We start from the raw sequence: 55,282 nt of genomic DNA on the forward strand, positions 1-55,282 counted from the left end.
CGGCCATAGCGGAGGGGAAACGCCCGGTCCCATTCCGAACCCGGAAGCTAAGCCCTCCAGCGCCGATGGTACTGCACCCGACAGGGTGTGGGAGAGTAGGACACCGCCGAACATCCGTTACCGAAAGCCCCCCAACCACGTTGGGGGGCTTTCGGCATTCCCGGGCACGAACACCCATGCCGCGCCTGTCTTTTCACCCCGACGCACCGCCGGCAGACGGTCAATCGGTCGGTCGATTCCGGGAGCCACCGCCAATCGCGTGAAGTCATGCCGACGCGTCGCGGAATCGACTCGTGAAATGCGTTCAGAGACGACAGTCGAGGCGCCGGCTGGCGACAGCGAGGGATCTGTGAGGTTCGACTCGATGTAGAGGCGAAGTCGCGCCAGCAGGCTGCACTCGAGTGACTCCCGATGTCGTGCTTCGTCGTCGGCGGCGCTCGCGACGAGTACGCGAGCGAGCCGAACCGTCGCGCACTCGAGATGGTCGAGAAGCAGCGGAGCCGCTGCGGCCGTCCGGGCCAAGAGGTGGAGGTGCGTGCACAGCATGTCGTACAGAGGGTTCGCGGGAACCAGATACTCCATCGCTCTGGTGACAGTCGCCGCCGGCATATCCAATTGCGCGTGATCGAGATTCACCGCGATCCTTAGCCACCTGCGGATTGTCGAACCAGTACTCGGCCAGCAGCGGCGCGATCTCCGACTGGATCACCCGGAGGTACCAGCGCTCCGCGAAGTTCTCGCCCGACGCGTCGACGGATCCCGGAGTGAAGTACGAATGACCGATGCAGTAGTCCTTGCCGAGGTTCGGGTCGGTCGCGATCACCTCGTTCAGCCTGGTCATCCGTACCGCGATGCGGTCGACGACCGGTTCGTCGCACGTTCCTCTACTCTGCCGGAGTTGGGGTTGTGCTTCCTGACGGTCGGCTGCTTGTTCCTCGGCATACCGCGGCGCCATGGCCTCAATCTGTTGCATCACCTGGACGATGGCGGCCGGCTGTTGGTCTGGTGGGTATCCGTACTTGCGGAGCAGGCGCTTGATGCTGGCCCTCAGCTTGGCCTTGACGTCCTAGCGCACCGTCCAGTCCGGGTATCGCGACGCATGGTCGCCACGAGGTCGCGGGCAATGTGGGCGAGCACATCGTCGCCCATGACGTCGACGGCGGCCTCGTTCTGTGCAACTACGACGTGCGGCCGCACGGGACCGGGTGTACTACCCGGTCCCGGTCTCGCGCTGAACGTCGCGATGCCTTGAAACGGGCATATCAGCTGAAACGGGCATATCTGGAGTGGCAGCTGCGCCTAGACTCCGAAGATGGTACGCAGCGCGAAGGCTGCACGTCAGCAGCCAACCGATCAGCGTTCGGCGTTCGACAGGTTCGTCGAGCAGATCGAACTCCGGGTAAGCCAGGCGCCGTTCTTCGGGATCTGCGCGGGAGCCGTCGCGCTGTGGGTCGTCAGCATCCCACTCTGGAAGGACCTTCACGAGTGGCAGATCGCCATCCACACCGCCGGTGCCGTCTTCACGTTGCTTCTCGTGGTCCTGCTCGAGAATGCCAGCCGCCGCGCCACCGAGGCTCTGCAGGAGAAACTGAACGTCATCGCCGAGGCGCTCGCCGCCCTGCTCGATTCCTCCGCCCGGGACAACCCCGAGCTGAGGAAGGCGGAGGAGAAGTTGCGGGAGGCTGTCGGGCTCGAAGACCGGCACTAGCCATCCGCCCCTGTGACTTGGCGCACCAAGCAGGTAAGTTATGTGTAACCGCAAAAACTACTAACCAGTAGGGGTACGAAATGCCTGTTCCGTCCGCCGCCACGTTCGCGCGGCTAGCCGACCTCATCGCCATTCCGGATGCGGCGGATCGCCCGACGCGGTCCGTCGTCGAGGCGTTCACGGGTAAGGAACTGGCCACTGTCCCGGTCGGTACCGCTCAGGATGCCCAGGACGCGATCGCACGTGCCCGGGTGGCGCAGAAGGAATGGGCCAAGCGTCCCGTCACTGAACGCGCCGCGATCTTCCACCGCAACCGCGACCTGGTGCTCGAGAACCGCGACGCCCTGATGGACATGGCTCAGGCCGAGACGGGCAAGTCCCGCGCCGCCGCGCAGGAGGAGGTCCTCGACATCTCGATGACCGCCCGCCACTACGCGCGCGTCGCCCCCAAGCTGCTGCGTCCCCGCCGCATCTCCGGCATGCTGCCCGGCCTCACCAAGACGGTCGTGCGGTACCAGCCGAAGGGCGTCGTCGGCGTCATCTCGCCGTGGAACTACCCCATGACGCTCGCGGTGTCCGACGCCGTCGCCGCGCTCCTCGCCGGCAACGCCGTCGTCCTCAAGCCCGACAGCCAGACCCCGTACTGCGCCCTGGCCTGCGTCGACCTGCTGTATCAGGCGGGGCTGCCGCGCGACCTGTTCGCCGTCGTCCCCGGACCGGGCTCGGTGGTCGGCACCGCCCTCGTCGAGAACACCGAGTACCTGATGTTCACCGGATCCTCGGCCACGGGTCAGCTTCTCGCCGAGCAGGCCGGTCGCCGTCTCATTGGCTTCTCCGCCGAACTCGGCGGCAAGAACCCGATGATCGTCACCGCCGGCGCGAACCTCCGTGAGGTCACCGACGCCGCCGTCCGCGCCTGCTACTCCAACTCCGGGCAGCTGTGCATCTCGATCGAGCGGATCTACGTCGAGGAATCCATCGCACCCGAGTTCACCCGGATGTTCGGGGAACGCGTCCGCAACATGAAGCTCGGCGCCGGCTACGACTTCGGCATCGAGATGGGCAGCCTCGTGTCCGAGGCTCAGGTCAAGGCCGTGTCCAGCCACGTCGACGATGCCGTCGTCAAGGGCGCCACCGTGGTCGCCGGCGGTAAGGCGCGCCCCGACCTCGGCCCCCTGTTCTACGAGCCGACCGTCCTGACCGGCGTCCCCGAGGACGCCGAGTGCTACCGCGACGAGACGTTCGGGCCGCTGGTCTCGATCTACCCCGTCGCCGACGTGGACGAGGCGATCGAACGCGCCAACGACACCGAGTACGGCCTGAACGCCAGCGTGTGGGCGGGTACCAAGGCGGAGGGCGAGGCCATCGCCGCCCGGATCCACGCCGGAACCGTCAACGTCGACGAGGGTTACGCCCCCGCGTGGGGCAGCACCGGTGCGCCGATGGGTGGCATGGGAGTGTCCGGTGTCGGCCGCCGCCACGGCGACGACGGGCTCCTCAAGTACACCGAACCGCAGACCATCGCCACCACCCGCATCCTCAACCTCGGCGGCCCGCGTGGACTGTCGCCGAAGGTGTGGGCCAAGATCATGCCACCTTTCGTGAAGGCGCTGCAGTGGATTCCGGGCCGCTAGACGTGGACAGCGCGCGCATCCTGATCGACGTCCCGCCCGGCGAGGTGTGGGACGTGGTGACCGACGTGGAGGGCATGGGCCGGTTCAGCCCCGAGAACACCGGGGCGCGCTGGACGTCCGGCACTCCGGTGACCGTGGGGGCGCGGTTCGTCGGCGCCAACCGGCACGGGGCGGTGCGGTGGAAGACGCACTGCACCGTCGTGGATATCGTTCCGGGTCAGAGGTTCTCGTTCGAGGCAGACGAGCCGAAGGCGCGCTGGACGTATCACCTCGAACCCTCCGGCGCGGGCACACTCGTCACCGAGACCCGGGAGATCTACGCGACGCCCGTATGGTGGGTGCGGCTGGTGCAGAAGTCGAAGGTGCTGGGCAGCAACCGCGACCAACTGATGCAGGACGGGATGCGGCAGACCCTCGAGCGCATGAAAGTCGCCCTCGAGAGCTGATTTTCCACCCTGGGGTGCTGATTCTTCACCCTAGGGTGGCTGGCGCCGCTGTGCGCAGGGTCCGAGACTGGACGCTGTCCACACCTCTCGGAGGCGCCTCCCATGAATCCTCGGCCGACACCCGTCGAAGCTGGTCGGTCGTGCCCTGACGTCCGCCGTGAGGACGTGTGGTTCCCCTCGCGGGGACAGCGCTGCGCCGCCTGGCTGTACCGGCGCCATTCCGAAACCCCTACGGCAGCACCCTGTGTGGTGCTCGCGCACGGCTGGAGCGGGGTGCGCGAGCAGAGACTCGACGCGTTCGCGGAACGGTTCGCGGCCGCGGGAGTCACGGCGCTGGTGTTCGACTACCGCTACTTCGGTGCCAGCAAGGGCGAACCCCGCCAACTGCTCGACATCGACAGTCAACTCGACGACTGGGACAGTGCCGTCGCGTTCGTGCGCAGCCGCCCGGACATCGACCCCAGCCGCGTCGCGCTCTGGGGAACGTCACTGTCCGGCGGACTCGTCCTGACGGCGGCCGCGCGGGACCGGCGCGTGGCCGCGGTCGTGTCGCAGGTGCCGTACGTCGACGGTCTGACGAACCTTCCGCGACTAGGCATGGCCGGGCTCGGCCGCATGGCGGTCGCCTACCTGCGGGACCGGTACGCCCAGGTGCGGCACCGGCCGCCGTACATGTTTCCCGTCGTCGGGCCGCCGGGCTCGTTCGCGGCCATGACCACACCCGACGCGGAGGCGGGATATCACCGGATGGATCCGCCCGGTTCGACGTGGCGCAACGAAACCCCGGGGCGGGTGGCGTTGCAGGCAGCGCTGTACCGGCCGACGACGACGGTCGCGAAGATCACCTGCCCCGTCTACTTCGCCATCGCCGACCACGACGTCGTCACCTTCACCCGCAGCGCGCAGAAGGCCGCGGCCAAGACCCCGGGCGCCGAGGTGCACGTGTACCCGGGCGGTCACTTCGACCCCTACTTCGGCGACCTCTTCGAGCGGGTGGTCGCGGACGAGACCGACTTCCTCGTCCGCCACCTCCGCCGCCCGGCTAGCCGCTGACCGTGCCGAACTGTTCGCGCAGAACGCCTTTGACGACCTTCCCGCTGGCGTTGCGGGGCAGCTGGGGGAGGACCTCGACGAATTTGGGCCGCTTGTAGCGGGCGACCCGGCCGTCGAGCCAGTCCGCGAGGGCGTCGACCTCGAGCGCCGCCCCGGGCCGCGGGACGACGACCGCGACGGGAACCTCTCCCCAGCGCTCGTCGGCCCGCCCGATCACGGCGACATCCACGATGTCCGGGTGGGCGGCCAGGGCATTCTCGACCTCGGCGCAGTAGATGTTCTCCCCACCCGAGATGATCATGTCCTTCTTGCGGTCCACCACGTACACGAACCCGTCCGAGTCCACCCGCACGAGGTCGCCGGAGTGGAACCAGCCGCCGTCGAACGCGTCCGCGGTGGCCTCGGGGTTCCTCCAGTATCCCTCCATGAGTCCCGGGCCGCGGTAGACGATCTCACCGATCTCGCCCTGCGCCACGTCGTTCATCGCCTCGTCGACCACGCGCATCGCCACGGTGTCGATCGGCCTCCCGACCGACCCGATCTTCCGCACGGCGTCCTTGCCGTCGAGCATGCACGTCACCGGGGACATCTCGGTCTGCCCGAAGAACGCGACGATCGCGGCGTCCGGGAAGGCGGCGTACAAGCGGTCGAGGAGGGTCGGTGTGGCCGGCGCGGCTCCCCAGCCCAGTACCCGCAGGGCGAGGTCCCGACCGTCGGGGCCGGCGTCGTCGAGGATGGCCTGCCACTGGGTGGGCACCATGAACACGCTGGTCACCCGCTCACGCTCGAGAGCGTCGAGTAGTTCGGTCGCATCGAACGCACCGGTCGGGTGGATCACGATGGTGGCGCCGATCAGCAGGAACGGCCCGACGCTGCCGAGGGCTGCGATGTGGAACAGCGGAGACGAGACCAGGTTGACCTCGGACTCGGTGTCGAACAGTCGCCATCCCCGGATGAGAGTCAGTGCCTGCGCCTGCAGATTGAGGTGCGACAGCACCGCACCCTTCGGGCGTCCGGTGGTTCCGGACGTGTACATGATGGCGGCGGGGGAGTCTTCCGGCACGTCCGCGATCGGGACGTCGGGATCGGCTGCGCGCAACTGCGTCTCGAGCGAGCTGTCGTCGGGGGCGTCGCCGACCACGAGAACCGGCACGCTGTCGTCGACCTCCGCGGCGAGAGCGGTGAGTGAATCCTCGACGACCACGACGGTGGCGTCGCTGTCGGCGACGATGAACCGCACTTCGCCGGGGCTGAGCCGGAAGTTCACCGGCACCGCGATCGCACCCAGGCGAGTCGCGGCCAGCATCACCTCGAGGAACTCGGGGCGGTTGGTCAGCAGCAGCACGACCCGGTCGCCGCGGCCGACACCGCGGGCGGCGAGGACGGCGGCCGTCCTCGCGCTGCGGTCCTCGAGCTCACGCCAGGTGGTCGACGTGCCCCGGAACCGGAGTGCCACGGCATCGGGTTTCGCGAAGGCGTGCCGGGCAACATGATTGGCCCAGTGGGTGCGCCGGGAGGCGAAGGGCTGAGCGTTCGACGTCGTACTCATCGTGAGGTCCTCAGCCGCGGCCGAACACGGCGGGACGCTTGTCCAGGAACGCCGCGACACCTTCCCGGAAATCGGGGGCGGCGAGGAGGTCGAGTTGGCCCGTGCGCTCGCGGGCGAACGCGTTGTCGAGTTCGAAGAGGGTGGCGTCGTTGACAGCGTCCTTGGTGAAGTGGAACGCCTCCGTCGGTCCGTCGGCGAGACGTCGCGCGAGGGCGTCGACTGTCGCGGCGAACTCGTCGTCGGGGACCACGTCGGCAATCAGCCCGGCCGCGAGAGCCTCACGTGCGGGCAGTCGTTCTGCCAGAAGCGCCATCTTCAGTGCGCGAGCGCGACCGACCGACGCGGCGACCAGTGCGGTGGCACCACCGTCCGGCATCAGGCCGACCTTCGTGAACGCGAGCAGGAAATAGCTCGACTCGGTGGCGATCGTGAGGTCGCAGGCCAGGGCGAGGGAGACCCCGACGCCGGCGGCGGGACCGTTGACCGCGCCGATCACGGGCCGGGGGAACGCGCGAATCGCGGCCGCCGTGCGGTTCGCGGCATCGATCGTCGCGGCCGACGGCGGACCGGACGTAGTCTCGCCACCCAGGTCCGCGCCCGTGCAGAACGCGCGACCGGCGCCGGTGAGGACGGCGGCCCGGACCCCCCCGTCGCCGGTGTGCTTGTCGAATGCGGCGGTGACGGCGTCGAGGGTTTCGGTCGTGACGGCGTTCATGCGGGCGGGGCGGTCGAGGGTCACGCGGAGGACGCCGTCGTCGACGGTCGTGTCCACGCCGGGAATGTCGGAGCTCATGGGGATCCTTGTCAGGAAGGGCGGACGGAGAGGGCGATCTTGCCGGTGGCGGACCGGGTTTCGAGCGTCCGCAGTGCGTCGCCGGCGTGTTCGAACGAGTAGGTGGTGGGCTCGGCGATCTGCAGCGCCCCGGATTCGAGGAGCGGGCCCAGGGTCGCCCACTGCCTGCTCGTGTAGCCGGGGTTGGTGCGCACGTACTCGCCCCAGCCGGCCCCGAGAACGGAGATGTTACGCAGGAGAAGGCGATTGACCTTGACGGTGGGGATCTCGCCGCCGGTGAAGCCGAGGACCACCAGCCGCCCGTTGGGCGCGAGGCTGCGCAGGCTGTCGGTGAAACGGTCGCCGCCGACCGGGTCGAGGATGATGTCGACTCCGCGGCCTGCGGTGAGGTCGCGGACCCGGTCCTTCCAGCCGTCCACGAGGACGACGTGATCGGCGCGGTTGGCCTTTGCGATGCCGGCCTTCTCCTCGGTGCTGACCACGGCGATCGTCTCGAGTCCCAGCGCGGCCGCGACCTGCAGTGCGGCGACCCCGACACCGCCTGCGGCGCCGTGCACCAGCACGGTCTCACCGGCGCGGTAGCGGGCGCGCTCGTCGAGGGCGAAGTGCACGGTGAGGTAGTTCATCAGGAAGCCCGCCCCGGCAGTCAACGACACCGAATCGGGCAGCGGGAACACCGAGTCCGGCTCCACCGCGACGGTCTGCTGCCACGCTCCGTCCGACGCGAGGACGGCCACCCGCTGCCCGGCCCGGATGCCGCTGTCCTCGGGTGCGCTACGGACCACGCCCGCGCCCTCGACGCCGAGCACGAACGGCAGTTCGCGGACGATCTGGTAGCTGCCGGTGGTCTGCAGCAGGTCAGGGAACGACACTCCGGCGGCGTGCAGATCCACGACCACGAGGGCGGTTCCGTCGGGTTCGTCGATCTCGGTGAGCTGGACTCCGGCGGGGCCGGAAGCGGTGGTCAATTGCTGGGCATACACGTGGTGATCTCCTCCGTCGGTCCCTGAATATCCATACCAGACGCAACTGAACGGGCGCTAGATAAATTCGATCATTGACCGTGCCGGTGACGCCGTGGTACTAACTTTAACGAGCGATCAGTAATCATGCCGAGGCGGAGGATGAGACGTGCCAGAACAGACGGAGACGACGGAGGCAGCCGCACTGTGGGAGCGGCGCGGAGGCATCGGCATCATCACGCTGAACCGCCCCAAGGCGCTCAATGCGGTGAACGGTGCGTTGTCGACCGCAGTGGGCAGTCTGCTCGAGCAGGCCGAGAACGACCCCGAGGTGCGAGTGGTCGTCGTGACCGGGTCCGGCCGCGCGTTCTGCGCGGGCGCCGACCTCAAGGCACTGGCGTCCGGCGAGAACACGGCCGCGGACGGGCATCCCGAGTGGGGATTCGCCGGATACGCACAGCACTGGATCAGCAAGCCGACCATCGCCGCGGTCAACGGCTTCGCCCTGGGCGGCGGCACCGAACTGGTCCTCGCCAGTGACCTCGCGGTGGTGGACGAGGAGGCGAAGCTCGGGCTTCCCGAGGTCAAGCGCGGACTGTTCGCCGCCGCCGGGGGCGTGATCCGCCTGCAGCAGCAGATCCCGAAGAAGGTCGCGCTGGAGATCGCGCTCACCGGCGAACCGATCAGCGCGGCGCAGGGCAAGGAGCTGGGCCTGGTCAACCGCGTCGCCCCGGCAGGCACCACCCTCGACGTCGCGCTCGAACTCGCCGAGCAGATCGCCGCGAACGCTCCGCTGTCGGTACGTGAATCGAAGGCCATGATCCACCGCACCGCAACCGAACCCGACTGGGGCGACCGGGCATGGGAGGCGAACAACGCCGCCATCGCGACCATCTTCACCAGCGCCGACGCGAAGGAAGGGCCGACCGCGTTCGCCGAGAAGCGTCAGCCCGTCTGGCAGGGCCGCTGACCCGTGAGTACTTGTTAACGCCCCGCGGTTAATAAGTACTCACGGGCGGCGCAGCCGCACACTATCGAAAGGGAACATCATGACCAACGCTGTCATCGTGGACGTCGTCCGCCTCGCCTCCGGTAAGGGCAAGCCGGGCGGTGCGCTGTCCGGCACGCACCCGGTCGAACTGCTGGCGCACGTGCTCCGGAGCATCGTCGAACGCAACGGCATCGACCCCGCACAGGTCGACGACGTCATCGGCGGCTGCGTCGGACAGGCCGGCGAGCAGGCCCTCAACATCTCCCGAACGGCGGTGCTGTCGGCCGGCTTCCCGGATTCGGTTCCGGCCACCACCGTCGACCGCCAGTGCGGCTCGAGCCAGCAGGCGGCGCACTTCGCCGCGCAGGGCGTGATCGCCGGCGCCTACGACATCGTGATCGCGTGCGGTGTGGAGTCGATGTCCCGCGTTCCGATGGGCACGACGACCATCGGTCAGGACGCGTCCGGTCCGGGCATCGCCGCCCGCTACCCCGAGGGCCTGGTCAACCAGGGCATCTCCGCCGAACTGATCGCCGCCAAGTGGAAGTTCGACCGGGACACCCTCGACGCGTTCTCCGCGCAGTCGCATCAGCGTGCCGCCGACGCCTTGTCGAAGGGCTTGTTCGACAAGGAGATCGTCCCGATCTCGGTCACCAACGCCGCCGGTGAGACGGTGACGCACACCGCCGACGAGACCGTGCGCGCCTCCACCACCGCCGAGGGACTGTCCGGGCTGAAGTCGTCGTTCTACTCCGAGAAGTACGCGGCCCGGTTCCCCGAGGCGCAGTGGCACATCACCCCGGGCAACTCGTCGCCGCTGACCGACGGCGCGTCCGCGGCGCTGATCATGAGCGAGGAGATGGCGTCGAAGCTGGGGCTGACCCCCCGGGCCCGGTTCCATTCGTTCGCAGTTGCCGGTGACGACCCGGTCTTCATGCTCACCGCACCGATCCCGGCGACCAAGAAGATCCTCGCGAAGTCGGGGCTGAGCCTCGACGACATCGACGCGTACGAGGTCAACGAGGCGTTCGCGCCGGTGCCGCTGGCGTGGGCGCACGAATTCGGGGCCGACCCGGCCAAGCTCAACCCGTGGGGCGGCGCGATCGCGCTCGGGCACGCACTCGGCTCGTCGGGCACCCGCCTGCTGAGCACCCTGGTCAACAACCTCGAGGCCACCGGCGGACGCTACGGCCTGCAGACCATGTGCGAGGGCGCGGGCATGGCCAACGCCACCATCATCGAACGCATCTGAACAACCCGCTCGAAAAACCCTGCTTCCGAAAGGTATAGACATGATCGTCAACGACAGCGTCGCACTCGTCACCGGCGGTGCCTCGGGCCTCGGCCTGGCCACCACCAAGGCCCTCCTCGCCGACGGCGCCAGCGTCGTCATCATCGACCTGCCCTCGTCCAACGGTGAGACCGTCGCCAAGGAACTCGGCGACCGCGTGCGCTTCGCCGCCGGCGACGTCACCAGCGAGGCCGACGTGTCCGCCGCACTCGATGTCGCGGAGTCGCTCGGGCCGCTGCGTGTCGCCGTGAACTGCGCCGGCATCGGCAACGCCATCAAGACCGTGAGCAAGAACGGCGCGTTCCCGCTGGCCGACTTCACCAAGATCGTCACCGTCAACCTCATCGGCACGTTCAACGTGATCCGCCTTGCCGCCGAGCGCATCTCGAAGAACGAGCCGATCGACGGCGAGCGCGGCGTCATCATCAACACCGCCTCCGTCGCCGCATACGAGGGCCAGATCGGTCAGGCCGCGTACTCCGCGTCCAAGGGCGGCGTCGTCGGCATGACCCTGCCGATCGCCCGCGACCTCGCGTCGCTGCTGATCCGCGTCAACACGATCGCTCCCGGCCTGTTCAAGACGCCGCTGCTCGGATCGCTGCCCGAGGCCGCGCAGCAGTCGCTCGGCGGTCAGGTTCCGCACCCCTCGCGTCTCGGCGACCCGTCCGAGTACGGCGCGCTCGCCGCGCACATCGTCAGCAACCCGATGCTCAACGGTGAGACCATCCGTCTCGACGGCGCCATCCGCATGGCACCGCGCTGATCGGCGACCTGTGACTCTGCACGAGGACGGGCCGACCGCGACGGAGCCGGTGTACGCCGACTGGCGGACGTTCGAGGCGCTGCCGCTGACGCCCATCCTCGAGCAGGCACTGGATCTGTTCAACGAGAACGGTTACCACGGCACGACGGTGCGGCAGATCGCCCGTCGTGTCGGGGTGACCGTTCCGGCCCTGTACTACCACCACGAGAGCAAGGAAGCCGTTCTCGTGGCCCTGTTCGAAATGCAGATGCGCGAACTGAACGACCGCGCCGAGGCAGCCGCCCGCGAGGCCGGCGACGACGTGGTGGTGCAATTCTCCAACGTCGTCGAGGCGATCGTCCTGTACATGACGTACCGAGTGCGGCACGTGTCCCTCGACACCGAGTTGCGGCACGTCTCGGCCGACAGCCGCAGCCGCTACGCCGCGACCCGCAAGCGGCTCGAGCTGATGATGATCGACCTCGTCGCCGACGGCGTCGCCCGCGAGGTGTTCCACAGCGGGGACGTCCCCGAGACCGTGCGCGCCCTCCTCGGGATGTGCCAGTCCATTCCACGCTGGTTCCAGCTCGGTGGAGCACTGACCCCCGAGCAGGTCGCCGGCCGCTACGTCGACATCGCCCTACACACCGTCGGGTATCTACCCGACCACTGACATCGCGCCGGGTCCACCGAGCCGGACGAGCTCGTCCCGGCGACAAGGAGAGACCATGCAGCGCACCCTTTTCGACAGGGATCACGAAGCGTACCGGGAGACCATGCGCGAGTTTCTCGTCCGCGAGATCGAGCCGAATTACGAACGGTGGGAGTCGGACCGGCTCATCGACCGCTCGGCGTGGCTGGCGGCCGGCAAGTCCGGGATCGTCGGGCTCGGCGTGCCCGAGGAGTTCGGCGGTTCCGGCGTCACCGATTACCGCTTCCGGTACGTCGTCGCCGAGGAGATCGCCCGCACCGCGACGACGTCGTTCGGTTCGGGACTGTCCCTCCAGGACGACATCGCCATCCCGTACATCGTGAACCTCGGCACGGACGAGCAGAAGCAGCGGTGGCTGCCGGGCATGGCCGCGGGCGAGCTGATCGGCGCCATCGCGATGACCGAGCCCGGCGCCGGCAGCGATCTGCAGGGCGTGAAGACCACCGCGGTGCGCGACGGCGACGAGTGGGTGATCAACGGTCAGAAGACGTTCATCACCAACGGCATTCACTCGGACCTGGTCATCGTCGTCGCCCGTACCGACCCGAGCGCCGGTTCCAAGGGCTTCTCACTCCTCGTCGTGGAGCGGGGCATGCCCGGCTTCAGCCGGGGTCGCAAGCTGCACAAGGTCGGCCTGGCCGGTCAGGACACGGCCGAGCTCGTGTTCGAGGACGTGCGGGTGCCCACCACCAACCTGCTCGGCACCGAGGGCCGCGGCTTCGTTCACCTCATGGAAAACCTGCCCCTCGAACGCATTTCGATCGCGGTCAGCGCCATCACCGCCGCGAAGGCCGCCTACCAGTGGACGAGGGACTACGTGTTCGAGCGCAAGGCGTTCGGGAAGCCGATCGGCGATCTGCAGAACACCCGGTTCGCGCTGGCGGAGATGCTCACCGAGATCGAGGTGACCGAATCGCACATCGACCGGTGCGTACTCGCCTTGAACGCAGGCGAACTCACCGCCGTCGACGCGTCGAAGGGCAAGTGGTGGGCCAGTGAGCTGCAGAAGCGTGTCGTCGACCGCTGCGTCCAGTTGCACGGCGGCTACGGCTACATGATGGAGTACCCCATCGGCCGCGCATACGTCGACAGCCGGATCCAGACGATCTACGGCGGAACCACCGAAATCATGAAGGAAATCATCGGGCGCGACATCGCGGCAGGATAGGCGGCTCCGCCGCCCGTGCGTGGTTGACGAGTCTCTGGACTCCTTAACCACGCACGGGCGCGAAGCGCCTAGAGCAGGCGAGCCCGCGCGTCCGCGTACTCGCGGGTGAGGCGTTCGACGATCTCCGCCGCCGGGACGACGGCGTCGACGGCGCCGATGCCCTGTCCGGCGCCCCAGATGTCGCGCCAGGGCTTGGCTTCCGACTTCGTGCTCTTGTCCGCGTCCTCGCCGACACCGAAGTTCATGGCGGACGGGTCCGACACGGCGAGGTTGTTCGGGTCGAGTCCGGCGGCCTCGATGCTGCCCCGCAGGTAATTGCCGTGCACGCCGGTGAACAGGTTGGAGTAGACGATGTCGGACGCGGTGGAGTCGACGATCATCTGCTTGTAGCCCTGGTCCGCGTTGGCCTCTTCGGTGGCGATGAACGCGGATCCGATGTAGGCGAGGTCGGCGCCGGCGGCCTGCGCGGCGAGGACCGAGCGGCCGTGAGCGATGGAGCCCGACAGCAGGACCGGCCCGTCGAACCACTCGCGGATCTCCTGGATCAACGCGAACGGCGACAGGGTGCCCGCGTGTCCGCCGGCGCCGGCCGCGACGGCGATGAGGCCGTCGGCGCCCTTCTCCACCGCCTTCTTCGCGAACTTGTTGTTGATGACGTCGTGGAGGACGATGCCGCCGTAGCTGTGGATGGCCTCGTTGACGTCGGCGCGGGCGCCGAGGGACGTGATGACGATCGGGACCTCGAACTCGACGATGGTGGCGAGATCCTCGTCGAGACGGTCGTTGCTCTTGTGGACGATCAGGTTGACCGCGTACGGCGCGGACGGTGTCTCGGGGTTGTTGGCGTCGTGCTTGGCGAGGGCTTCGGTGATGCGGGTGAGCCATTCGCGCAACACCGGCTGCGGGCGGGCGTTCAGGGAGGGGAACGATCCGACGATGCCCGACGTCGACTGGGCGATCACCAGGTCGGGACCCGAGACGATGAACATCGGCGACGCGACCACGGGCAGGCGAAGCCGGTCTTGCAGGATGGGGGGCAGGCTCATGAATTTCTCCTTGATGCAGTGGTGTACGACGATGCAGTGGTTTACGACTGGGAGAGCTGGGCGGCCATCAGCGGGATGAGCGCCTGCAGGCCTTTCACGGGACGGACCATCACCTTGAACGACGTGATCTGGTCGCGGTCGTTCCAGTGGAAGAGGTCGATGCCGTTGACGTGGATGCCGTCGAGTTCGGTGGCGAATTCCAGGACCGCCGAACGGTCGCCGTACCACTCCTCGACGTAATGGAAACCGTTGCCGTCGAACACGGTCAGGGCGGCGCCGAGATACGCCAGGACCTTCGCCTTCCCTTCCTGCGGAGTGAACACCGCGGGGGAGGAGAACACGGCGTCGTCGGCGATCAGGGCGTCGAGGGCGGCGAGGGCGGCGAGGTCGCGATGTTCGACGACGTGGTGCCAGCGGTCGACGACGCCGGGGCGGGCAGGCAGTGCGGCGGTCATCCGCGGAACGCCGGGGTCGGAAGGTCTTCGCCGAACACGTCCGGCAGGTCGTCGCGGACGCTGTCGGGGAACACGGCGGGCCGCTTCTCGAGGAACGCGGAGATGCCTTCGCGCGCGTCCGGCCCGATGCCGCGGATGTTGATCCCGCGTGTCTCGACGCGGTGCGCGATCATCGGGTGCTCGGCGCCGAGTGCCCGCCACATCATCTGGCGCGACAGCGCCACCGACACCGGGGCGGAGTGCTCGGTCAGGCTCCGGGCCAGAGCGTACGCCGCGTCGAGCAGGGATTCACGCGGATACAGCTTGTACACGAGGCCGGCGTCGAAGGCCTCCGTGGCGGGGAACACCCGGCCGGAGTACACCCAGTCGAGGGCCGTCTGCAGGGGGACGAGGCGCGGCAGGAACCAGGTCGAGCAGGATTCGGGGACGATGCCGCGGCGGTTGAAGACGAATCCGATGCGGGCGTCGTCGGCGGCGAGGCGGAAGTCGGCGGCGAGGGTCATCGTGATGCCCACTCCCACGGCCGGTCCGTTGATCGCGGCGATGATCGGCTTGCGGGATTCGAACATCCGGAGCACCACGCGGCCGCCACCGTCGCGGCGGGCGTCGGCGTCCTCGTCCTCGTCCTGCCAGTGATCGAACGTGGCGGCACCGGCCGACAGGTCTGCGCCCGCGCAGAACGCTCGTCCGGCTCCGGTGAGCACGATCGCCCGGACGGAGTCGTCCGCGTCGAGCTGGTCGTAGGCGGCGATCAGTTCGTTCTCCATGGTGGTGGTGAACGCGTTGAGCTGGTCGGGCCGGTTCAGGGTGATCGTCGCGATACCGTCCGCGACGGCGAGTCCGATGTGATCCACCGCACCAGCATGACATTGTTACCGAACGATCGCTAGAGCGGGTTCTGTGACGGGACCCACTACCCTGGAGTGGTCGTGTGACGATCGGAGCGGGGACGGAGACCGAGGAATGTGCGCTGCAAGGGTGGCAGCCGTGAGCACGGGTACCGGGCGGCAGGTGATCCTCGACTCCGCGGTGGCCAACATGAACGAACGCGGCTATCACGGCACGTCGATGCGGGACATCGCCCGCGGCGCCGACATCACCGTCGCCTCGATCTACCACCACTTCGCGTCGAAGCAGGAGATCCTGCAGGACATCATGGTGCGCGCGCTACACGACGCCATCGCCATGACGCGCGGTGCGCTGCTGCGCTCGGGTGGCGCCCCCGCCGACCAGTTGCAGGCGCTGATGCGGGCGTGGGTCATGTTCCACACCACCCGCCAGCTGGACGCGATGGTCGGCGCCACCGAGATACGCAGCCTCGACGACGCCGGCCGCCGGCTCGTCGTGGCCCTCCGCGACGAACAGGAACACCTCTTCCGCGACGTCGTCGAGCGCGGTGTCGAGGAGGGCGACTTCGCGACCGAATTCCCGCGGGACGCCGTCCGCGGCATCATCAACATGGGCCAGTCGGTGTGCACGTGGTGGCGCGCCGACGGTCCGCTGAAGCCCGAGGAACTCGCCGAGCGCTACGCCGACCTCGCCCTCGCGATGGTGAAACCGACCGTCTGATCGCCGTGGCCGCGACCCGGGCAGAATCGGGGTGACGGGTTGGCGCGGAAACGGAGCGTGAGATGAAGTTCGCCAGACGGCTCGACGCTCTCCAGCAGAGGTACCCGGCGATGGGCTTCCCGATCGCCGTCACGTACAAATTTCTCGACGACCAGGGCGTGTACCTCGCGGCGTTGATCGCCTACTACGGGTTCATCTCGCTGTTTCCCCTCCTGCTTCTGCTGTCGACGGTGCTCGGGTTCGTGCTGTCGGGACACCCCGAACTGCAGCAGGACATCATCGACTCGGCACTGAGCCAGTTCCCGGTCATCGGCGCCGACCTGGCCGACCCGCACCGGATCGGCGGCGGGGTGACGGGTCTGGTGATCGGACTCGTCGGTGCCCTCTACGGCGGACTCGGGGTCGCGCTGGCCAGCCAGAACGCGATGAACACGGCGTGGTCGGTGCCCCGCCACATGCGGCCCGACCCGATCCGAGGCCGGTTGCGGGGTCTGCTGTTGCTCGGCACGATCGGTCTCGCCGTCCTCGGCACCGCCGCGGTGGCGGCGGTCGGCGCCGCGACGCACCTGTCCGGATCGTTCACCGTGCTTCTCATGCTCGCCGCGATCACGATCAACTCCGCGATCTTCATCCTCGCCTTCCGGCTCGCCACTGCCCGGCCGCTGTCCGTCGCCGACGTCGCGCCCGGCGCAGTCGCGGCAGCCGTGGTGTGGCAGGTGCTCCAATCGTTCGGTGCCTATTACGTGAGCAAGGTGGTGAGCACGGCGTCCGTGACGAACGGGGTGTTCGCCGTCGTGCTGGGGTTGCTGGCGTTCCTGTTCCTGGCCGCCGCGGCGATCGTGGTGTGTGTGGAGATCAACGTCGTCCGCGTCGACAGGCTGCACCCGCGGGCGTTGCTCGGGCCGTTCACGGACAAGGCCGACCTCGTGGAGGGTGACAGACGGACGTTCACCGACCAGGCGAAGGCGCAGCGCGCGGTACCGCACGAGGGCATCCACGTCACGTTCGACGAAGTTTCTGCGAAGATGGACAGGCCTGGACCGCCGTCGAAGGAGGAACCATGACCGACCCGATCTTCGACAAGTCGGAACAGTTGAAGCAGGTCCAGCAGGGCATCCTCCCCGGAGAGTCGATCATCGCCGTGTACGACTGCATCGGCGCGGGCACCGGCTTCCTCGGGATCACGAACCTCCGCGTCGTGATCCAGGACAAGAGCTTCGTCGGCAAGCGCACCGCGATCACGTCCATCCCGTACAAGAACATCCGCTCGGTCTCGTTCCTCAGCAACAAGTCGTGGGCCGGCCAGTTCTTCTCCTCCAGCAGCATCGCCCTCGACGTCGCCGACACCACGTACGAGGCCGACTTCCGCGGCATGGACAAGGCCCACCACGTGCACACGGTGATCCTCGAACACATCACGTGACGTAGGTCGCTCTGCTCCGGTGCGTCGCGCCAGGTCACGGCGACGCACCCACACGCTGCGCCGGTGAGTGGAATCACGCCTGCGCGGATTATCAATTCGCTTGCGGCCTCGCCCATACTGGTACGAGCCGGTGTGCCACCATCTCGGCCCGGTTCATCCTCAGGCGAGTCCATTGGACGTGCTCGCCGATCCTACGATCAGCCCGACGGGAGTCTCGCTGCCATGACGCCGCCTGCAGTTCACCTCACCGAACCTGCGGTCACCGCTCGTCCGTCTCTGCGTCCGCGGATTCCGTCGCCGAGTCGGCGGGGCGCGATGCTGGCGCTTGCCCTCGGCGGGTTCGGTATCGGCACAACGGAATTCGCGTCCATGGGTCTGTTGCCCGCGATGGCTGCGGGGACCGGGGTGTCGGAGCCGGTTGCCGGGCACTTTGTCTCCGCGTACGCGCTCGGCGTCGTCGTCGGGGCGCCCACGATCGCGGCGCTGGCCGCCCGCGTCGAGCGGCGCACGCTGCTCATCGCGTTGATGGCCACGTTCGTCGTCGGCAATCTCGCGACCGCGCTCGCCCCCGGGTACGAGTCGCTGCTGGCGGCCCGGTTCCTCGCCGGACTGCCCCACGGTGCCTACTTCGGGGTCGCAGCGCTGGTTGCCGCGCACCTGGCGGAACCGGGCAAGCGTGCCAAGGCGGTTGCGACCGTGATGATGGGTCTGTCGGTGGCGAACGTGGTCGGGGTGCCTGCGACGGCGTTCTTCGGTCAGATGCTGGGCTGGCGGTCCGCGTTCGTGCTCGTGGTGATCATCGGAATCGTGACGCTGGTGGCGTTGGCGCGCCTCGTCCCGCCGCTGGCGGGGGTGCACGTGAGCAACCCGGTGGCCGAACTCGGGGCGCTGAGCCGGGTGCAGGTGTGGATGACGCTGATCTTCGCGACGGTCGGGTTCGGCGGCTCGTTCGCGGTGTACACGTACATCAGTTCGACGCTCACCGACGTGTCCGGGTTGCCGCACGCGATGGTTCCGGTGGCGTTGATGCTGTTCGGTTCGGGAATGATCCTCGGCAACGTCGTGGGTGGCCGCATCGCCGACAACGCGGTGGTGCCCGGGCTGTTCGGGTGCATGATCGCCCTGATCTGCGTTCTCGCGCTGTTCATCGTCGCCGCCCACAACCCGGTGACGGCGCTGATCGTGCTGTTCTTCATCGGGATGGCGGTGACGGCGATCTTCCCGGCCGTCCAGTCGCGGCTGATGGACGCGGCGGGTGACGCGAAGACGCTCGCGTCGACGCTGATCCACGGCGCGTTCAACCTCGCCAACGCGGGTGGTGCGTGGATCGGTGGTGTCGTGATCGCGGCCGGATACGGCTACACCGCCCCGGCAGCCGTCGGCGCCCTCCTCGGCGTCGCCGGACTGATCGTCCTCACGATCGCGGTCCTCCTCGACCGCCGGCGCCGGGACGAACCGGCCGCCGGCGGCTGACGGTTCAGGCGGGAAGGGCTCGGGCGGGAACCTGGACTGAGTAGCGCTCTCGTAGCGTGCCCTTGACGAGTTTCCCGGTGGGGGTGCGGGGGAGGTCGTCGCTGAAGACGACGTTCCGCGGGACCTTGAACCGGGCGAGCCGGCCCCGCACGTGGTCGAGGAGTTCGCCGGCCAGCGCGTCGTCCCCGGTCACACCCGGAACGGTCTGGACCACGGCCAGCACCGATTCACCCATCGCCTCGTCGGGGATCCCGATCACCGCGACGTCGAGGACGGCGGGGTGTTCGGTGAGGGTGTTCTCGATCTCCTGCGGATAGATGTTGACGCCGCCGGAGATGATCATGAACGACTTCCGGTCGGTGAGGAACAGATACCCGTCCTCGTCGAGGTAGCCGACGTCGCCGGTGGTGGTCCACGTCGGGTGTTGCGGGTGCTGGGCGTCGCGGGTCTTCGCGGGGGAGCTCGCGCTGTTGTCCCACAACTGCTGGCAGTACCCGGTGCTGAACTTCGCGACCGCCCGGCTCGGTGTGGTCCTCGTGCCGGTCAACTTCATGCTGACCGGCGGGGAGATCGGATACATCCTCGACGACTGCGCAGCCGACGCGTTCGTCGTCGAGGACGCCCTGGTGCCGGTTGACGAGAAGGCCCTCGCGGAATCGAAGGGAAGCGTCCGGGTGCGGGCGACGATCCCGCTCGGCGATGCGGCCACACCGGACGGCTGGCGTCGCGCCTCCCTCGCCGTCGCCGGAGCGATCGGGCTCCTCTGCCTCGTCGCGATCGTCCGGAAATACTCGACGCCCGACGTCCAGCAGGCGACCGCCCGCCGGTCCACCGTGGCGGTGTGAGGTGACGTGAGTGGCAAAGTGTGCTGACGCACGCTTTGCCACTCACCTGGGGTCAGCGGGACAGTCGGCGCTGCCTCGCGTTGGCGGCGCCGACGAGCGCGCGCAGTGCCTGCGGTGCCCGCTTCGCGGTGCGCAGGATGGCCTGGTCGATCATGCCCAGCTTCGGCGCGAGTCGCGGAACGGTCCGGGGCGCGTGGTCCGCGTCGGTGAGGGAGTAGAGGGGCCAGCGGTCGGGAACGCCCTTGAGGTCGTGTTCCCCGGCGTCGGCGAACCGCAGTCCCGAACCCACCACGAGATCGCGCACGGTACGGGACACCAGCACTTCGCCGGCGCGGGCCGTCGCTCCGATGCGCGCGCCGATGTGGACGGTCATCCCGCTGACGTCGGGACCGTTGCGCTCGACCTGCCCCGCGTGGACGCCGGCCCGCACCTCGAGCCCGAGTTCGGTGGCGCCGTCGACGACCGCCCGCGCGCACCGGACCGCGGACGCGGGACCGTCGAAGATGCTGAAGGTGCCGTCGCCGGCGACATTGAGGAGCCGCCCGCCCGCCTTCTCGACGTCGTCGCGGACCTGCCACTCGTGCGCGGCCCGGAGGTCGCGGTAGGCGGCGTCGCCGATCCGCGCAAGCACCTCGGTGGACCCGACGACGTCCGTGAACAGTACGGAGGCCAGGTACCGGCCGGTGTCGGATGCCGGGTGCCCACCGGTGGCCAACTGCTCGACATGGTCGATGATCGGCTTCCACGCCTCCCCGAGCGACGCGCCGGGCGGCGACGGCGGCAACAGGTGGAAACTGCCGGCCGGGATGCGGTCCGCGACGTACTTCGAGGCGGCCACCGGCACCGGACTGCCGGGGACCAGCAGTGCCCGCGCCGGGCATTGGATGGACGGCAACGTGTCGGAGTAGTCGAGCCGGAAGATCCACTCGAGATGGGCCTGTGCGACCGCAGGTGTCGCGGAACTGCGCTCGAGCATCGCCATCAGCCGACGGTTGAACGCCGAGTCCTCCTGGGGATCCCACAGGGGAACCGTGCTGCCCGACCCCCAGTTCCGGGCGGCCCCTCGCCACTCGTCGACGAATTTGTCGCGTTCGGCGCCGGTCCAGTCGGAGGGGTCGTGGTCACCGCCCAGGAGGCGTTCCGCGAACGGCTGGATCAGGACGACGCCGGTGACCCGTTCCGGTGAGCGGGCGGCGACGAGTGCGACGGCACCGCTCCCGCTGGCAACCCCGACCAGCACGGCCTGCCGCATCCCGACCTCGTCCATGATCGCGACGATGTCGTCGGCCTGCTGCTCGAGTGTGGGCAGGTGCTCGACCGGGTCGGACAGCCCCAGTCCCCGCTGCTGGAAGTACACCGTGCGGGCGAACGTGCTGCCCCGTTCCATCAGGTAGTGGATCTGCGGGTCCGTCCACATGAGGTCGAGGTGCATGTTGATCTCGAACAGCCACACCACGTCGCGTTCACCCGCGCCCACTACCTGGTACGCCAGCGCATGCCCGTCCCGCTGCACGTAACGGACGGCAGGTGGGTCCATTTCCCCAGCGTAAACGCATGTGAGTGGCAAAGTGTGCGTCCGCGCACATTGCCACTCACCTGGGGAGGGTGCCCAGCTCGCGGGCCCGGGCGATTGCGGAGGTCCGGGACTTGACGCCGAGTTTGCCGAAGATGTGGACGAGATGGGACTTCACGGTGGTCTCGGAGAGAAAGAGTTCCTTGCCGATCTCCCGATTGGACCGCCCGGCAGCCACCAACGTCAGCACCTGGATCTCCCGTGGGCTGAGGCTGGTGGCAGGTCGGCGTACGCGGGTCATCAGTTTCGACGCCACGGCCGGGGAGAGGACGCTGTCGCCGGCCGACGCCGCGCGGACGGCGGCGAGGAGTTCGGGCGGGGGAGTGTCCTTCAGGAGATATCCGGCGGCGCCGGCCGCGACCGCGTCGAGGATGTCGGCGTCCGTGTCGTAGTTGGTGACGACCAGCACGTGCGGTGGGTTCGGCAGGGACCGCAGGTTCCGGGTGGCGTCCACACCCGAGGTGCCGGCGCCGAACCGGAGGTCCATGAGCACCAGGTCGACCGGAGTCGTCGCGCACAACGCCACGGCGGCGTCGGCGGTGGCAGCCTCACCGACCACCTCGATGTCGTCCTCGTGCTCGAGGAGGGCGCGCAGGCCCGCGCGAACGATCGCATGGTCGTCGGCGAGCAGCAGTCGGATCATATGCCGACCTCGAGCGGGAACGACACCGCGACCGCGGTCAGTCCGGGTTCCGACTCCACCGACATCGACCCGTCGAGCAGCTCGACGCGTCGCCGAATCGAATTCAGCCCGAACGCTTTCGACGGTGCACGGTCGAGGAGTTCGACATCGAAGCCGACGCCGTCGTCGACCACGTCCAACCGGACCGCGTCCTCGTAGTAGGTGAGCGTGATCGCCATCCGGGATGCGTGTGCGTGCCGGACCACGTTCGACACCGCACCCTGCGCGATCCGCACCAACGCCGCCTCGACGGGCATCGGCAACCGCACCGGCTCCCCCTCGACCACGGCAATGGTGTCGAAGGTGTCGCTCCTCGCCTGCGTGCAGATCCGCGCGAGCGCCTCCGCGAGTGACTGCCCGTCGAGGACGGCGGGTGTGAGATCGCCGATGAGCTGACGGGTTTCGGCGAGGCTGTCGGCGGCCGTCTCCCGCGCCAACCGGATGCGGTCCCGGGCGGGGTGGTCGGGGGCGGCACGTTCGACGGCGTGGAGCAGCATCTGAATGCTCGACAGATCCTGCGCGACGGTGTCGTGGATCTCGCGTGCGAGCCGCTCACGTTCGGCCAGGGAGCCGGCGGCACGTTCCTGCTCGGCGAGTTCGGCTCGGGTTCGGGTCAATTCGTCGATGAGGCGATCGCGTTCGACGGCCTCCCGGTACAACGCCCGGTAGCCGAGGCCGATCGCCACCGCGACGCACGCGCCGATCACCGGGCCGACGACACCCGCGACACTCCAGCCGCGGTGCATTCCGGTACCCACGACGGCCACGACGGTCGCGGCTGCGACCGCCAGGACTCCCCAGCGTCGCGGCAGCAGATGCAGGTACAGAAAGAACAGCCCGAACGCGAGATAGGCGGCGTCGGGGGCGAGGACCATCAGCGCCACCCACAGAGCCGTCAGCGCGGCGAGCCACCACGCCCCGCGCAGACGACGCGTCGCTCCCGCCGCGTACACCGCGAGAAACGCCACCGACAGCACCACGATCGCCGGTGCCTGTGGTGCGTCCGGAAGGACGGCGCGCAGGATCACGACTGCAGTGAGCGCCGCGATCAGCGCATGCAGTCCCAGTTGGAGACCCGCGAACACGGGCGTGAGAGGGGAACGGTGCACCCCGCCCAGCTTATCGACGCGAGCGCACCCGGCATCCATCGAAAGTCGGAACGCGCACCCGACCTTCGACCACCGAGAATTCCACCCCACGTGCGATGGAACCGTCTCGTGCCCGGGGCACGGTGAGTTCGGAGGCCGTGAGCGCCGCCCCGGCCCGCATCGACTGCGGCGTCGGTCGTGATCTGGAGAGGACCACCTGTGTTCGTCGCATCGAGAGACCTGCGTGCCGCGCGTGGTCGATTCGCGCTGATATCCGTCGTCGTGGTGCTGATCGCGCTGCTCGTCACGTTTCTCAGCGGTCTCACGGCCGGACTGCGTCACCAGAACGTGTCCGTCGTGGAACGCATCGACGCCGAGTCGGTGGTCTTCGCCGCCTCCGACGACGGTCCGTCGTTCGACGAGTCCGTGCTGACGTCCGAGCAGGTGGCCGTGTGGCGGCGGAGCGCCGAGTCGGTGCAGCCGATCGGCGTCGGACGAGGCTCGGCGTCGGCAGTAGGAGGTGCGGCGAAGGGGGTGGCACTGGTCGGCGCGGACGGCGGTGTGGGCGACCGTGCACCGTCCGCGCCGGGAACCGTGATCCTCGGGGCCGGCGCGGCGCGATCCCTCGGCGTCGGCGCCGGCGACCGTCTCACCGTCGGCGACGTCACGTTCGCCGTGACCGCGGTCCGCGGCGACGACTGGTACGGCCACAGCCCGGCCGTGTGGATGACGCTCGCCGACTGGCAGCACGCGAACCCACGCGGGGGTGCGGCGACGGTGCTCGCGGTGTCCGGCGGGGACGACGCCACGAACGCCGTCGCGGGGACGACCTCACGAAGTGTGGCCGACTCCTTCTCCGCCATCGGCTCCTATACCTCCGAGAACGGGTCGCTGACGTTGATGACGGTGATGCTGTTCGCGATCTCCGCACTGGTGATCGGCGCGTTCTTCACGGTCTGGACCCTGCAGCGCACCCCCGATGTCGCGACGTTGAAGGCCCTCGGCGCGTCCACCGGGTCGCTCGTGCGGGACGCGCTCGGGCAGGCGCTCGTCGTCCTGCTCGCCGGTGTGGGTGTCGGTGCCGGGACGGCGGCGGTGGCCGGGTCGATGATCGGCGACGCCGTGCCGTTCGTGCTCGACATCGCCACCACTGTCCTGCCCGCCACCGCCCTCGTCGGGCTGGGCCTCCTCGGCGCCGCGTTCGCGCTCCGCTTCCTGTTCACCACCGACCCCCTCACCGCCCTCGGGAGCACACGATGACCACCCCCGCCCTCACCCTCGCCGCCGTCACCCTCACCTACCCCGACGGCGCGGGACGCGTCACCGCCCTCGACTCGGTGTCGCTGACCCTCGGCCGGGGTGAGATCGCCGCGATCACCGGTCCGTCCGGTTCCGGAAAGTCGACGCTCCTCGCGGTGGCGTCGACGCTGATCCGGCCCGACTCGGGCTCCGTCCGGCTGGGCACCACCGAACTCACCGCGCTGAGCCGGCGGGAGGCGTCCACGCTGCGGCGCGACCGGATCGGCATCGTGTTCCAGCAGCCCAATCTGGTGTCGTCGTTGACGGCCCTCGAACAATTGGAGGTGATGGCGCATCTCGGGCAGCGGATGTTCGTGCCGCGGCGGGCCGGGCGCGCGAAGGCTCGCGACCTGCTCGACGCCGTCGGCCTCGCAGATCACGCCGGGAAGAGGCCCGCGCAGTTGTCGGGTGGGCAGCGGCAGCGGGTCAACCTGGCCCGGGCGCTGATGAACGATCCGTCGCTGCTGGTCGTCGACGAGCCGACCAGCGCGCTCGATCAGGAACGGGGCGCCGCGATCATGGATCTGATCCTCGGTGTCGTGCGAGAACGCGAGGTCGCGACGCTGCTCGTGACACACGACCGCACGCATCTGTGCAGAATGGATGCAGTCCACCGCGTAGTCGACGGCTCTCTCACCCGTGAGCACTTGTTAACCGCGGAAGGTTAATAAGTACGCACAGGTGTGAATAACATGTTTCTTCCAAAGTCAAGGGTTGACGTTTCTCATGTGCGTGAGATTACATCTTAGTGGTAAGCCTTTGAGGGCTTAAGTAAATGCCTCGACCCAACCCTGAGGATGCTCATGACGACGGTATCGCCCGCCATGGCTGCCACAGCTGAGATGATCAGCGCCCGACTCGAACGCCTGCCGATGAGCAGGTGGCACATCAAGGCCCGCGTCATCGTCGGCGCCGTCACGTTCTTCGACGGCTTCGACCAGCTGATGATCGCGTACTCTCTCCCCGTTCTCATCCCCAAGTGGGGCCTGACCCCCGGTGACATCGCCTGGGTGATCGCCATCGGCGGCATCGGCATGCTCGTCGGCGCCCTCGCCGGCGGCTGGTTCGCCGACCGCGTCGGCCGGCTCAACGTCATCATTTTCTCGCTCGCGCTCTACGCCGTGATGAGCCTCGGCATGGCGTTCACCGACAGCCTGATGCTCTTCCTCGTCTTCCGATTCGTGCAGGGTATCGGCCTCGGCGCCGAGGTCCCGGTCGCGGCGAGCTACATCGGCGAGATCACCAAAGCCCACAAGCGCGGACGATTCGTGCTGCTCTACGAGGTGATCTTCCCGATCGGCCTCGTGATGTCCGCGATCGTGTCGGCGTGGGTGGTCCCGAACTTCGGCTACAAGATCCTGTTCGCGCTCGGCGCGCTGCCCGTCGTGCTCCTTCCGTTGCTGTGGAAGCTGCCCGAGTCGCCGCGCTGGCTCGCGTCCCGGGGCCGCTTCGAAGACGCGCACAATGCCATGACCCGCATCGAGAACGAGATCACCGAGAAGTACGGCAAGACGCTGCCGGCTCCGCAGCCGCTGCCCGCCGTCGCCGTCGACAACCGCCGCGGAACGTTCGCGGAGGCCTTCCGGGGCATCTACCTGCGTAGAACCCTCATGCTCGCGGCGATCTGGGGGTGCGCCTACTTCGTCAACTACGGCATCGCGTCGTGGCTGCCGACGCTGTACCGATCCGCATTCGACGTCAGCGTCGACACCGCCCTGCACTACAGCATCGTCACCAGCGTCGCCGGCCTGATCGGCTGCATCCTCGTCGCGTTCCTCATCGACAACCTCGGACGCCGCATCTGCATCACCGCGTCGATGGTCCTGTGCTCGTCGCTGCTGTTCCTGCTCGCCGCCTCCGGCGCCGACACCGCGACGAAGGTCCTGTTCTGGTCGGCCGGATCCGCGCTGTTCGTCTTCGCCGTCAACATGGCGCTCTACGTCTACACCGCGGAGCTGTACCCGACCCGGATGCGAGCCATCGGCTGCGCGATCGGCGGAGCGAGCGGACGCCTGGGCATCATCGTCGGCCCCCTCGCCGTCGGCGCCATCCTCGACGGGGGCGGCACACTCACCGTCGTCTTCGGAATGTTCGCCGCGGTCGCCATGATCGGTGCCCTCGTGGTCGGCTTCTTCGCCGTCGAAACCCGCGAAAAGACCCTCGAGGAGATCTCCCAGTGACCATCCTCGACACCGCGCCACAGACACTGCCGTTCGTCCCGGTCGCCGACCGGATCCTCGTCGCCGGGCAGTGGCGGCAGGCGAACGGCCCCGCGTTCGCGGTCACGGACCCGTCGAACGGCGAAACCCTGCAGGTGATCCACCAGGCCACCGCCGGCGACGCGGACGAGGCGGTCCGGAAGGGCCGCGCCGCCGCCGACGACCCGGCGTGGCGCGCGCTGCTTCCGCACCAGCGGGCGAAGTACCTGCATCGCATCGCCGACGCCATCGAGGCGAACACGTCGCGGCTCGCGCTGCTGCAGAGCTACAACACCGGCAAGACGGTGGCCGAGACCACGGCACTCGTCGGCAGCGCGGCGGGCACGTTCCGCTACTTCGCTGCCGTCCTCGAAACCGCGGACGACGACCTCACCACCCCGCGCGGCAACTTCCTCACGATGAGCGTTCTCGAGCCCATCGGCGTGGTCGGCGCCATCGCACCGTGGAACTCGCCGGTGGCCAGCGACGCGCAGAAGATCGCCCCCGCCCTGGCGGCAGGCAACGCCGTCGTCCTCAAGCCCGCCGAGTGGACGCCGCTGGTGTCGCTGGAACTGGCACGACTCATCGACCAGACCGGATTGCCGAAGGGGCTGCTGTCGGTGCTGCCGGGCAAGGGCTCGGTGGTCGGCGACGCCATCGTCACCCACCCCGGCGTCGGGAAGGTGACGTTCACCGGCGGCACCAACACCGGACGGTCCATCGCCCACGCGGCGGCCGACAAGCTGATGCCCGTGTCGCTCGAACTCGGCGGCAAGTCGCCGACGATCGTGCTGGACGACGCCGACCTCGACGCCGCCGTGAACGGCGTGATGTACGGGATCTTCTCGTCCACCGGGCAGAGCTGCATCGCCGGATCCCGGTTGTTCGTCGACCGCCGCATCTACGACGAATTCCGCGAGAAGCTGGTGGCCAAGACGCAGCGACTGCGACTCGGGCCCGGCCGCGACCCCGACACCCAGGTCGGGCCGATGGTCCACCGCAAGCACCGCGACAGCGTCGCCGCATACGTCGACCTCGCTCGCGAAGAGGGCGGACGAGTGCTGTGCGGCGGGGCGATCCCCGACGACGAACGGCTCCGCGACGGCGCGTACTACCTGCCGACGATCATCGACGGGCTCCCCAACAATTCGCGCACCTGCCAGGAGGAGATCTTCGGACCCGTCCTCGTGGTCCTGCCGTTCGACGGCGACGCGGATCTGGTTGCACAGGCCAATGATTCGGTGTTCGGTCTGGCGTCGGGAATCTGGACGGGCGACTACCGCCGCGCCTGGAAACTCGCCCGCCGACTCCAGGCCGGCACCGTGTGGATCAACACCTACAAGCAGTTCAGCATCTCGACGCCGTTCGGTGGCGTCAAGGAGAGCGGACTCGGGGTGGAGAAGGGGCGCAGCGGTATCGCCGCCTACTCGCGGCAGAAGAGCATCTACTGGGGCCTCGACGAGGAACCCAATCCGTGGGCTGACTGAGCGACCCGCTCGTGGGCTGACTGAAGCTTGCTCGCCGAATGTCACACGGGTTCCGTCTGACTGAACCGCTGTCACATCGGCCCACGGGGAAGTTGAAGTAGTAGGTCGTCCGGAAAGAAATTCCCGTCAGCTCTGTACGACCTATTACTTTAGCGCTAAGATATTGAGACCTAAGCAACTGGAGGCATGCGATGAACCAACCCATAGCCCGGCTGCGGTGCCTGCGCTCCGTCGAACTGCGCACACAGGCCAGCATCGAATCCACCGACTTCTACTCGGAGGTGTGGGGACTGCGCGTGGTCGAGCAGGGTACGGACGGTGCCTGGCTGCGGGGAACCGGTGAGCACCACCACGCGCTGCAACTCACCCAGGCCGAGCGGAACGGCCTCGGCCGCATCACGTTCGCCGTCGCCACGCCGGCCGAGGTCGACGAAGCCGCCCGCCGACTCGAACTCCGCGGCGTCCCGATCGTCAGCGGCCCAGGACCGGTCGACGATCTCGGCGGCGGCTACGGCGTCAGCCTGGTCGACCCCGAGGGCCGCGTCGTCGAACTGCTCGCCGACGCGCTGGCGGTCCCGAAGCTCGGCCGCGAGGACGCCGTCCCGGTGGGCGTCACGCACGTCGTCCTCAACACCGTCGACATCGACGCCGCGGTGACGTTCTACTGCGACGTCCTGGGCATGCGGGTCTCCGACTGGTCCGAGCACCAGATGGCGTTCCTGCGCTGCAACACCGACCATCACAGCATCGCGTTCAACCAGGCCGAGTGGACGTCGGTGAATCACGTCGCCTACGAGATGCCCACCGTCGACCACTTCATGCGCGGCATCGGCCGGCTGCGTCACCACGGCACCGTGCCGCTGTGGGGTCCGGGCAAGCACGGCCCCGGCGACAACACGTTCTCCTACTTCGCCGACCCGGCAGGGCTGGTGTGCGAGTACACGTCCGGCATCGCACAGGTCGACGAGGACCGGTGGCTGTGCAAGGTCTGGCGCCGGGTTCCCGAACTCTCCGACCTGTGGGGCACCGCGGGCCCGCCGTCCAAGCAGGTCCGCGACCACATGGCCGGCATCCCCGACCCCGGAGCGTTCGAGCGGTTCGACCTCGGGCGGGCGTCGTGACGCACGTCGTCGAATCCGGTTCCGGCCCCGCGCTGCTTATGCTGCACGGGATCGGTGGCAGCGCAGACAGTTTCGTTCCACAGTTCGACGAACTGTCTTCGTCGCTGCGACTGCTGGCCTGGGACGCTCCCGGCTACGGCCGCAGCGAAGACCCGGGTCGTCCGTTCGACCTCGACGACTACGCCGACGCCGCTGCCGACGTGATCCGCGACCGTTGCGGTGACGCGGGAGCGCACGTCCTGGGAATGTCGTGGGGCGGCGTGATCGCCACCCGGCTGGCGCTGCGCCACCCCGGGCTCGTGCGGAGTCTGCTGCTCGGCAGTTCCACCGTCGGCTCGGGCGCGGACGGCGACGCCGCCGGCCGGATGCGCGCCCGGGCCGCGACGCTCGAGCAGGAAGGCGCGGAAGCCTTTGCTGCCGAACGGGCCCCGCGGCTGCTGTCCGGGACCGCCGGTGACGAACTGACCGCGAAGGCCACGGCGATCATGGCGTCGTCGATCCGGCTGCCCGGCTACGGGTACGCCGCCGAGTCGATGGCGGCCACCGATCACACGGCCGATCTGCCGAAGATCGACATCCCCACACTCGTCCTCGGCGGAGACGAGGACAGAGTGACCGGGGTTCCGGCGAGTCAGGTTCTCGCAGGCGTAATTCCGGGTGCCGTGTTCGTCACCATCCGGGGTGCCGGACACCTCGCGAACCAGGAGCGGCCGGAGGCCTTCAACGCCTGGGTCGAATCCTTCATCCACATCACCGAACGCCTACGCAACCACCTCTAGAGAAGGAGCACGACATGACACTCGAATACGGCACCGCCGATCTGAAGGAATTCACCGACTCGCTGATCCTCACCCGTGGCTCCCGCCACGAGGACTGGGACACCCTGGGCTTCCAGGCCAAGGCCGGCGACCAGTTCAAGCGCGCGCAGATCCGCTACGTCGGCTCCGGCGCGACGGGTAACCACGAGAACGACAACCGCACCATCGTCTCGCGCGGATTCACGTTCTCCAACATGCTGCTTCCCCCCGGCGCCGAGGGCCCGGAGCACACCCACCACGACGCCGAGGAAGCCTTCTTCGTCCTCGAGGGCGAGGTGGAGGTCGGTGTTCACCGCGACGGCCAGGTCGAGAAGCGCACCCTCGGTTACCGCGACATGATCGTCGTCCCGGCCGGAGTTCCGCGCAGCCTGAAGAACAACGGCGACAAGGACGCTCTGTTCTGCGTCATCATCGGCGCGCAGAAGCCGCAGATCCCGACGTACCCCGAGACGTCGGCCATGCACGGCGTGACGCGGGACTGACCATGAGTCTCGACGGCCGCAGCATTCTCGTCACCGGGGCGGGGCGGGGTCTCGGCCTCGCCCTGGCCCGCCGGCTCGGCGAGGACGGCGCCACCCTGTGGCTTGCCGACATCCGCGAGGACTGGGGCGAGGACGCGGCGGCAAGCCTGCGCGCCGACGGCGTCAAGGCGCAGTTCGTCCGGGTCGATCTCCGCGACGCGGAGTCCGTCGACGCGATGGCGGCCACCGTCACCGCCGGCGGCCCGTTGTACGGCCTCGTCAACAACGCGGCCCTCGCGGACGGCGTGGGCGGCAAACCGATTCACGAACTCGACATCGACGAGTGGGACCGGGTGCTGGGCGTCAACCTGCGCGGCACGTTCCTCGTGAGCAGGGCGATCATTCCCTCCATCATCGGGAACGGAGGCGGACGAGTCGTCACCATCGGCTCCGACGCCGCCCTGTACGGTTCGCCGCGTCTCGCGCACTACATCGCCTCCAAGGGTGGGGTGGCCGCGCTGACCCGCGCCATGTCCCGCGACCTCGGCCCGCACGGCATCACCGTCAACACCGTCTCGCCCGGTCTGACCGAAAGCGAATCGGCGCAGAAGGTTCCGGAGCATCGGCACGAGCTGTACCGCCTCAACCGCGCGCTCGAGCGGCCACAGCAGCCGTCGGATCTCGTCGGCGCCGTCGCGTTCCTGATGGGGCCCGAGGCGTCGTACATCACCGGCCAGCAACTCGTCGTCAACGGCGGATTCGTCCTGCACTAGAGAAGGGGACCACGTCGTGGACCTGCAACTGAAAGACCGCACCCACCTGGTGACCGGCGGAAGCTCGGGAGTCGGGCTCGCCACCGTCGCGATGCTGCTCGAGGAGGGCGCCAACGTCGTCACCTGCGCGCGCGACCGCGACCGGCTCGACTCCGTCATCGCACCGCTGCCCGGCAGCGACCGCGTCCTCACCGCGTCCTGCGACGTCCGGGACCCGGCCGCGGTCGCCGCGTTGGTCGACGCCGGTGTCGCCCGATTCGGCGGCCTCGACGGTCTGGTCAACAACGCAGGCAAGTCCCGCATGGTCCCGCGCGGCGAGGCGACCCTCGACGACTGGCGCGACGAACTCGACCTCAAGTTCTCCAGCGTCCTCAACACCGTCGAGGCAGCCCTGCCACTGTTGCGCAAGTCCGGCGCCGCGTCCATCGTCAACATCTCGGCGGTGCTCGCACGTCAGCCCGAGCCGCGGTTGGTCACCACCAGCGCCGCCCGGGCCGGGCTGCTGAACCTCAGCAAGTCGCTGTCGCTCGAACTCGCCGCCGACGGCATCCGCGTCAACTCGGTGTCGCTCGGACTGGTCGACACCGGCCAGTGGCGGCGCCGTTACGAGGAATCCGGCACCGACGCCACATTCGCCGAATGGGAGGCGGAGATCGCCCAGGACCGCGGCATCGGCCTCGGCCGGTTCGGCCGCGCCGACGAGGTGGCCACCATGATCGTGACCCTGCTGTCCCCCCGCTCGTCCTACGTGACGGGCACCAGCCTCGACGTCTGCGGAGGCGTCGCGCGCTATGTCTGAGAGGAACACCATGTCTGTGGGTAATGGGGGCGACCTGCTCGTCCAGGTGCTGCGCGAGGCCGGTGTCGACACCGTCTTCGGCATCGTGAGCGTCCACAACCAGCCCCTGGTGCAGGCGGTCAGCACGCACCTGCGGTTCGTGCCGGTCCGGCACGAGGCCACCGCGGTCAGCGCGGCGGACGGGTACGCCCGGGCCACCGGCGGTCTCGGTTGCGCTCTCACGAGCACCGGCACCGGTGCCGGCAACGCGGCCGGCTCGCTGATCGAATCGCTCAGTGCCGGAACGTCGGTGCTGCACGTGACGGGCAACGTCGAGAGCCGGTACCTCGGCTCGGGTCGCGGATTCATCCACGAGACCAAGGATCAGCTGGGGATGCTGACGGCGACGTCGAAGCATGCCGCCACCATCCTCGACACCGACAGCGCCGGAAAGGTGTTGCGGGAAGGCGTCGCCGCCGCGCTCGCCGCGCCCGGCGGACCGTCGAGCATCGAATGGCCGATCGACCTCCAGTACGCGGAGCACGTCATCGACGTCGTCGAGCCGGTGGCGGAGTCGCCGCGCACGCCGGACGTCGACGAGCTGGCCGTCGCCTTCGCCCTGCTGCAGTCGGCGAAACGCCCGGTGATCTGGGCGGGCGGCGGTGTCGCCACGGCCGGTGCCGAGCTGACCGAACTGGTGCAGCAATGGGGAGTCCCGTTGCTCACCAGCAACTCCGGGCGCGGCGCCGTGCCCGAGGACCACCCGCTGTGCATCGGCAACTACGGCAACACCCCCGCGGGGCGCGAGCTCCTCCGGGACGCCGACCTGCTGCTGTCGCTGGGCACCCATTTCCGGTCCAACGAGACCGGCGACTACTCCATGCCCGTCCCCGCCGTGCACGTGCAGGTGGACATCGATGCGGCCGCGGTCGGACGCGTCTACCCGGCGCAGGCCGGGGTCACCGCCGACATCGCGACGTTCCTCCGGCAGCTGTCGGGCCTGGCGCCCGTCGACGCCGCCTGGACCGAACGTGCCCGCGCCACCCGCGAACTCGTCCGCAGCAAGCAGCGCGCCGGACTCGGCGATCACGCCGTGCTGTGCGACGCCGTGCGTGCCGCGTTCCCGCAGGATTCCGTGATCGCCCGCGACGTCACCATCGCGTCGAGTTCCTGGGGCAACCGGCTGCTGCCGATGTTCGACCCCAAGTCCAACGTCTTCCCCCGCGGCGGCGGCATCGGGCAGGGCCTGGGCATGGCCATCGGTTCCGCACTGGCCGACGAGACGCGTCCCACCCTGGCCCTCGTCGGCGACGGCGGCCTGGCCGTCCACTTCGGCGAGATCCTGACCATGGCGCAGGAGAAGCCGTGGCTGGTGCTGCTCGTGTTCAACGACGGCGGCTACGGTGTGCTGCGCAACATGCAGAAGGGCGGCGGCGAAGACACCTACGCCGTCGACCTCGTCACCCCCGACTTCCCGTTGCTGGCGCAGTCCATCGGTGTGCCGTACCTGCGGATCGGTGGCGCCGCCGAGGCCCACGAGGTGCTCGCCGACGCCGTGTCGCGGCAGGCGCCGGTGATCGTCGAGGTCGATCTCGCCGCCTACGGCGACATGCCGGCACCGTTCACGCCGCCCGTCACGGTCCCCGGAAAGGCTGCACAGTGACCACGGTCGCCGTCTGCGGTGGCGGCATCGGCGGACTCGCCACGGCGATCGCCCTCCGCAAGTTCGGTCTCGACGTCACGGTCTACGAGCAGACGAGGCAGTTCGCCCGCGTCGGCGCCGACATCAACCTCACCCCCAACGCGGTCCGGGCTCTCGACGGACTCGGCATCGGTCCGGCGATCCGCGAATCAGCCGCCCGGCCGCAGTTCCGGATCAGCCGCACGTGGGACACGGGAGCCGAAACGTCCCGGCTGCCGATGGGGGACAGCGCGGAACAGCAGTACGGCGCACCGCAGTTGACCATGCACCGGGGCGACCTCATGACCGCGCTCGAGAACCGGCTGCCGTCGGGTGTCGTCGAAATGGGTCGCCGGGTCGGCGGCGTCGCCGACGGCCGCATCGAGTTCACCGACGGCAGTTCGGTTTCCGCCGACGTGATCGTCGGCGCCGACGGCATTCACTCCGCGGTCCGGACCGCTCTCCTCGGGCGGGAACAGCCGACGTTCACCGGGGTCGTGGCGTTCCGCGCCGTCGTCCCCACCGAACGCGTCGGTGACCTGCCGAACCTCGACTGCTTCACCAAGTGGTGGGGGCCGAATCCGTCGACGCAGATCGTGACGTTCCCCCTCAACCAGGGCAAGGACATCTTCGTCTTCGCCACCTGCGGCCAGGAGGAGTGGACCGAGGAATCGTGGACCACACCCGGTTCCGTCACCGAACTGCGTGAGCTGTACCGTGACTTCCACCCCGAGGCGCGAGCCCTTCTCGACGCCTGCGACGACGTCCTGAAATCGGCTCTCTACGTTCGTGACCCGCTGGCATCGTGGACCGACGGGCGCGCCGTGCTCCTCGGCGACGCGGCACATCCGATGATGCCGTTCATGGCGCAGGGAGCCGGCATGGCCATCGAAGACGCCGTCGTCCTGTCCCGCTGCCTGAGCCTGTTCGACGACCCCGCGGTCGCGCTGCAGGCTTACCAGGAGACGCGACTGCAGCGGACCTCGCGCATCCAGCGCGGCTCCCGGTCCAACGAGTGGCTGAAGGTCGCAGGAAACGGCGACTGGGTCTACGAATACGACGCCTGGCACGTGCCGCTGGAGTTGGCCGCGGCCCGAACGGACGCGTGAATGGAACCTGTCGGCCGACGTCCGCTGTCGAGGCGGCGGGCGCTGGCCCTGCTGGGTTCCGCCGCCACTGCCGTCGCCGCGACGAGCTGCGCGTCCCACACCTCGGACGCGCAGCCGAGTGGTGTGACGCCACCGGACGCCTACGAGTTGTCCGGTGACGTCGACGGCTACGCAACCACGCTGATCCTGCTCGGCACGGCGGCCGGACCCATCGCCGTGCCGGGGCGGAGCGGCACGTCCAGTGTGCTCGTCGTCGGCGACAGACCGTATCTGATCGACGCGGGTCCGTGGTCGAGCCGAAAGCTGATCCAGGCCGGTATCGCCGCGGATTCGCTCGGTGGCGTCTTCGTCACGCACATGCACAGCGATCACATCGCCGATCTGTTCAACGTCTTCTGGCTGCCGGGCGGGACACCGTCGTACACATTCCGCAACGTGGTGCCGGTGTACGGCCCGGGGTCGGCGGGCAGACTGTCGGCACCGCGTGGCGGCCAGAGTATTCCGATCCAGAGTCCGGCGTCGCCGGCACCCGGACTCACCGATCTGTTCGCGGGCGTACTCGACGCATTCGCCTACGACATCAACATTCGCAACGTCGAAAAGGGCGCCCACTCCGATTACGGGCAGCGGCTGTCGCTGCACGATGTACTGCCACCGGAGTCGGCGGGTGCGTCCGCCGACAACACGGCGCCGGAGATGGAGCCGTTCCCGGTGTTCGAAGACGACCGGGTCCGGGTCACCGCGACACTGGTTCCGCACGGCCCGGTCTACCCCTCGCTGGCCTACCGGTTCGACACGGAGGACGGTGCGGTCACGTTCTCCGGCGACACCGCGAAGTCGCCGAACGTGGTTCGACTCGCCCGGGGATCCGACATCCTCGTCCACGAGGTGATCGACGTCGACTTCTACGCTCAGACTTCGGGTTCCGCACTGGTCGAGCACATGATCCAGGCGCACACCACCGCGCAGGACGTCGGGCGCGTCGCCACCGATGCGGATGTCCGTCAGGTGGTGCTCTCCCACATCGGGCCGGGCGACCCCCGGCAGATCACCGACGACCAGTGGGAACGAGGCGTGAAGTCCACGTTCGCCGGCACCGTGACCGTCGGGCACGACCTCGTCCGGATCGGCGTCGGGCAACGCCGGTAGCGCCATCGCGTACCCGCAGGATCTTGCGCGCCGCCGCTGTCCCGAGAAGGCTTGTCCTCACGACACCGTGACGTGATCGGAGCCAGGGATGGACACCACGATTACCGAGATCGCTCCCGACATCTACCGGCTGTCCACGTATCTGGACGAGCCCAACCTGATCATGAACCAGTTCCTCGTCGACGGTGAGGAACCGCTGCTGTTCCACACCGGTCAGCGTGCGCTGTTCCCGTCCGTGTCCGCGGCGGTCGGCCGGCTGATTCCTCTCGACAGGCTGCGGTGGATCACGTTCGGGCACGTGGAGGCCGACGAGTGCGGTGCGATGAACTCGTGGCTGGCGGCCGCGCCGAACGCCGAGGTCGCGCACGGGGCGATGGGTTGCTTCGTGCAGGTCAACGACCTCGCCGATCGCATGCCGCGTCCCCTGCAGTACGGCGACGTGATGGAGACGGGCACCAGGCGGGTCCGTCACCTCGACACTCCGCATGTTCCGCACGGGTGGGATGCCGGGCTGGTTTTCGAGGAGACGACGCAGACGCTGTTCTGCGGTGACCTGTTCACCGCATTCGGGCATCATCCGCCTGCCACGGAGGAGGAGATCGTCGGCCCGGCCATCGCGGCCGAGGACATGGGGAACGCGACGTGCCTGTCACCGGCGCTCGGGCCCACGATCCGGGGACTCGCCGATCTGGAACCCCTGCTGCTGGCGCCGATGCATGCGCCGGTGTTCACCGGTGACTGCGTGCAGAGTCTGCACGACCTCGCACAGGCGTACGAGGAGCGGCTCGCGGCCGAGACCGTGCGGTACCGCGAAGCGGAGTAGCTCGACCTGTGTTCGACAGATTTCCCCTGAACTGTGGCGCACGATACATCTTAGTGCTAAATTATTGAGCACTAAGGAACTACGCCTTCGGTTGAGCCTGGGAGTGAGCGATGACAACAGACGCAGACACCGTCCCCATGATGGTGCGTCAGATGCGGGTCGAGTCCGCGGGCGTGGTCTCGCTTCGCCTCGAACGACAGGACGGCGGCGCGGTCGACCAGTGGACGCCCGGCGCCCACCTGGATCTGCACCTGAACCGCGGGACCGTCCGCCAGTACTCCCTCTGCGGAGACCCGGACGACAAGACCGGGTACCGCGTCGCGATCCTCCACGAGGTGACCGGCCGAGGCGGCTCCCGGCACGTCCACGAGACGCTGCGGCCCGGCGACAGCCTGTCGGTGAGCGCGCCTCGCAACAACTTCGAACTCCTGCCGTCGCCGCGCTACGTGTTCATCGCCGGCGGCATCGGCATCACGCCGATCCTCGCGATGATCGGTGAAGCCCAACGCATGGGCGCCGAATGGGAACTGCACTACGGCGGCCGCGCCCGCGCGTCGATGGCGTTCCTCGACGAACTGTCCGGATGCGGCGACCGCGTGCACGTCGTCACCGAGGAAACCGAGGGCATCCTCGATTTGGCCGACATCCTCGGTACCGCCCGCGAGGAGACGCTCGTCTACGCCTGCGGCCCCGAGGGACTGCTCGGCGCGGTCGAGGGGTTCGCCGGCTCCTGGCCGGACGGCACGATCCGGCTCGAGCGGTTCAAGGCGAAGGAGATCCCCGCCGACACCCTCGCCGGTGATCGCCCCGTCCGCGTGATCTGCGAACGATCCGGCATCTCGGCCACCGTCGCCCGGGACCGGACCATCCTCGACACCCTCGAGGAATCCGGCGTCGACGTCCCCAACTCCTGCCGCGAAGGCATCTGCGGGACGTGCGAAACCCGCGTCCTCGCCGGCACCCCCGACCACCGCGACTCCCTGCTCTCCAGCTCCGAGCAGGAGTCCGGCACCACCATCATGATCTGCGTTTCCCGCGCCCGCTCCGACGAGCTCGTGCTGGATCTCTAGAAGGGAAGAACCATGAGCCTGTATCTGCAACCACGCCAGTCCGGCACGGCACCCACCCCGTACGAACGGAAGCTGGCCGGTGCGATCGAAGAGGTCTTCGGCACCGGTGTGCACCACCTCGAAGGCCTGGTGAAGGGTTTGAACGCCCTCGGCATCCACAGTCCCGGCGGCGACGCCTGGACCACCGACACTTTCACGGACGAGATCCGACGGATGGGGGCCTGACATGGTGAACCGACTGCACAAGGCGGCACTGACCGGCGACGAGATCTTCGCGACCGGGATGCGCGACCAGTGGCACGCGGTGTGCCCGTCCGACTTCGTCGCGCGCGGCGACATGAAGAAGGTGCGCCGCCTCGGCGAGGACTGGCTGCTGTTCCGTCAGTCCGACGGCACCCTCCGCATGCTCGCCGACCGCTGCCCGCACCGCGGCGCCCCGCTGTCGCAGGGCCAGCACCTCGGCGATCGCGTCGCCTGCCAGTACCACGGCGTGCAGGTGGACGGCGGCGGCACCGTCGTCTCCGTCCCCGGAATGCCCGGCTGCAACCTCGAGGGCAAGCGGCTCGTCACCAGCCTCCCCGTGCAGGAAGTGGCCGGCGCCGTGCTCGCCTGGTTCGGCACCGACCCCGACGCCGAACCCGCGCCACTCGAACTGCCCGAGCGTCTCACCGACGACGGCATCTCGCACTTCCTCTGCTACGCGGAGTGGAAGGCGCCGTGGCGGTTCACTCTGGAGAACCTGCTCGACCCGATGCACGGAGCGTTCCTGCACCGCGAATCGCATTCGATGTTCGGCGGCGAGACGTCCGCGAAGTTCCGGATCCGCGAAACCGATCGCGGGTTCTTCTTCGAGAAGACCGACCAGCGGGGTGTGAACTTCGATTGGGTCGAATTCTGCCGGACCGGCATCGACTGGGTGGACCTCGAGATCCCGTACCCGCCGACCGCGGGCCCGGGTGGCTCGTTCGGCATCGTCGGCATGGGAACGCCGATCGACGCCGAGACGACCGCGGTGTTCTTCTGGCGGTACCGCCAGGTCGAGGGCTGGGAACGCGACGTCTGGCGGTTCCTGTACCGCACCAAGCTCGAGGAGCGGCACTGGGTGGTGCTCGAGCAGGACCGCACCATGCTCGAGGCGATGGCATTCGACGCGGACCAGGCGGAGAACCTGTACCAGCACGACCTCGGCGTCATCCGGCTCCGCCGGCTCTACCGGGCGCAGGCCGAGGCCCAGGCGAAGGCACTTCAGCAGGCGTAAGGTCGCGCGGGTTGACGTGAATGAAATGTCAACCAAGAATGTGTGACGGCCGACACGTCGGGCGCCGGCCGGGGTACGAGGAGGCGCGAGCGGTGCTTACGAACGGTGACGATCGAGGTCGGCTCGCGTTGGTCGAAGCGGCGGGGCGGTGCTTCGCCGAACTGGGATACGAGCGCACCTCCGAGGCGGTCATCGCCGCTGCCGCCGGGGTGTCGCAGGCCGAATTCTCCGCCCGGTTCGCGTCCCGCGACGACGCGTTCCGTGCCGTCGCCGCCGCGGTCTTCGACACGTTCGTCGAGGCTCAGCGCATCCCGGTCCCGCCGGACGCGGACCCGCGCACCGTCCTGCGCGCGGCCACCGCGGCGTTCATCGAGACCGTCTACAGCAGCGGACGCCTGTTCACGATGATCGAGGACCGCGCCGCCGTCGACCCCGTGATCGGGGAACAGCTCGAGGCGGCACACAACCGGATCCTCGGCCGGTACATCCGATTCATCGAACGGCTCAACCAGGCCGGGATCGCGACGCCGTGCGCCGAACCCGCCCAACTCGCCCGCAAACTGTCCGAGGCGCAGTGGACGGGTGCGGCGCGCCTGATCGGTGCATCGCAGGACGAGCAGCGACGCTTCATCGTGGAGATGACGGCGGCATCCGAACGGTTCATCGGATTCGGTGAGGTCGCCGATCTGACCTCCCGCGCGGCCAGCTGATCTATCCGCTCAGGCGGTGGGGGCCTGGTTCTCGACGATCGAGTGCTCGAGCTTGCGGAGCAATTCGGCCAACGCCGCCTGATCGTCCTTCGACATCCCGCTGAGGATCTGCGACTCGTTGGCGAAGTGGGCCTCCGCGACCTTCTCGATCACCCGCAGGCCCTCGTCGGTGAGTTGCGCGTGCACGATGCGGCGGTCCTCGGCGTCGCGCTCGCGCTGCACGAGTCCCGCCTTCTCGAGTCGGTCGACGCGCAGCGTGACACCGCCCGTGGTGACGAGCGCGGATTCCGCCAGCTGTCCGGACGTCATCCGGTACGGCGGACCCGAACGTCGGAGGGCGGCCAGGACGTCGAACGACGCCATGTTGATGCCGTGTTCCTCGAACACGGCGGCGAGGGACGATTGGTAGCGCAGATACGAACGGTGCAGGCGGCCCAGCACTTTCAGTGGACTCACATCCAGGTCGGGCCACTGGTGGGCCCACTGGTCGACGATGTCGTCGACGGCATCGCGATCTGGAACGGGGCGTTGCGTCACCGGGCGCACCTCCTGAATCCTCGAGGGTCTCATCTGTTTAGTACCAAGATATCGAACGAGCATAAGTGACGGCGACGCGCCGCGGGTCCCCGTCCATTTCTCGGAACGGGGACCCGCGGCGCTGCCGGACAGGTGCGCTGTCAGCGTCCCCCGACCGCCGCGACGGCGTCGATCTCGGCGATGGCGCCGTAGGGGAGGCTGCTGACCTCGAGGAACGTGCGCGCGGGGCGCGGTTCGTCGAAGATGCGCTCGAACTGGCGGTTCGCCTCCTCGCGCAACGACAGGTCGGTGACGTAGTAGGTGAGCTTGACGACGTCCTTCAGCTGTCCGCCGACGGTGGCGAGGCGATCGACCATGCGGTCCACGGCGGCGTCGAGCGCCTCGGTGCGGCCGGGGACGGCGGTGCCCTCGGCATCGACGGACAGTGCGCCGGAGACGAACGCGAGTCCGCCCGCGACCACGGCCGGGCTGTAGGGGTGGTGGGTGGTGACTTCGGTGAGGGACATGGAGGCTCGCTTTCTCGGTGGGCTTCTCCGGTGATTATATCTTAGCGCTAAACTAATTGACAGTGTTGTGCGAATGAAGCTCCGCCCGACGGGTACTCGACGCACATGTCACGCGCCACGAAGCCCTCGGCCGCACCGTTCGTGCCGAACACCGTCGACCTCGACGCGTTGTCCCACGCGGCGGACGGATGCCACGGCTGCGATCTGTACCGCGACGCCGAGCACACCGTCTTCGGCGCGGGCAGGCGATCCGCGCGGATGATGCTCGTCGGCGAACAGCCGGGCGATCAGGAAGACCGCGCCGGTGAACCGTTCGTCGGCCCGGCGGGAAAGCTTCTGAACAAGGCGCTCGACGCGGCGGGCATCGACCGGAACCTCACGTACGTCACCAACGCGGTCAAACACTTCAAGTTCGTCCCCGCCGAACGCGGCAAGCGCCGAATCCACAAGAAGCCGAACCGCACCGAGATCGTCGCGTGCCGGCCGTGGCTGATCGCCGAACTGGCGGCGGTGCAACCCGACGTCCTCGTGTGCCTCGGGGCCACCGCCGCGCAGGCATTGCTCGGCCCGTCGTTCCGGCTCACCGAACACCGCGGAGAGTTACTGCACCTCGACGGCGAGGTGGACGTCGACGTGGATCCGGACGTCTTCGCGACGATCCACCCGTCCGCCGTGCTCCGCGGACCGTCGGAGGATCGGGACGACGCGTTCGACGCCCTCGTCGCCGATCTGACGAAGGCCGCCGCCGCCCTGTGATCAACCAGCCGAATGTCTGGCGCGACGGACCGCCGAGGACGAGATTGTCTTCATGACGAATTCCCACGCGAAACAGACCATGAAGGCAGTCTCCTACTCGTCCTACGGTGGTCCCGAAGTGCTCGAGACCCACGACGTGCCGGTGCCCGAGCCCACCGGCAACCAGGTGCGCCTCGTCATCCGGGCGGCCGGCGTGAACCCGATCGACTGGAAGCTGCGGTCGGGGTCGATGGCCGAGGTGATGTCGGTGCAGTTCCCGAAGATCCCGGGCAGCGAAGTGGCCGGCGTGGTCGACGCGGTCGGTCCGGAGGCGACCGGTGTGGTGGTCGGCGACGAGGTGTTCGGCTGGTCCGACACCGGCGGCTACGCCGAATACGCGCTCGCCTCGATCGTCGTGCCTAAGCCGAAAGGGTTGAGCTGGACGGACGCCGCCACCATTCCGGTAGCCGGCGAAGCCGCCACGCGTGGACTGCGGCTCCTGAAGCCGAAGTCCGGGGAGACGTTACTGGTGAACGGCGCGTCGGGTGCGGTGGGAACCATTGCGGCGCAACTGGCGCTGGATTCGGGTGTCACCGTGATCGGTACCGCGAGCGAGAAACACCACGACGCGTTGCGGGAGCTGGGCGTGACCCCCACGACATACGGTGAGGGGCTGGCGGACCGGGTCCGCGAACTCGCGCCGAACGGTGTCGACGCCGTCCTCGACGTCGGCTTCGGCGGACTCGAGGCGGCGATGGACCTGCGCGGGGGCACCGACCGGATCGTGACGCTGTCGGACGGTGCCGCGTTCGGGCTGGGAATCACCTTCTCGTCCGGCAACGCCGGCGACCGGAGCGCGGAGACCCTGCGCCGGCTGGGCGCCCTCGCCGCGGACGGGACGCTGGCCCTCCCGCCGGCCCGCACCTTCCCCCTGACCGACGCGGCCGACGCTCAGCGCGCCGGCGAGAAGGGCGGCAGCCGCGGGAAGATCCTCTTGCGCTGACGCGCCCGTGAGTACTTATTAACCGCCGGACGTTAATATGTACTCACGGGTCAGGCGGTGGTAGCGAGGGCGGCGGCGAGACCGAACGGAACGGCCATCACCACCACCTCCACGATCGCGCGCCGCAGGGACCCTTCGGCGCTGATCCGGTGCGCGGCGGCCTGCCCGACCCACGTTCGCCGCCACCACCAGCCGAGCCCGAGGAGCGCCGCCAACGCCACCGCCTTCGCGAGCACGATGCGGCCGTAACCGGTGTCGAACAGTGGCGTCACCCCACCCAGCCGGACCGCGGCGTCGACGATCCCGGTCGCGGTCAGCAGCCACACGCACCGCCACGCGACGACGGAATACCGCGGCAGCCACGACGACCAGTCCCCGCGCGACCGGAGCATCAGGCCGAGGGCGGCGAGGAGCCCGAACCACACCGCGGCGGCCAGTGCGTGGACGACGTCGAGGACCGAGCCGAGAACCTGCTGCGACATGTGGCCGGTGATCGGCCGGGCCACCAGGGCGAGGGCCGCGAGCACCAGAACGGGCACGGGGAGCCGGGCGTCGGTGCGGCGGAACGCGACGGCCGACCACGCGGTGGCCGCGGCCGTGCACACGAGAACGGCGAGGTCGACGCGTCCCGCGCTGATCTCGGTCACGTACGCGCCGAACCGTCCGACCGACAGCTCGGACAACCCCAGGGCGTCGGCCTCCGCCGCCGTCATCGACAGCAGCACCGCCTCGGCGAGCATCCACGCACCGGCGACCGCGGTCGACAACCGCCACAGCCGTTGGTCCCGCAGGAGGGGACGGCTGTCCGCGCGACTCCACCAGCCCAGCGCGGCGAGTCCGAGCACCGCCGAACCGAGCACCAGGCACAGCGCCCGGACGGCGCTCGACGGGGACGGGTCTTCCGGTTGCGCCAACGCCCAACCGCACGCGACCCCGAGGAGCGATGTGGGTACGGCGAACAGCAGCCAGGACTGTCGCGCCGTACCCACCGTGCTCAGTTCTCGCCGCGAGGCTTGCGGAGCGCGAACCACAGCCCGCCGCCGAACACGAGCACACCGGCAACGATGAACGGCCACAGCGGAACTCCGCCGCTGCCGGATTCGCCCGAGCTGTCGGCCGCGGCGCCGGGCGTGCCCGACCCCTCCTGGGTGAGGGTGAACGTGCGGGTTCCGCTCACCGGATGCCCGTCGGCGGACGTGACGCGAAACGCGACGGTGTACACACCGGCCGGTCCCAGCTCGCCGAGTTCGGCACTGACCGTGGGTCCCTCGACGGCCGGGTCACCCTTGGTCCACAGGTTGCCGTCGGGTCCCACCACGGTGAGGGACGCGAACGATTCCTGCAGCGCCTCGTTGAACGTGACGCTCACCCGTTCCGGGCCGGCCGCGACCTCCGAACCGTTCTCGGGGGTGGAGCTGATCACGACGGAATGGGCGAGCGCGGTGCCTGCCCCGAGCATGCTCGCGAGCATGGTCAGCAGTCCGACCGCGATCACCGTCACCGACGTGAAGGTGATGCGTCTTCTCATGAGCGACGGCTCCGGACCATGGCGCCGAGACCGAGGGCCGCGCCGAGTGCGCCCAGGATCAGGCCGACGCCGCCCAGCCAGCGGGCGGTGTCGTCGGTGCCGGACGCCGTCGTCTCGGTCTCTTCGGACGTCGTGGCGCCGCCCGCGTCGTGGCTGTGGTCTTCACCGCTCGCCGCGGCCAGCGTGAGCGTGGGTGCCGGCTTGTCGGGCTCCGCACCGTCGGCGCCGACCGCCTGATCCCAGTTGACGACCTCGCCGTCGCTGTACGTCTGGGCGGCCGCGAACGACACCTCGTCCTGCTCCGGCAGCGGTCCGGCGGACAGCTCGAACTGCTGGAACTGGCCGGGCGCGACACCGACACCAGGGTCGGCGGTCCACGTCACGGACTTCGCGAGCTTGGACGTCGGGTCCTTCTCGACGACGGACGTCCACCCCGGCAGTGGGGTGGTGCGAGCCGATTTCAGGTCGGGGAGCGTGACGGTCAGCTTGGTGGTGGACGCCGTCTCGGATTCGGTGGGAACTCGGAAGGTCAGGACGGAGTAGCCGCCCTGTTCGGCGCCGGGGGCGACGACGGTGACGTGGGCGGCGGCGACACCGGCCGCGAGCAGCATGGCGCCGCCGGCCGCACCGGCCGTGAAAAGGGCACGGGAAAAGAGGGAATTCATCGAAGGTCCTTTTGAGGGTCTGAAGCGAGAAGAGGTGAGAGTCAGACCGGGACCGGGGGTCCGCGACGCGAAATGCTCGCGCGCAGCAGGGCGTCCACGGGATTCGCGGGACGCGCGGGGACGTGCGCCGTAGGCGCCGCCGAGACGGGCTGCGGTTCGCCGCGGAGTACCACCCGCCAGACGTGGACGAGGGGGCCGTACAGACGCTCGGCGTTCGCGATCAGCAGCGCGCAGATCACGGTGGCGGCCGCGTGCGCGGCCAGCATCGGCACGGCAGGGACCACCGAGTGCACGTGCGAGGTGAGTGTGAGAGCGAAGTGTCCGGCCACCTGGCCGACACCGAGGGCGCCCACCAGCGCGAGCGGGCCGTGGACGCGTGCGGGCAGTTGCGCGGTGACCGCGCCGACCCCGCTACACGTGACGAACAGCAGGGTCAGCGCCGCGGATTCGGGAAGGCCGCCCCCGCCGATGCCGTGCGCGGCGACCGCGAGAGCGGCCACGAGCGCACCGACCGCCGAGCCCCGAAGGGTGGCGGTCGCGGCGGGGCGGGCGGGGGACATTGCGGTGGGTCGGGCGGTTCAGCGCACGCCGAGGCGGGCGAGGAGATCGGCTTCGACTCCGTCGAGTTCGGCTGAGATGGCGTGATGGGCGGCCTTGCGGCGGGCCTGCGGCATCTGCTCGGCCGCGCGGACCGCGGTGTTGAGGTCGCCGAGGCGGTCGCGGATAGCGGCGGCGAACTGCTGCGTCTCCGCGTCGTCCGGCTTCTGCCCGAGGATCTCCGTGGTGGAGCTTTCGGCGCCGGCGATGCGGGCGCTGAGCTTGGCGCCGTGCCCGGTGAAGTTCGCGAGCTGATCGATGTCGACGCCCAGGCGGTCGGCACGGCGGGCATCGATCTGCCCGCGCACGACCGTGGCGGCGCGGTAGGCGATCGGCAGCAGCACCGGCGTCAGCAGGCGTGCGACGCCGAGGTACTTACGGACGGCGGCGACCGTGAAACCCTTCTGGGCGGCGGCCTTCTCCTCGGCCTTCAACGCAGCGATCTGAGCCTTCTCGACCTTCTTCAGCGACTTCAGTTCGGCAGCCTCGAGCTTGCGGCCGGCACTGGCGGCCTGCTTGTCGCGCTTCCGTTCGTTCTTCGCGCTCAGCTTCGCCTCCACTCCAGCCTTGTGCTTGAGTGCCTTGGCTTCCGCCTTGCGGGTGGCTCGGGACTTACGTTTCTTCAACAACCCCATCGAAAAGACCCCTTTTCCTGGTGTTTCAGCGCAGCCCACGCTACCAACTGCATCCGGTGCTTCGGGATCAGCCTAGGGGAGCACATAATCTTCGTCATCGTGTGTTCCCATATCGGTCAGCAATCAGAACCCGACGCCTCTCCCGGAAAGGCGTCGGGGACGGTGATCGATGCCAGCGCACTGACGCGGTGCCGCCACCGGGTGCACCTCGACGCGGCGTTCCCCGAACAACTGGCGGCCGCGCCCGAGGACCCGGGCGTCCGCCAGCGTCAGGACGCCGCCGCCGCCAAGCGCGAAGACGTCCGGCGGATCCTCACCGAGCATGCACCGCAACGGTGGGTGCAGATCGACACCGAGCAGAGCCTGCGCCGGCGAGCCGAGGACACGGTGGCCGCGTGCGAGGCAGGCGCGGACCGCATCTGGGGAGCCGTGCTCCCGCTCGACCGGGACGCCGGCCGGAGGGCGCGCTGCGAGATCCTCATCCGTGACGAGGACCACGGCGGGTACATCCCCGTGATCGTCGTCAATCACAAGGTCACCGATCCTGGCCGCGGCGCCGTGACGTCGGACATGTTCGAGTGGCAACCGCGGGAGGACGCGACGCGGAAGCCGCGCGGTCAGGTCCGCGACCAGATGCGCGTCGCGCAGGTGTACCGGATGCTCGAACGGCACGGGCTCGCGAGTCCGGCGCTGGTGGCGGGCGCGATCGGCTACGGCTCCGACGTCATCTTCGTGCACGACCTCACCACGATCCTCGACGACTACGATGAACGCTTCGCCGACCGGCTCGCCGTCGCCCGCGGGGAATCGGCGACCGTGCCGTCCAGGATCGGTGAATGCCGTTCCTGCCCGTGGTGGCCCGGGTGCGAGGAGCAGCTGACCCAGACACACGACGTGAGCCTGGTGGCCACCGGTTCGCGCGCCGACATGCTGCGCGACGCGGGCTGCCACACCATCGACGACCTCGCGGCGTGGGACCGCGAACCGCTCGAGGACTGGCCGCACGGCGCGTTCGAGGACGCCGTCGTCACCGCCAAGGCGTGGCTCGCGGGAGCGCCGCTGGTGCGACGGTTCCCCGAGATCCGGGTGACGCGCGCGGACGTCGAGGTCGACGTCGACATGGAGAGCTACCAGGAACACGGCGCTTACCTGTGGGGCACGCTGCTCAACGTGGACGGGGTGTCGGCGTACCGGCCGTTCGTCAGCTGGGACCCGGTGCCGACGCAGGACGAGGCGCGGTCGTTCGCCGAATTCTGGACGTGGCTGATGGCCGAGCGGGAAGCGGCGGCGCTGAGCGGCAGAACCTTCGCCGCGTACTGCTATTCGCGGTCCGCGGAGGACAAGTGGTTGCTGGACTCCGCCCGCCGGTTCGCCGGGGCACCCGGCATCCCCACCGAGGCCGAGATCCGGGAATTCATCGACAGCCCACAATGGGTCGACATCTACCAGGCGATCAGCGACCAGTTCATCTGCCCGGGCGGCAAGGGACTCAAGAAGATCGCCCCGGTCGCCGGATTCCGGTGGCGCGACGCCGACGCCAGCGGTGAAGCGTCGATGAGCTGGTACCGCGAAGCCGTCGGCTACGACGGCGAACCCGACCTCACCCAGCGCGAACGACTGCTGCAATACAACGAGGACGACGTCATCGCGACGAAAGTACTGCGCGAATGGATGTCGGATCGGGCCGAGAAGGAGATCCCGCTCGCGTCCGACCTCTAGGCTGCAAGGCAGGGCCCGATTCGGTAGGGGTGGTCAGGTGGAGGTGCCGAAGACATCCACGACGCTGCGGTTCGCTCTGCTCCTCACCGCCGCGGGCGGCTTCCTCGACGCCTACACCTACATCAGTCGCGGCGGCGTCTTCGCGAACGCCCAGACCGGCAACGTCATCCTCATGGCCATCGACCTGTCGGAGCGTCACTTCCACGCCGCACGGGCCCACCTGTGGCCGATCCTCGCGTTCATCGTCGGTGTCGCGTTCGCGCATCTGCTCAAGGGCGAACTCGCCCACAGCGTCTTCGACCACCCGATCCGGATCGCCATGGTCGCGCAGATCGTCGTCCTCGTCGCGGTCGCGTTCGTTCCCGCAAACGTGCCCAACGCACTGGTCACCGTTCCGATCGCGTTCGTCGCGGCGATGCAGTTCGGACTGTTCCGCACCATCGGGTCGCTGTCGTACATCGCTGTCGCCACCACCGGCAACCTCATGCGTTTCACCGAATCGGCGTACGCCGGATTCATCGAGAAGGTCCCCGAATCGCGCCAGCACACCCGCGTGTACGCCGCCATCGTCAGCAGCTTCGCCGGTGGCGCCGTCGTCGGGGCGTTCGCCACTCGCTACTTCGGCGGAGCCGCCGCCTGGATCCCCGCCGCCCTCCTGTGCGGAGCCCTCGTGCTGTTCTACATCGACGACAGGCGGCGCCGCCGCCTGTGAGCGGTTGACGAGTCCCTGGACTCGTCAGGCACGAACGGGCGGCGAAGCCGCGACTCCGAGGGAATAGGCGCCGACGATCTTCGGCGCGGACGTCTCGTAGAACCGGTCGAGGTCCTGGACGTCGAATCCGGCGTTCGTCACCAGGGTGGGAATGTCGCGGGTGAGGTGGCAACCACCGGCGACGGCCTTCTGGATCGGTTCGAGCCGGCGCTGCCACCGCTGGACGTTTGCGTCCGGGGCGAGACCGTGCTCGACGAAATGCAGTGTGCCGCCCGGTTTCAGGACACGCCGGACCTCCCGGAGTGCGGCGTCGACGTCCGGGATGGTGCACATCGTCCATGTGGACAGTGCGGTGTCGAAACTGTTGTCCGGGAAGGGGAGTGACTGGCCGTCCAGACCGGACCGCTCGACCGGTGTCGTCGACGCCGCCACCCGCTTGCGCGCCAGCTTCCAGCCGAGGTCGGCGGGGTCGACGGCGCTCACCGAGTCGACGGCGGCCGGGTAGAACGGGACGTTGAGACCCGACCCGAATCCGATTTCCACCACGCGCCCGTGCAGACCGGCGCAGACGCGTCGCCGCGTCGGCTCCGTGAACTTCATCCCGCAACTGATGTCGACGAGCCGCGGAACGATCCGGTCCGAGTAGAAACCCATGCCCACCTCCCAGCGAAGGGCGCTTCGCGCCCCGTGCGCGGTTGAAGAGTCCAGAGACTCGTTAACCACGCACGGGCGGCGGAGCCGCCTACCGCGGCGCCATGCGCAGAGCGCCGTCCATACGAATGGTCTCACCGTTGAGGTAGTCGTGTTCGACGATCATCTGAGCGAGCTGGGCGTATTCGGCGGGCTGACCGAGGCGCGAGGGGAACGGGACGCCGGCTTCGAGGCCCTTGCGGTATTCGTCGGTGACGCCGGCGAGCATCGGGGTGTCGATGATGCCGGGGGCGATGGTGTTGACGCGGATGCCGAACTGCGCGAGGTCGCGGGCGGCCGGGACCGTCATGCCGTGCACACCACCCTTGGACGCGGAGTACGCGATCTGCCCGATCTGGCCCTCGAACGCGGCGACGGATGCGGTGTTGATGATGACGCCGCGCTGCCCGGACTCGTCGACGGTGTCGGTCTTGGCGATGGCGTCGGCGGCGAGGCGCATGACGTTGAACGTGCCGAGCAGGTTGACCGTGATGACGGTGCGGAACAGTTCGAGGTCGTGGGGGCCCTTCTTCGACAGGATGCGCCCGGCCCAGCCGACGCCGGCGCAGTTGACGACGATGCGCAGCGGCAGACCCGATTCGACGATCTTCTCGATCGCGGCCTGGACCTCGTCACCGCTGGTGACGTCGGTGGCGAGGAGGGTCACGCCGTCGGGGACGTTGTCGCCGGCGCGCTCGATGGACTGCTGCAGGTCGAGTCCGAACACGGTGGCTCCGGCGTCGGCGAGACGCTTGGCGGTGGCGGCGCCGAGGCCCGAGGCTGCTCCGGTGACCAGTGCGGCGGTTCCCTGAATTTCCACAGTTCGCATCCTTACTTTCCCGGCGACCTCCGTTGGCCGACCCTGGTGACCTGCACCATAACGCCCGCTCGGTGTGACAGCAGAGGTGAGGGAAGCGTCACGGGCGGGGGAGCGGGTAGTTTGTCTTCTCGCGCGGATCAGGGGACGCGCGCAGGGCGACCGTAGGGGGACGGATGAGCGAGGACCGGCTCGAAGTGGACCGCGACGCGTTGGTGCGGTGCATCGCCGCGTGCGAGGTGTTGGCGGCCGACATGCAGGACCTGCGAGAGCGAGCGCATCGTGAACTCGCGCCCGAGAGCTTCGGTCTCGGCGAAACCCATCTGCGGTCGGCGGCGGAACTGGCTGCGCGGTTCCGGGCGACGGCGATCGGCGGCCCGGGTGTCGCGGTCGAGAACTCGGCGGCGGGGACGTTCGCGGCGCACGAGCGTTACGCGCTGGATCTGAAGGCGACGTTCGAAGCGGCGCTGGCCCGGTACGACGAGCAGGACGCAGCGACGGCACACCGCCTCGGGCGACTCTGACTGCTCGAGTCAGTGAATGTAGGCCTGCCAGTTCGGCGGAACCCGGGAGCCGGGGCCGGGGACGGTCTGGTCGATCGGACGATGGTGCGGCGGGGCGAGTTCGGGGCCTTCGAAGGCCGTCTCGGTGGCGTAGTTCCAGAACCAGTTCTCGCCCGGCTCGAAGCTCCGCACGACGGGGTGGCCGGTGTCGGCGGCGTGCTTGGTGGCGTGCTGTTCGGGGGAGGAGTCGCAGCAACCGATGTGACCGCACTGTGCGCAGCGGCGCAGGTGGACCCACCACCCGCCGGCGCTGTCGCACTCGGCGCATCCGTCTCCACTCGGCGGCACGCTCGGGTCGATTCCCTCCAGCTCACCCATCTGAGGCTCCTTCTGCTGCTGCGACTTCGGGTTCGATCGGAATTCGGACCTGGAACCGGGTGTCGCCCGGCTCGGACTCCACACGCAGGTCGCCGCGGTGTTTCTTCACGACGATGCGCCACGAGATGTCGAGGCCGAGCCCGGTTCCCTCGCCCACCGGTTTCGTGGTGAAGAACGGTTCGAAGATGCGCGACCGGATCTCTTCGGGCACACCCGGTCCGGTGTCGCCGATCTCGATGAGGGCCATGTCGCCGTCGCGCCGGGTGCGGACGGTGAGGGTGCCGCGGCCGTCCATGGCGGCGACGGCGTTGTCGATGAGGTTCGTCCACACCTGGTTGAGTTCCGCGGCGTACGCCGGGATCTGCGGCAAGGTCGGGTCGTACTCCTTCACCACCGTGACGGAGTCGCCGATCTTGCGGCCGAGCATCACCAGCGAGCTGTCGAGCAGTTCCCGCAGATCGACGCGCTGGTACGGGGCGCGGTCCATCTGCGAGTACTGCTTCGCGGCGTTCACGAGCGTGGAGACCCGGGCGGTCGAGTCGGCGATCTCGTTCATCAGCAATTCGGTCTCGATGGTGTAGTTGAGCCAGCGGATCGCACTCTCGACCATCGATTCGTCGTCGACGCTGGCGACGATCCGCTCGAGCCACGGCACGTCGAGACCCGCCTGCACGAACGTGGGCGCCAGGTCCCAGCCCCCGGAGACGCCGTGGTCGTCGAACCAGTCGCCGAGTTCGTCCTCGCGGTCGGACGCTTCGAGCGGGGTCAGCGTCGGCGCCTTCGCGACCAGTTCGGCGGTCTCCTCCTGCAACCGGATCAACGTGGCCAGCGCCTGCCGGTCGTACACGCCCGAGGCGATCACGCTCAGCTTCTGCCGCATGTGCGACACCCGGTCGCGCAGCGACGCCGTCGCCCGGACCGCGGCGGCCGCCGGGTTGTTGAGTTCGTGCGTGAGCCCCGCCGACAGCGACCCCAGCGCGAGGAGGCGTTCCCGCTGATCGACGACCTGCTTCGCGTTCTGGTTGCCGAAGAACAGCCCCTCCAGCAGGTGCACGGCCATCGGGAACCACTCGCGCATCAGCTGCCCGAAACGGTCGGCGTCGAGGACGAAGAACCTCGACGGGGCGGTGACGCGCATCGACGCGGTGTACGTCTGGGGAGCGCGGTCACCGAGGTACGACTGCCAGGCCCCGGAGTACACGCCGCGCTGGGACGTCCGGCTGAACTCGATCTCCTCGCCGCCCGACAGCTTGCTCAGCACGAGCTCGCCTTCGATCAGCACGTAGAAGCACGTCGCGATCTCACCCTCCGCGAATACCGGGCCGGGTTCGATCAGCTCGACGTGCCCCTTCTCGCACAGCTGCTCGAGCTGGTGGTCGGTGAGCTTCTCGAAGAGGAACAACGTCCTCAGCTCGGGGGGATTGCACGGGAGTTGCGTCATGGTCTGCCCCTGGTCACGGTTGGCCGATGTAGCGGTGGACGAGCATGACGGCCATGGCGCCTTCCCCGACCGCCGACGCCACCCGCTTCGCCGATTCGGAGCGCACGTCACCCGCCGCGAAGATCCCCGGGACGCTCGTCTCGAGGTGGTGGGGGAGACGGTCGAGGGGCCATCCGCTCGGTGGTTTCCCGTCGACGACGAGGTCGGGTCCGGACACGACGAACCCGTTCTCGTCCCGCGCGACGACGCCGTCGAGCCACTCGGTCCGCGGGGCCGCGCCGATGAACAGGAACAGGAACCCGGCGTCGACGGTCTCCTCGTCGCCGGTCGCGTTGTTGCGCAGCCGGACCTTCTCGAGGTGACCCTCGCCCTCGACGCCGATCACCTCCGTGCACGGCCGGACGCGGATGCGCGGGTTCCGTTCGATCTGCTGGACGAGGTAGTACGACATCGAATCCTCGAGCGACTGCGCCCGCACGACGATGGTGACCGACCGGGCGCCCCGCGACAGGTACACCGCCGCCTGTCCGGCGGAGTTGGCGCCGCCGACGATGTAGACGTCCTGGTCGGTGCAGCGGGCGGCCTCGGTAACGGCGGAACCGTAGTAGACGCCGCGACCGGTGAGGTCGTCGACTCCGGGCGCGGGATGACGCCGGTAGGAGACCCCGGTCGCCAGGATCACCGTGTGCGCGTCGATGGTGTCGCCGTCCGCGAAACGGACGGTCCGTGCCGATCCGTTGATCTCGAGAGCGACGACGTCGCGGGTGGTGATCAATTCGGCCCCGAATCGGGTGGCCTGCCTGCGGGCCCGCTCGGCGAGCTGCGCGCCGGACACGCCGTCGGGGAAACCGAGGTAGTTCTCGATGCGGGAACTCTGACCCGCCTGCCCGCCGGTCGCGGTCCGTTCGATCAGGGCGGTGCGCAGACCCTCCGAGGCGCCGTACACGGCTGCGCCCAGGCCGGCCGGTCCGCCGCCGACGACGACGAGGTCGTAGAAATTCTCGGACGGGTCGGTCCGGAGTCCGAGATGCCGTCCCAGTTCGGTATCCGACGGCTCCACCAGGCATTCGCCGTCGGAGCAGATCACCACGGGCAGTCGCCGGCCGTCCTCGCCGGCGGCGTTGAGCAGCCGCCCGCCCTCCGGCTCGTCCGACATGTACCAGCGGTACGACAGCTGGTTGCGGGCCAGGAACTCGCGCACCTCCGAGGACCGCGCCGCCCAGCGATGACCCACGACCTTCGTCTCTTCGGCGGGGTGATGATCCGATGACGCCCACGCCTCGAGCAGGGCGTCGACCACCGGGTACAGCTTCTCCTCCGGCGGGTCCCACGGCTTGAGCAGGTAGTGGTCGAGGTCGATGACGTTGATCGCCTCGATGGCCGCGTCCGTGTCGGCGTAGGCCGTGAGCAGCACCCGCCGCGCGACCGGATACAGGTCCATCGCCTTCTCGAGGAACTCGATCCCGCTCATCGCCGGCATCCGGTAGTCCGCCAGGATCGCCGCGACGGGATCCCCGCGCAGCTTCATCTGCTTCATCGCGTCGAGTGCGGACTCGCCGGATTCGGCGCGGATGATCCGGTACTTCTCGCCGTATCGGCGCCGCAGATCGCGGGCGACGGCGCGCGACACACCGGGATCGTCGTCGACGGTGAGAATCGCAGGCTTGCCGCTCGCTACGGGATGGTTCACACACGCCCTCTCGTCCGTGAGAACTGCGAGGTACTCCAAGGCTTTCGAGTATTGCCCGAGGGGGCGTCTTTGTCGACCGGGCTCAGTCCTGGTGCTGCATCTGTTCGGGCTCTGCCGCGGCCCCGCGGCGGCGCCGTGACCACACTGCACGACCGGCCGCACCGGCCAGCGCCAGAACGACGACGGCGGCGCCGGCGATCGGGCCCGCCACGTTGCCGGGGAGCAGGCCCTCGAGCAGCAACCAGATGCCGAACGCGAAGAACAGAACGGCCGCGCCGATGCGGATGACACTCTCGGGCAGATGCTTACCCAGCACGGCGCCGACGACGATGGCCAGGGCGTCGGCCGCGACCATGCCGACGGTCGAGCCGATCCACACCCCGATGGTGTCGTGGTCGGTGGCGAGCGTGATGGTGGCGAGCATCGTCTTGTCGCCGAGTTCGGCGAGGAAGAAGGCGGACGTGACGGCCAGGAACGCCGAGCGGGTGGCTCGGCCCGCCTTGAGTTGCTCGTCGTCGCTGAGATCGTCGCCGCGCAGCGTCCACGCACCGAAGATCAGGAAGGCCACACCACCGACGATGCTGATCGCCGCGGTCGGGAGCGCGACACCGAGGTAGTGGCCGACGGCGACGGACACCAGATGGACCACGGTGGTCGCGACGGTGATGCCGGCGATCACGACCCACCAGCGGTAGCGCAGGGCGAACGTCATCGCCATCAGCTGGGATTTGTCTCCCAGTTCGGCGACGAAGATCACGCCGAAGCTCAGCAGTGCGGCGGTCAGCACGGGCATCCTCCTCCAGTGGTCGGTCGGAGGATGACGGGTGGATTCCTCCGGCCTGGCAGACGCGGGTACGTCTGTCCGGCCGAAGGTCTCGCCCACCGGCGCCGGGTGATCCGGCGGCGGTTCGCCAGGCCGGGTCCGGTGCGGTGAAGCAACGAGCCAGTATGTCGACACAGGCGATTGGGGGCTACTCCCCTTCGATGCCCGTAACGCTAGCGTGACTTATCCGAAAAGGCAAAGGCGGCAATAAGTTTGGTACACCGACCGCAGAAACTTCGGGTACCCTCACGAGGCCAGTAGCATGGCCAAAACGGCAGTGTCGGGATCGCTGATCGGGTCGATGCCCACCCGGCTGACCATGGACGTCACCGTTCCGTCCGCCTCCGCCTCCACCCACGCCGCCC

The 55,282-nt window shown here is 68.8% G+C and carries 60 protein-coding genes, 1 rRNA gene and 3 pseudogenes (1 of these 64 cut by a window edge); 37 read left to right on the forward strand and 27 right to left on the reverse strand.

What is annotated here, in order from left to right; all coding sequences use genetic code 11:
* Positions 1–112 (forward strand): 5S ribosomal RNA (rrf, locus tag HGB39_RS04000); the annotation flags it as partial.
* Positions 113–117: 5 nt separating this feature from the next.
* Here the strand turns inward: rrf and HGB39_RS04005 are convergent.
* The 3 genes and pseudogenes from HGB39_RS04005 to HGB39_RS04010 all read right to left on the reverse strand — a co-directional run.
* Positions 118–636, reverse strand: coding sequence for a hypothetical protein (locus HGB39_RS04005; RefSeq protein WP_168442918.1), 519 nt, complete (start codon positions 634–636; stop codon positions 118–120).
* A gap of 28 nt (positions 637–664) precedes the next feature.
* Positions 665–841 (reverse strand): annotated as a pseudogene (locus HGB39_RS40590) (AAA family ATPase); the annotation flags it as partial.
* An 81-nt stretch (positions 842–922) separates the two neighbouring features.
* Positions 923–1,182, reverse strand: a pseudogene (locus HGB39_RS04010) (type I restriction enzyme endonuclease domain-containing protein); the annotation flags it as partial.
* A 130-nt stretch (positions 1,183–1,312) separates the two neighbouring features.
* Here HGB39_RS04010 and HGB39_RS04015 point away from each other — a divergent pair.
* From HGB39_RS04015 to HGB39_RS04030, 4 genes are all read left to right on the forward strand, one after another.
* Positions 1,313–1,708: a low affinity iron permease family protein gene (locus HGB39_RS04015; RefSeq protein WP_005574490.1), complete on the forward strand. Its 396-nt coding sequence runs from the start codon at positions 1,313–1,315 to the stop codon at positions 1,706–1,708.
* Positions 1,709–1,788: 80 nt separating this feature from the next.
* On the forward strand, positions 1,789–3,342 hold the full coding sequence (locus HGB39_RS04020) for a succinic semialdehyde dehydrogenase (protein ID WP_005574492.1): 1,554 nt from the start codon (positions 1,789–1,791) through the stop codon (positions 3,340–3,342).
* A gap of 2 nt (positions 3,343–3,344) precedes the next feature.
* Positions 3,345–3,788 carry an SRPBCC family protein gene (locus tag HGB39_RS04025; protein WP_005574494.1) on the forward strand — a complete coding sequence of 148 codons (444 nt, stop codon included), beginning with the start codon at positions 3,345–3,347 and terminating at the stop codon, positions 3,786–3,788.
* 102 nt (positions 3,789–3,890) lie between these two features.
* A complete protein-coding gene (locus tag HGB39_RS04030; RefSeq protein ID WP_064080824.1) occupies positions 3,891–4,841 on the forward strand; it encodes an alpha/beta hydrolase in 951 nt (316 codons plus the stop codon).
* On the opposite strand, the gene HGB39_RS04035 is transcribed toward HGB39_RS04030, so the two are convergent.
* The 3 genes from HGB39_RS04035 to HGB39_RS04045 are packed head-to-tail and all read right to left on the reverse strand — an operon-like array spanning position 4,831 to position 8,166.
* Positions 4,831–6,390, reverse strand: a complete 1,560-nt coding sequence (locus HGB39_RS04035; protein WP_043791248.1) for a long-chain-fatty-acid--CoA ligase — start codon at positions 6,388–6,390, stop codon at positions 4,831–4,833. The genes HGB39_RS04030 and HGB39_RS04035 overlap by 11 nt on opposite strands.
* 10 nt (positions 6,391–6,400) lie before the next feature.
* The gene (locus HGB39_RS04040) at positions 6,401–7,183 is read right to left on the reverse strand and encodes an enoyl-CoA hydratase (RefSeq protein ID WP_005569557.1); all 783 of its coding nucleotides are present in this window, start codon (positions 7,181–7,183) and stop codon (positions 6,401–6,403) included.
* 11 nt (positions 7,184–7,194) lie between these two features.
* The gene (locus tag HGB39_RS04045) at positions 7,195–8,166 is read right to left on the reverse strand and encodes an NADPH:quinone oxidoreductase family protein (protein WP_005569556.1); all 972 of its coding nucleotides are present in this window, start codon (positions 8,164–8,166) and stop codon (positions 7,195–7,197) included.
* A 148-nt stretch (positions 8,167–8,314) separates the two neighbouring features.
* On the opposite strand from HGB39_RS04045, the gene HGB39_RS04050 reads away from it, so the two are divergent.
* The 5 genes from HGB39_RS04050 (at position 8,315) to HGB39_RS04070 (ending at position 13,049) form a co-directional block, all read left to right on the forward strand.
* A complete protein-coding gene (locus HGB39_RS04050; protein ID WP_005569555.1) occupies positions 8,315–9,115 on the forward strand; it encodes a crotonase/enoyl-CoA hydratase family protein in 801 nt (266 codons plus the stop codon).
* Positions 9,116–9,194: 79 nt separating this feature from the next.
* A complete protein-coding gene (locus tag HGB39_RS04055) occupies positions 9,195–10,388 on the forward strand; it encodes a thiolase family protein (RefSeq protein WP_064080938.1) in 1,194 nt (397 codons plus the stop codon).
* Between the two features lie 40 nt (positions 10,389–10,428).
* Positions 10,429–11,190 (forward strand): 3-hydroxyacyl-CoA dehydrogenase, encoded by a 762-nt coding sequence (locus tag HGB39_RS04060; protein ID WP_005264856.1) that lies wholly within the window; start codon positions 10,429–10,431, stop codon positions 11,188–11,190.
* A gap of 10 nt (positions 11,191–11,200) precedes the next feature.
* On the forward strand, positions 11,201–11,842 hold the full coding sequence (locus HGB39_RS04065; RefSeq protein WP_005569553.1) for a TetR/AcrR family transcriptional regulator: 642 nt from the start codon (positions 11,201–11,203) through the stop codon (positions 11,840–11,842).
* A gap of 55 nt (positions 11,843–11,897) precedes the next feature.
* Positions 11,898–13,049 (forward strand): acyl-CoA dehydrogenase family protein, encoded by a 1,152-nt coding sequence (locus HGB39_RS04070; RefSeq protein ID WP_005569552.1) that lies wholly within the window; start codon positions 11,898–11,900, stop codon positions 13,047–13,049.
* Between the two features lie 68 nt (positions 13,050–13,117).
* On the opposite strand, the gene HGB39_RS04075 is transcribed toward HGB39_RS04070, so the two are convergent.
* Genes HGB39_RS04075 through HGB39_RS04085 form a run of 3 tightly spaced genes read right to left on the reverse strand, consistent with a single transcriptional unit; the run spans position 13,118 to position 15,404 of the window.
* Entirely contained in the window at positions 13,118–14,095 is a 978-nt protein-coding gene (locus tag HGB39_RS04075; protein WP_168442919.1) for an NAD(P)H-dependent flavin oxidoreductase, read from the reverse strand.
* Positions 14,096–14,136: 41 nt separating this feature from the next.
* On the reverse strand, positions 14,137–14,550 hold the full coding sequence (locus HGB39_RS04080) for a nuclear transport factor 2 family protein (protein WP_005573571.1): 414 nt from the start codon (positions 14,548–14,550) through the stop codon (positions 14,137–14,139).
* Positions 14,547–15,404, reverse strand: a complete 858-nt coding sequence (locus tag HGB39_RS04085) for a crotonase/enoyl-CoA hydratase family protein (RefSeq protein ID WP_005573570.1) — start codon at positions 15,402–15,404, stop codon at positions 14,547–14,549. Before HGB39_RS04085 ends, HGB39_RS04080 begins: the two co-directional genes overlap by 4 nt.
* A gap of 109 nt (positions 15,405–15,513) precedes the next feature.
* Between HGB39_RS04085 and HGB39_RS04090 the strand changes: the two genes are divergently transcribed.
* The 4 genes from HGB39_RS04090 (at position 15,514) to HGB39_RS04105 (ending at position 19,015) form a co-directional block, all read left to right on the forward strand.
* Complete coding sequence (locus HGB39_RS04090; RefSeq protein ID WP_043793504.1) at positions 15,514–16,119, forward strand: TetR/AcrR family transcriptional regulator; 606 nt, start codon at positions 15,514–15,516, stop codon at positions 16,117–16,119.
* Between the two features lie 62 nt (positions 16,120–16,181).
* Positions 16,182–17,183: a YihY/virulence factor BrkB family protein gene (locus HGB39_RS04095; RefSeq protein WP_005573568.1), complete on the forward strand. Its 1,002-nt coding sequence runs from the start codon at positions 16,182–16,184 to the stop codon at positions 17,181–17,183.
* Positions 17,180–17,542, forward strand: coding sequence for a PH domain-containing protein (locus tag HGB39_RS04100; protein ID WP_005254778.1), 363 nt, complete (start codon positions 17,180–17,182; stop codon positions 17,540–17,542). The genes HGB39_RS04095 and HGB39_RS04100 overlap by 4 nt, the downstream gene beginning before the upstream one ends.
* 222 nt (positions 17,543–17,764) lie before the next feature.
* The gene (locus HGB39_RS04105) at positions 17,765–19,015 is read left to right on the forward strand and encodes an MFS transporter (protein ID WP_081276607.1); all 1,251 of its coding nucleotides are present in this window, start codon (positions 17,765–17,767) and stop codon (positions 19,013–19,015) included.
* Between the two features lie 4 nt (positions 19,016–19,019).
* Here the strand turns inward: HGB39_RS04105 and HGB39_RS04110 are convergent.
* Positions 19,020–19,478, reverse strand: a pseudogene (locus HGB39_RS04110) (AMP-binding enzyme); the annotation flags it as partial.
* A 7-nt stretch (positions 19,479–19,485) separates the two neighbouring features.
* Between HGB39_RS04110 and HGB39_RS04115 the strand changes: the two are divergent.
* Complete coding sequence (locus HGB39_RS04115; protein WP_247607358.1) at positions 19,486–19,860, forward strand: AMP-binding protein; 375 nt, start codon at positions 19,486–19,488, stop codon at positions 19,858–19,860.
* A gap of 52 nt (positions 19,861–19,912) precedes the next feature.
* On the opposite strand, the gene HGB39_RS04120 is transcribed toward HGB39_RS04115, so the two are convergent.
* From HGB39_RS04120 to HGB39_RS04130, 3 genes are read right to left on the reverse strand one after another with little or no spacing between them, the layout of a single operon-like run.
* Entirely contained in the window at positions 19,913–21,397 is a 1,485-nt protein-coding gene (locus tag HGB39_RS04120) for an adenylate/guanylate cyclase domain-containing protein (RefSeq protein WP_043793502.1), read from the reverse strand.
* A gap of 55 nt (positions 21,398–21,452) precedes the next feature.
* Positions 21,453–22,076, reverse strand: a complete 624-nt coding sequence (locus tag HGB39_RS04125) for a response regulator (protein WP_005254770.1) — start codon at positions 22,074–22,076, stop codon at positions 21,453–21,455.
* The gene (locus HGB39_RS04130) at positions 22,073–23,224 is read right to left on the reverse strand and encodes a sensor histidine kinase (protein ID WP_005573563.1); all 1,152 of its coding nucleotides are present in this window, start codon (positions 23,222–23,224) and stop codon (positions 22,073–22,075) included. The genes HGB39_RS04125 and HGB39_RS04130 overlap by 4 nt, the downstream gene beginning before the upstream one ends.
* 198 nt (positions 23,225–23,422) lie before the next feature.
* Here HGB39_RS04130 and HGB39_RS04135 point away from each other — a divergent pair, with 198 nt between their 5' ends.
* The 17 genes from HGB39_RS04135 to HGB39_RS04215 all read left to right on the forward strand — a co-directional run bounded on the left by HGB39_RS04135 (position 23,423) and on the right by HGB39_RS04215 (position 39,938).
* Positions 23,423–24,463: an ABC transporter permease gene (locus HGB39_RS04135; RefSeq protein ID WP_005254768.1), complete on the forward strand. Its 1,041-nt coding sequence runs from the start codon at positions 23,423–23,425 to the stop codon at positions 24,461–24,463.
* Positions 24,460–25,170, forward strand: a complete 711-nt coding sequence (locus HGB39_RS04140) for an ABC transporter ATP-binding protein (protein WP_005254767.1) — start codon at positions 24,460–24,462, stop codon at positions 25,168–25,170. Before HGB39_RS04135 ends, HGB39_RS04140 begins: the two co-directional genes overlap by 4 nt.
* Positions 25,171–25,299: 129 nt before the next feature.
* Positions 25,300–26,682 carry an MFS transporter gene (locus tag HGB39_RS04145; protein ID WP_005573562.1) on the forward strand — a complete coding sequence of 461 codons (1,383 nt, stop codon included), beginning with the start codon at positions 25,300–25,302 and terminating at the stop codon, positions 26,680–26,682.
* Entirely contained in the window at positions 26,679–28,187 is a 1,509-nt protein-coding gene (locus HGB39_RS04150) for an aldehyde dehydrogenase (protein ID WP_005573561.1), read from the forward strand. Before HGB39_RS04145 ends, HGB39_RS04150 begins: the two co-directional genes overlap by 4 nt.
* Positions 28,188–28,378: 191 nt before the next feature.
* The gene (locus HGB39_RS04155) at positions 28,379–29,308 is read left to right on the forward strand and encodes a VOC family protein (protein ID WP_005254764.1); all 930 of its coding nucleotides are present in this window, start codon (positions 28,379–28,381) and stop codon (positions 29,306–29,308) included.
* On the forward strand, positions 29,305–30,087 hold the full coding sequence (locus HGB39_RS04160) for an alpha/beta fold hydrolase (RefSeq protein WP_005573560.1): 783 nt from the start codon (positions 29,305–29,307) through the stop codon (positions 30,085–30,087). The genes HGB39_RS04155 and HGB39_RS04160 overlap by 4 nt, the downstream gene beginning before the upstream one ends.
* A 14-nt stretch (positions 30,088–30,101) precedes the next feature.
* Entirely contained in the window at positions 30,102–30,608 is a 507-nt protein-coding gene (locus tag HGB39_RS04165; RefSeq protein ID WP_005248926.1) for a cupin domain-containing protein, read from the forward strand.
* Between the two features lie 2 nt (positions 30,609–30,610).
* Positions 30,611–31,360: a 3-oxoacyl-ACP reductase family protein gene (locus tag HGB39_RS04170; RefSeq protein ID WP_005573557.1), complete on the forward strand. Its 750-nt coding sequence runs from the start codon at positions 30,611–30,613 to the stop codon at positions 31,358–31,360.
* 16 nt (positions 31,361–31,376) lie between these two features.
* Positions 31,377–32,159: an SDR family oxidoreductase gene (locus HGB39_RS04175; protein ID WP_005573556.1), complete on the forward strand. Its 783-nt coding sequence runs from the start codon at positions 31,377–31,379 to the stop codon at positions 32,157–32,159.
* Positions 32,152–33,801: a thiamine pyrophosphate-binding protein gene (locus HGB39_RS04180; RefSeq protein ID WP_081276606.1), complete on the forward strand. Its 1,650-nt coding sequence runs from the start codon at positions 32,152–32,154 to the stop codon at positions 33,799–33,801. The genes HGB39_RS04175 and HGB39_RS04180 overlap by 8 nt, the downstream gene beginning before the upstream one ends.
* Positions 33,798–34,928, forward strand: coding sequence for an FAD-dependent monooxygenase (locus tag HGB39_RS04185; protein WP_005573554.1), 1,131 nt, complete (start codon positions 33,798–33,800; stop codon positions 34,926–34,928). The genes HGB39_RS04180 and HGB39_RS04185 overlap by 4 nt, the downstream gene beginning before the upstream one ends.
* Positions 34,929–36,077 carry an MBL fold metallo-hydrolase gene (locus HGB39_RS04190; RefSeq protein ID WP_005573553.1) on the forward strand — a complete coding sequence of 383 codons (1,149 nt, stop codon included), beginning with the start codon at positions 34,929–34,931 and terminating at the stop codon, positions 36,075–36,077.
* 88 nt (positions 36,078–36,165) lie between these two features.
* On the forward strand, positions 36,166–36,900 hold the full coding sequence (locus HGB39_RS04195) for an MBL fold metallo-hydrolase (protein WP_005254757.1): 735 nt from the start codon (positions 36,166–36,168) through the stop codon (positions 36,898–36,900).
* Between the two features lie 110 nt (positions 36,901–37,010).
* Positions 37,011–37,970: a PDR/VanB family oxidoreductase gene (locus HGB39_RS04200; RefSeq protein WP_052024089.1), complete on the forward strand. Its 960-nt coding sequence runs from the start codon at positions 37,011–37,013 to the stop codon at positions 37,968–37,970.
* Positions 37,971–37,982: 12 nt separating this feature from the next.
* A complete protein-coding gene (locus HGB39_RS04205; protein WP_005248918.1) occupies positions 37,983–38,195 on the forward strand; it encodes a recombinase-like helix-turn-helix domain-containing protein in 213 nt (70 codons plus the stop codon).
* A 1-nt stretch (position 38,196) separates the two neighbouring features.
* Entirely contained in the window at positions 38,197–39,228 is a 1,032-nt protein-coding gene (locus HGB39_RS04210; protein ID WP_005573551.1) for a Rieske 2Fe-2S domain-containing protein, read from the forward strand.
* Between the two features lie 20 nt (positions 39,229–39,248).
* On the forward strand, positions 39,249–39,938 hold the full coding sequence (locus HGB39_RS04215) for a TetR/AcrR family transcriptional regulator (protein WP_037203371.1): 690 nt from the start codon (positions 39,249–39,251) through the stop codon (positions 39,936–39,938).
* Positions 39,939–39,947: 9 nt separating this feature from the next.
* On the opposite strand, the gene HGB39_RS04220 is transcribed toward HGB39_RS04215, so the two are convergent.
* Positions 39,948–40,508 carry a MarR family winged helix-turn-helix transcriptional regulator gene (locus tag HGB39_RS04220; RefSeq protein WP_005248915.1) on the reverse strand — a complete coding sequence of 187 codons (561 nt, stop codon included), beginning with the start codon at positions 40,506–40,508 and terminating at the stop codon, positions 39,948–39,950.
* A 107-nt stretch (positions 40,509–40,615) separates the two neighbouring features.
* Positions 40,616–40,981, reverse strand: a complete 366-nt coding sequence (locus HGB39_RS04225) for a RidA family protein (protein WP_005562712.1) — start codon at positions 40,979–40,981, stop codon at positions 40,616–40,618.
* A gap of 105 nt (positions 40,982–41,086) precedes the next feature.
* Between HGB39_RS04225 and HGB39_RS04230 the strand changes: the two genes are divergently transcribed.
* The gene (locus HGB39_RS04230) at positions 41,087–41,737 is read left to right on the forward strand and encodes a UdgX family uracil-DNA binding protein (RefSeq protein ID WP_005562714.1); all 651 of its coding nucleotides are present in this window, start codon (positions 41,087–41,089) and stop codon (positions 41,735–41,737) included.
* A 52-nt stretch (positions 41,738–41,789) separates the two neighbouring features.
* Positions 41,790–42,719, forward strand: a complete 930-nt coding sequence (locus HGB39_RS04235; RefSeq protein WP_005562716.1) for an NADP-dependent oxidoreductase — start codon at positions 41,790–41,792, stop codon at positions 42,717–42,719.
* 50 nt (positions 42,720–42,769) lie between these two features.
* On the opposite strand, the gene HGB39_RS04240 is transcribed toward HGB39_RS04235, so the two are convergent.
* The 5 genes from HGB39_RS04240 to HGB39_RS04260 are packed head-to-tail and all read right to left on the reverse strand — an operon-like array spanning position 42,770 to position 46,144.
* Complete coding sequence (locus HGB39_RS04240) at positions 42,770–43,708, reverse strand: CopD family protein (protein ID WP_054248468.1); 939 nt, start codon at positions 43,706–43,708, stop codon at positions 42,770–42,772.
* A gap of 5 nt (positions 43,709–43,713) precedes the next feature.
* Entirely contained in the window at positions 43,714–44,247 is a 534-nt protein-coding gene (locus HGB39_RS04245) for a copper resistance CopC family protein (protein WP_005560932.1), read from the reverse strand.
* On the reverse strand, positions 44,244–44,912 hold the full coding sequence (locus HGB39_RS04250; protein ID WP_005560933.1) for a YcnI family copper-binding membrane protein: 669 nt from the start codon (positions 44,910–44,912) through the stop codon (positions 44,244–44,246). The genes HGB39_RS04245 and HGB39_RS04250 overlap by 4 nt, the downstream gene beginning before the upstream one ends.
* Positions 44,913–44,953: 41 nt before the next feature.
* Positions 44,954–45,472: a hypothetical protein gene (locus HGB39_RS04255; protein ID WP_065488601.1), complete on the reverse strand. Its 519-nt coding sequence runs from the start codon at positions 45,470–45,472 to the stop codon at positions 44,954–44,956.
* An 18-nt stretch (positions 45,473–45,490) separates the two neighbouring features.
* Positions 45,491–46,144, reverse strand: coding sequence for a DUF6474 family protein (locus HGB39_RS04260; RefSeq protein WP_005254746.1), 654 nt, complete (start codon positions 46,142–46,144; stop codon positions 45,491–45,493).
* Between the two features lie 162 nt (positions 46,145–46,306).
* Here HGB39_RS04260 and HGB39_RS04265 point away from each other — a divergent pair, with 162 nt between their 5' ends.
* Positions 46,307–47,863 carry a TM0106 family RecB-like putative nuclease gene (locus tag HGB39_RS04265; protein WP_005560935.1) on the forward strand — a complete coding sequence of 519 codons (1,557 nt, stop codon included), beginning with the start codon at positions 46,307–46,309 and terminating at the stop codon, positions 47,861–47,863.
* A 37-nt stretch (positions 47,864–47,900) separates the two neighbouring features.
* A complete protein-coding gene (locus tag HGB39_RS04270; RefSeq protein WP_005562587.1) occupies positions 47,901–48,575 on the forward strand; it encodes a YoaK family protein in 675 nt (224 codons plus the stop codon).
* 24 nt (positions 48,576–48,599) lie between these two features.
* Here the strand turns inward: HGB39_RS04270 and HGB39_RS04275 are convergent, their stop codons facing one another.
* Positions 48,600–49,229, reverse strand: a complete 630-nt coding sequence (locus HGB39_RS04275) for a class I SAM-dependent methyltransferase (protein ID WP_005562585.1) — start codon at positions 49,227–49,229, stop codon at positions 48,600–48,602.
* Positions 49,230–49,317: 88 nt separating this feature from the next.
* Complete coding sequence (locus HGB39_RS04280) at positions 49,318–50,085, reverse strand: SDR family NAD(P)-dependent oxidoreductase (RefSeq protein ID WP_005562584.1); 768 nt, start codon at positions 50,083–50,085, stop codon at positions 49,318–49,320.
* Positions 50,086–50,258: 173 nt separating this feature from the next.
* Between HGB39_RS04280 and HGB39_RS04285 the strand changes: the two genes are divergently transcribed.
* Positions 50,259–50,606, forward strand: a complete 348-nt coding sequence (locus HGB39_RS04285) for a hypothetical protein (protein WP_005562582.1) — start codon at positions 50,259–50,261, stop codon at positions 50,604–50,606.
* Positions 50,607–50,615: 9 nt separating this feature from the next.
* Here the strand turns inward: HGB39_RS04285 and HGB39_RS04290 are convergent, their stop codons facing one another.
* From HGB39_RS04290 to HGB39_RS04310, 5 genes are all read right to left on the reverse strand, one after another.
* Positions 50,616–50,963 carry a UBP-type zinc finger domain-containing protein gene (locus HGB39_RS04290; protein WP_005562580.1) on the reverse strand — a complete coding sequence of 116 codons (348 nt, stop codon included), beginning with the start codon at positions 50,961–50,963 and terminating at the stop codon, positions 50,616–50,618.
* Positions 50,956–52,404: an ATP-binding protein gene (locus HGB39_RS04295; protein ID WP_005260494.1), complete on the reverse strand. Its 1,449-nt coding sequence runs from the start codon at positions 52,402–52,404 to the stop codon at positions 50,956–50,958. Before HGB39_RS04295 ends, HGB39_RS04290 begins: the two co-directional genes overlap by 8 nt.
* 13 nt (positions 52,405–52,417) lie before the next feature.
* A complete protein-coding gene (locus tag HGB39_RS04300) occupies positions 52,418–54,094 on the reverse strand; it encodes an NAD(P)/FAD-dependent oxidoreductase (RefSeq protein WP_043787779.1) in 1,677 nt (558 codons plus the stop codon).
* An 82-nt stretch (positions 54,095–54,176) separates the two neighbouring features.
* On the reverse strand, positions 54,177–54,887 hold the full coding sequence (locus HGB39_RS04305) for a TMEM165/GDT1 family protein (RefSeq protein WP_005562577.1): 711 nt from the start codon (positions 54,885–54,887) through the stop codon (positions 54,177–54,179).
* A gap of 276 nt (positions 54,888–55,163) precedes the next feature.
* Positions 55,164–55,282 carry the 3' end of a hypothetical protein gene (locus tag HGB39_RS04310; RefSeq protein ID WP_005248897.1) on the reverse strand. The gene runs 409 nt beyond the window's last position, so 119 of the gene's 528 nt are visible here — the last part of the coding sequence; its start codon lies off the right edge, out of view; the stop codon is at positions 55,164–55,166.

The sequence above is a fragment of the Rhodococcus opacus genome (assembly GCF_012396235.1).
GTDB classification, from domain to species: Bacteria; Actinomycetota; Actinomycetes; order Mycobacteriales; family Mycobacteriaceae; genus Rhodococcus_F; species Rhodococcus_F opacus.

Excerpts from the sequence above, each read along its gene's own strand:
- HGB39_RS04015 (WP_005574490.1), top strand. The coding sequence starts at position 1,313 with ATGGTACGCAGCGCGAAGGCTGCACGTCAGCAGCCAACCGATCAGCGT.
- HGB39_RS04020 (WP_005574492.1), top strand. The coding sequence starts at position 1,789 with ATGCCTGTTCCGTCCGCCGCCACGTTCGCGCGGCTAGCCGACCTCATC.
- HGB39_RS04030 (WP_064080824.1), top strand. The coding sequence starts at position 3,891 with ATGAATCCTCGGCCGACACCCGTCGAAGCTGGTCGGTCGTGCCCTGAC.
- HGB39_RS04035 (WP_043791248.1), bottom strand. The coding sequence starts at position 6,390 with ATGAGTACGACGTCGAACGCTCAGCCCTTCGCCTCCCGGCGCACCCAC.
- HGB39_RS04040 (WP_005569557.1), bottom strand. The coding sequence starts at position 7,183 with ATGAGCTCCGACATTCCCGGCGTGGACACGACCGTCGACGACGGCGTC.
- HGB39_RS04055 (WP_064080938.1), top strand. The coding sequence starts at position 9,195 with ATGACCAACGCTGTCATCGTGGACGTCGTCCGCCTCGCCTCCGGTAAG.
- HGB39_RS04060 (WP_005264856.1), top strand. The coding sequence starts at position 10,429 with ATGATCGTCAACGACAGCGTCGCACTCGTCACCGGCGGTGCCTCGGGC.
- HGB39_RS04070 (WP_005569552.1), top strand. The coding sequence starts at position 11,898 with ATGCAGCGCACCCTTTTCGACAGGGATCACGAAGCGTACCGGGAGACC.
- HGB39_RS04075 (WP_168442919.1), bottom strand. The coding sequence starts at position 14,095 with ATGAGCCTGCCCCCCATCCTGCAAGACCGGCTTCGCCTGCCCGTGGTC.
- HGB39_RS04080 (WP_005573571.1), bottom strand. The coding sequence starts at position 14,550 with ATGACCGCCGCACTGCCTGCCCGCCCCGGCGTCGTCGACCGCTGGCAC.
- HGB39_RS04090 (WP_043793504.1), top strand. The coding sequence starts at position 15,514 with ATGTGCGCTGCAAGGGTGGCAGCCGTGAGCACGGGTACCGGGCGGCAG.
- HGB39_RS04095 (WP_005573568.1), top strand. The coding sequence starts at position 16,182 with ATGAAGTTCGCCAGACGGCTCGACGCTCTCCAGCAGAGGTACCCGGCG.
- HGB39_RS04100 (WP_005254778.1), top strand. The coding sequence starts at position 17,180 with ATGACCGACCCGATCTTCGACAAGTCGGAACAGTTGAAGCAGGTCCAG.
- HGB39_RS04105 (WP_081276607.1), top strand. The coding sequence starts at position 17,765 with ATGACGCCGCCTGCAGTTCACCTCACCGAACCTGCGGTCACCGCTCGT.
- HGB39_RS04120 (WP_043793502.1), bottom strand. The coding sequence starts at position 21,397 with ATGGACCCACCTGCCGTCCGTTACGTGCAGCGGGACGGGCATGCGCTG.
- HGB39_RS04125 (WP_005254770.1), bottom strand. The coding sequence starts at position 22,076 with ATGATCCGACTGCTGCTCGCCGACGACCATGCGATCGTTCGCGCGGGC.
- HGB39_RS04140 (WP_005254767.1), top strand. The coding sequence starts at position 24,460 with ATGACCACCCCCGCCCTCACCCTCGCCGCCGTCACCCTCACCTACCCC.
- HGB39_RS04145 (WP_005573562.1), top strand. The coding sequence starts at position 25,300 with ATGCTCATGACGACGGTATCGCCCGCCATGGCTGCCACAGCTGAGATG.
- HGB39_RS04155 (WP_005254764.1), top strand. The coding sequence starts at position 28,379 with ATGAACCAACCCATAGCCCGGCTGCGGTGCCTGCGCTCCGTCGAACTG.
- HGB39_RS04165 (WP_005248926.1), top strand. The coding sequence starts at position 30,102 with ATGACACTCGAATACGGCACCGCCGATCTGAAGGAATTCACCGACTCG.
- HGB39_RS04170 (WP_005573557.1), top strand. The coding sequence starts at position 30,611 with ATGAGTCTCGACGGCCGCAGCATTCTCGTCACCGGGGCGGGGCGGGGT.
- HGB39_RS04180 (WP_081276606.1), top strand. The coding sequence starts at position 32,152 with ATGTCTGAGAGGAACACCATGTCTGTGGGTAATGGGGGCGACCTGCTC.
- HGB39_RS04190 (WP_005573553.1), top strand. The coding sequence starts at position 34,929 with ATGGAACCTGTCGGCCGACGTCCGCTGTCGAGGCGGCGGGCGCTGGCC.
- HGB39_RS04195 (WP_005254757.1), top strand. The coding sequence starts at position 36,166 with ATGGACACCACGATTACCGAGATCGCTCCCGACATCTACCGGCTGTCC.
- HGB39_RS04200 (WP_052024089.1), top strand. The coding sequence starts at position 37,011 with ATGACAACAGACGCAGACACCGTCCCCATGATGGTGCGTCAGATGCGG.
- HGB39_RS04205 (WP_005248918.1), top strand. The coding sequence starts at position 37,983 with ATGAGCCTGTATCTGCAACCACGCCAGTCCGGCACGGCACCCACCCCG.
- HGB39_RS04210 (WP_005573551.1), top strand. The coding sequence starts at position 38,197 with ATGGTGAACCGACTGCACAAGGCGGCACTGACCGGCGACGAGATCTTC.
- HGB39_RS04215 (WP_037203371.1), top strand. The coding sequence starts at position 39,249 with ATGAAATGTCAACCAAGAATGTGTGACGGCCGACACGTCGGGCGCCGG.
- HGB39_RS04220 (WP_005248915.1), bottom strand. The coding sequence starts at position 40,508 with ATGAGACCCTCGAGGATTCAGGAGGTGCGCCCGGTGACGCAACGCCCC.
- HGB39_RS04225 (WP_005562712.1), bottom strand. The coding sequence starts at position 40,981 with ATGTCCCTCACCGAAGTCACCACCCACCACCCCTACAGCCCGGCCGTG.
- HGB39_RS04230 (WP_005562714.1), top strand. The coding sequence starts at position 41,087 with ATGTCACGCGCCACGAAGCCCTCGGCCGCACCGTTCGTGCCGAACACC.
- HGB39_RS04235 (WP_005562716.1), top strand. The coding sequence starts at position 41,790 with ATGACGAATTCCCACGCGAAACAGACCATGAAGGCAGTCTCCTACTCG.
- HGB39_RS04245 (WP_005560932.1), bottom strand. The coding sequence starts at position 44,247 with ATGAGAAGACGCATCACCTTCACGTCGGTGACGGTGATCGCGGTCGGA.
- HGB39_RS04250 (WP_005560933.1), bottom strand. The coding sequence starts at position 44,912 with ATGAATTCCCTCTTTTCCCGTGCCCTTTTCACGGCCGGTGCGGCCGGC.
- HGB39_RS04255 (WP_065488601.1), bottom strand. The coding sequence starts at position 45,472 with ATGTCCCCCGCCCGCCCCGCCGCGACCGCCACCCTTCGGGGCTCGGCG.
- HGB39_RS04260 (WP_005254746.1), bottom strand. The coding sequence starts at position 46,144 with ATGGGGTTGTTGAAGAAACGTAAGTCCCGAGCCACCCGCAAGGCGGAA.
- HGB39_RS04275 (WP_005562585.1), bottom strand. The coding sequence starts at position 49,229 with ATGGGTTTCTACTCGGACCGGATCGTTCCGCGGCTCGTCGACATCAGT.
- HGB39_RS04285 (WP_005562582.1), top strand. The coding sequence starts at position 50,259 with ATGAGCGAGGACCGGCTCGAAGTGGACCGCGACGCGTTGGTGCGGTGC.
- HGB39_RS04290 (WP_005562580.1), bottom strand. The coding sequence starts at position 50,963 with ATGGGTGAGCTGGAGGGAATCGACCCGAGCGTGCCGCCGAGTGGAGAC.
- HGB39_RS04295 (WP_005260494.1), bottom strand. The coding sequence starts at position 52,404 with ATGACGCAACTCCCGTGCAATCCCCCCGAGCTGAGGACGTTGTTCCTC.
- HGB39_RS04305 (WP_005562577.1), bottom strand. The coding sequence starts at position 54,887 with ATGCCCGTGCTGACCGCCGCACTGCTGAGCTTCGGCGTGATCTTCGTC.